This window comes from Halopseudomonas sp., assembly GCF_041579695.1.
In the GTDB taxonomy this organism is placed as follows: Bacteria; Pseudomonadota; Gammaproteobacteria; order Pseudomonadales; family Pseudomonadaceae; genus Halopseudomonas.
Genome location: NZ_JBFGFI010000015.1, coordinates 1 through 50982 on the forward strand (window position 1 = coordinate 1; position 50982 = coordinate 50982).

Here is a 50982-nt window from a genome sequence, read left to right on the forward strand (position 1 = left end):
CCCATCAGCACTGCCGCGCCGGTCAGTACCAGCAGCGCGCAGACGTGCCGATGCAGGAAGGATGAAGGCAACCAGAGCAGAATTCCCGCCAGCAACATGCAGAACAGGGCCGGCGCGCGCAGATTGTCCTGCGTGATGTTCAGTCTTTCGGTCAATAGAAACACCAACAATCCCTGGCCTGTGAGTGACAACGCCAAACCGATCTGATTGGCAAAGGGTTGCCCGCGACGGAACAACCACAGCGCCGCCAGAATCAGCAAGACACCGGCAACGCCCCGGCCGACCGTGCCCTCTATCAGCATCAGCCAGGGTCCGAGGAAGGCCAGAATAAAAAATAGCGAAGAAATCCAGGCGGCCAGCCCAAGCAACGCCGACAGCCACCAGGGGACCTGCGAACCTGCCAGCAGCTGTTCGCGCTGTCGGGCTTCAAGGTCCAGATGCCCGCCAAGCTGCCCCAGCAGTTCATTCAGCCAGTCACGCTTCATGCTTGCAGCTCCCGGGCCAGACGGGTGAGCCATACCGCAGACAGCGCGCTGCTGACCAGAACAAACAGTGCGACCGTGTTAATCAGCAGAAAGATGGCGTCTGCTTCAGCTGTCAGACGAACGAGCCCCGAGCTGCCGACCACGATCAACCAGAACAGCACCATTGACAGGATCGGTAGATCACGGCGTCGCTGGTGATAGAAAACCAGCATGCCTCCCGCTACCAGCAGGAATATGGGCACCAGCGGGGTATAGGCCCATTCCCACCAGGCGCCCGCGGCGCCACAGCCAAGGGCGGCCAGCACACCCAGGCAAGTCAGGCGCTGAACGGTCCGCCCGGGATTGAATAACAACATCCGACCGTGGAGTTCGAATACCAGCAGCAAAGCTCCATTGCTGACCGCCAGCACCAGCAAAATCTGATAGCCTTGCAGGCCTGAGAACAGATCCCGCCATTGTGTCTGGGCGAAAAATGCCAGCAGCGCAAGGTTGCCCACTGCCCAGAACAGGCCCCAGCTCGCTGCCGAGCCCGAAAGCCAGGCCCACGGGATCATCAGCACGGCCCACATCGCAAACAGCTGCCAGACATCTGCACCGGTCTGGTACGTCTGGCCGATCAACGCCAGCACCGCGCCTGTGGCAATGCAACACCCCAGCAGGGCCGAGCGGTAAAGCGTTGAGCCGGGCCGGGCGAAGACGGCTAGGAACGCAAAGCCGGTCAATCCAGCCAGGGCCAGTGCGAATTTTGCGAAACGATGCATCTCGGCCCAGTTCCAGGCAAAGAAGAAGATCACGCCCGCGCTGAGCAGCACAACGCCTGCGACAGTAGCCACACGCTCGAGCAGCTTCTGCCAGTGCAGCTCCTCGGGCGAAAGCGACGCCCGCGCGGCCAATGCGGACAGCTGCTCGCTGGTGAGCAGACCCTCCTCGGCCCAGGCCAGTATCTGTTCGTTCTGTCTGAGGCTGCGACTCACGCCGCATCGCCCCTGAGCTCCGCCACCCGCTGCTGTAATAATGGGGCAGTGGCCTCGCCCGCTGATACCGGGTCACCGGCAACAAGACACACGCGGGACCAGAAGCGGCGGAAGAATCCCTTGTTCGGGTCACGGCTAAAGAAACTGCCCCACAGGCCCCGCAACGCCATGGGGATCACCGGCACCGGGTTGTGCTCGAGGATTCTGGCTATGCCGTTGCGGAACTCGTTCATTTCGCCGTCGGCCGTCAGCCTGCCCTCGGGAAAGAGACAGACCACCTCGCCAGCATCCAGATAATCGGCAATCTGTCTGAACGCTGCTTCGTATATACCGGAATTTTCGTCCCTTGGCGCAATCGGAACCGCACCCGCCGTGCGAAAGACAAAATTGAGCACCGGCAGATCATAGATGCGGTAGTACATGACGAACCGCACCGGTCGCCTGACGGCGCCGCCAATCAGCATGGCATCGACGAAGGACACGTGATTGCATACCAGCAGGCAAGGCCCCTCCTCCGGGATCGCCTCCAGATTCTCATGCCGCACGCGATACAGCGAATGCCCGAGCAACCAGATCAGAAAACGCATGCCGAATTCCGGCACGATGCTGTAGATGTAAGCGCTGACCGCCACGTTCATCAACGAAATGACCAGAAACAGCTGCGGAATAGATAGCTCCGCTACCGTGAGCAGCACAATCGCGGTGACCGCGGAAAGCACCATCAGTAGCGCATTGAGAATATTATTGGCGGCGATTACCCGCGCCCGCTCATTCTCACTGGTTCGCGACTGGATAAGCGCATACAACGGCACGATGTAGAAACCGCCGAACACCCCGATACCCAGAATACAGCCCATCACCCACCAGGCCGAAGGCAGCGTCATCAGTTGCAGCCAGCCATAGGGCGCTGCAGCCGCCGGCACCCCGGTCGAGCTCCACCAGAGCAGAAGACCGAATACGGTCAGGCCCAGGGAGCCGAAAGGAACCAGGCCGATTTCCACCTTGCGCCCGGACATGCGCTCGCACAGCAGCGAGCCGGTCGCGATCCCGACCGAGAAAACCGTAAGAATGAGAGTTACCACACCCTCATCGCCATGCAGATAGTCCTTGGCGAACGCGGGAATCTGGGTCAGATAAGTCGCACCGAGAAACCAGAACCAGGAGTTGCCGAGCAGCGAGCGGGATACCGAGGGCACCTGCTTAACCAGTCCCAGGTGCAGAATCGCCCAGGACTGGCGGAAGATGTTCCAGTCGATCTTCAAATCCGGCATCGCAGCATGGGCCCGCGGTATCCAGAGGCTGACCAGAAAACCAAGCGTAGCCAGAATCAGCACCGAGCCGGCGACCCAGCCAGCCCAGGAAACCCCTGACATCAGCAGGCCCGCATACAGCGTGCCGCCGAGGATTGCCAGAAAGGTACCCATCTCGACCAGCGCGTTGCCGCCAATCAGTTCGTCCGGCTGCAGATGCTGCGGCAATATTGAGTATTTTACCGGGCCGAACAGCGCCGACTGGGTACCCATGGCAAAGAGCACGAACAGTAGCAACGGCAGACTGCCCAGTAGAAGGCCCGCTGCGCCGACCAGCATGATGCCGATCTCGCCAAGCTTGATGATGCGGATCAGCGCCTCCTTGGCAAATTTCTCACCAAATTGACCACCGAGCGCAGAAAAAAGAAAGAACGGCAGGATAAACAACATGGCACTGAGATTGATCAGTACGTTGCGATCGGCAAGCACGCTTATCTTGAACAGAATCGCCAGGATAAGCGCCTGCTTGAAGACATTGTCGTTGAACGCACCGAGGAACTGCGTCAGAAAAAACGGCAGGAAACGCCGTTTTCCCAACAGATTGAACTGAGATTGCTGTGCCATCCGGGCTCTATCCTTTTATGCCTGACCTTCCTGTTGGAGGCAGCATAACGGAACAAAGGCACATGCGGATACGGTTGCGCTTAGCCCGGGCGCTCGCTGGCGACCGACCGACCGGGCCAAGCGCTCTACCTCAGGGCTGGACCTCCAGGCGCACATTGCGACGCTGGATCCACTGGTGGATACGCTCGTGACGCGCCGATGTCAGCGGATAGTTCCAGGCGATGGCAAAGGCAATCATGTACAAGCTCACCGGCCCGAGAATGTACAGGACACGCAAGGCCATCAATTGAGTGTCGTCGTGGACTGATGCCTGGGCGTTAAAGCCGACCAGCCAGAGCAAACCCAACGACAGACCCAGCCCGAGCGCCATGGCCAGCTTTTGCGCCATGCCGGACATGGCGAAGAACAGACCGGTCCGATGCTCCTTGCTGCGCGCTGTATCCAGATCGACGATATCGGCCAGCATGGCCAGCGGCAGAAACTGGAACGCCGCGAAACAGAAGCCCTTGAGAGCAAACATGATGGCAAATGGCACCACCTGCCCCGCCTGTAGAAAGAACATGCCGAGGATACTTGCGCTGGATACCGCAACCGCCACACAGAAAGCCTTGTGCTTGCCGATCTTCTTGCCGAGGATCAACCAGAAAGGAATGCCGAGAATACCGATACCGAAGTAGATCAGGTACATCAGACCGATATAGGACTGGATCTGCAGCACGTGCTGCATGAAGAATACCGACAGCGCATTACGAAAGGACTCACCCGTGACCACGATCAGCAGCATCAGCATCATGCGCTTGAAGGGGCCATTGTACTTGAGCACTTTGAGGCCTTTTTTCCACTCGGTCTTTTGTACCGTTTTCGGAGGCGCTTCGCGAACAAAGGCCAGTGCCAGGAACACGGTGATCGGCAAGGTGAGGATAAACAACCAGGCCATCCCGCCAAGAATCGGGCCATACCCCCGGGTGAGCTCACCATCGGTGCCCAGGAGCCAAATGATGAAACGCATGAAGAAGCCATCGGTATGCCCCTCGGCAAACCGGCCGGCCATCGCCTGAATGATGGCGGGCGCCAGCGCCGCCAGAAACAGACCGATAAGCACATAACCTTCGCGGGACGCTGTCACCCTGCTGCGTTGGTGATAAAGCGGCGACAACTCGGCGCCCCAGGCGCCATAGGGGAGAGTCACCATGGTCCATCCCAGGTACATGAACACAGTCCAGAACAGCAGATGCCCAACGCCGACTCCTTCGGGCGGCATAAACAGCATCACCGTACCGATCAATACCAGTGGTGTGCCAGCAAAGATCCATGGCTTGCGGCGCCCAAAGCGGGTATTCCAACGGTCGCTGATAGTCCCGATCAGCGGGTCGGTTAAAACATCGGAAAAACGTGCCAGTACCAGTACCAGCGCTACCAGGCCCATGTTCATGCCGATTTCACCGGCATAGAACGGTGGCAGGTAAACGACCAATGGATAGCCAATGATGGCCAGAGGCATACCGATGGACCCATGGATCATCAGTGTCGAGCGCTTCAAGATCCCGTCTTGACTCATACTTCACTCCCGCCGAGATGGCTCGGGTTCAATCCCGAATACGGGATGCCCGGCCTGTTATTGTTATCCGAACCCTGGCTACTTCTGGCGCAATTCATCCATCTGCCGCACCATCGAGCGATAATTGTGTCTACTTGCCGATTCTAGAGCAGACGCGATGCAATACAACCAAAGTCGACCAAGCAGTCACCCACTGATCCGGTCTAGCCCTGGGATTGCCTAGCATGCCGGTCCAGATCGCCCGTCTGGCATAGCCTGGCGCCACTATCAGAAATTGCGATGCGCCATATTCAGCTGCTTTATGCATCTTTTTCGTCGGGAGACAGTCGTTCCGGAGATGAGTTCAACTCATTTTGGAACCCAACAGCCAATTTGTTGTCCAAATTCGGAACAGGAGAATGATATGAAAAACTGCCCCACCCGCCTTTCGGCTATCACGTTGATGCTCGCCCTTGGACTAAGCTCCACAGGCATCGGCGCCCAGCCACCCGAGAACCGTGGCAAACCTGATAAGCATCCAGGCAAACATGCCCAACATGCCAGCAAGGAGCATCGCGGCGACAAGGATCACGACCGGTACGAGCGAAACGATGAGCGCTACTACGAGCGCGATGATCGCTACGAGAGTCGTGACCGCCGTGATATCGACATTCAGGAAGCTGTCATTCGCGAGATATTTCGCGACCAGCGCGACTACATAGAGCCTGCGCGCTCGCTACCACCGGGCATCCAGAAGAATCTGGCGCGGGGCAAGCCGCTTCCTCCGGGAATTGCCAAGCAATTCGACGGTCGTGTGCAGTCGCGCCTACCGAGCTACCCGGGTTATGACTGGCGCCAGGTAGGTACTGATGCGGTGCTGATCGACGCTACCACTGGTATTGTCGAAGCCATTATTGCCAACGTTCTGCGATAGGAACCAGCCACGCCCCGGACCGGAAAAGACACATATTCCCGATGCGCAGCCAGCCCGGAGGTAATATCCTGGAAACTGCGCAGACAGGAATCATTATGTTCAACTATCACCCATACCCCCGCTGGAGGACGCTCCTGCTGGTCACGAGCGTTCTACTTCTCGCTGGCTGCAGTGCGAGCCGCCTGGCCTACAACAATCTCGACTGGCTGATCGGCTGGAAAGTCGATGACTATGTATCGCTGGACCGCAACCAGAAGCGCTGGCTCTCATCCCGAACCAGACAGCATCTGGCCTGGCATTGCAGCACGGAACTGCCCCGCTACCTACCCCTGCTGGATGAACTCGAATCCACTCTGGATGCCGCACACCTGGACGCGTCAATGCTGGTGGAGGGTCTGCCCCAGGTCGAAGCAGCGGCAGATCGACTCCTGCTTGAAACCGCCCCTACCGTTATTGGTCTTCTGCGTCAACTTGACGCCGGTCAGGTAAAAGAGCTGGCAATCAATCTGCAGGAAAAACACCGGGAACTGGAAGAGAAATACATCGAGCCCGATCTCACCACCCAGCATCAGGAACGGATTGAGCGGGCGCAGGAACGCCTGGAAGACTGGCTCGGCCCGCTCAACAGCCAACAGTATGCTCGCCTTTCGGACTGGGCTGCACAGCTGCAGGGGCACAACGGGATCTGGCTACAGAACCGACAGGCCTGGCAGCAGGCATTCGTGCAGGCATTGGCCAGCCGCGACGAAAGCGATTTTGATGAGCGCATCATCTCGCTGCTGATTGACCGGGAGCGCTACTGGATCACCGATTTCAAACGCATTGCCGCCGCGAACAGGGAGCATGGAACGCGCCTCGCGGCGGATCTGGTAAAAATGGCCAGCAGCAAACAGAAGGCGCATCTGACCCTTCGCTTCGATGGCCTGCGATCAGACATCGAGGCGTTGCGTTGCTCCGAAGCGTGACACCTGTCCTGCCCGGAGCGGCGCCTAACCCTGCAGCTCGGCCAGTATTTTTTCAAGCGCTAGGGCGGGTTCGGCTGCCCGGGTAATCGGCCGCCCTATGACCAGATAACTGCTGCCGTTGGTCATCGCCTGGGCGGGTGTAACGATCCGCTTCTGGTCGTCTGCACTGGCTTCGGCAGGGCGGATACCCGGTGTCACCAGCAAAAGCTCATCACCCAGCGCAGCGCGGAGCGCACGCGATTCGCGGGCAGAGCAAACCAGCCCATCGAGACCGCAATCCTGCGCCAGACGTCCAAGCCGCTGAACCTGCACCATCGGCTCGATATCCACGCCGACTTCCTGCAGGTCCTCCTGCTCCAGACTGGTCAGCACAGTAACCGCTATCAACAGGGGTCTGAGGCCCTGTCTGGCATGCAACGTTTCAGCGCATGCCTGCATCATCCGCCGACCGCCGCCGGCATGCACGTTGACCATCCAGACGCCAAGCTCCGCTGCGGCCCTGACTGCACTGGCCGTGGTATTGGGAATGTCGTGGAACTTGAGGTCCAGAAAGACCTCGAACCCGCGCTGATGCAACTGATCGATGACTGCCGGACCGCTGCTGGTAAACAGCTCCTTGCCCACCTTTAGCCGGCACTGCGCTGGGTCGAGCTGGTCGGCCAGCGCGATGGCTGAAGAGGCTTCGGGAAAATCCAGGGCAACTATTACCGGGGTATCGCAGGGCATGTATTTACCTATCCTGTAGAAAATATTGATAGTTTCAGGCCGTCTCGCGACCCTTTAGCGGCCTGATGGTCGACCAGCCATGACACGTCGGACACTGCCAGTGCAGGCGCTTGGCCATGAACCCGCAGGATGTGCAGCGGTAACGGTGCTTCGCCCGAACCAGCGCTTCAACGACCCCACGCAGGATGAGCAGGTTCTCCCTGCCCTTGCCCTCCACATGATCCAGATGCAGGTCGATAAGATACATAAGCCCCCGCAGCGAAGGCTGATTCTGTATATGCTGCAGCACAAACCGGCTGACGTCACCGATACTGCTGTTGGCGCGCATTTCATCGGCCCGGGCAAGCACTGTATCGATCAACGGCGGACCGTTCGCGATTGCCGAATCCAGATAATCGCCAAAATCCAGCGCGCCATTATCGGCGCTGCGACGTACCAGCGGCAAGGCTTCGGGCACCATATCTGCGTCTGTGCCGGCGAGGCGCTGCAACCAGCCGCCAGCATCCTTGTATCGCCCCAGGCCCTGCTCGAGCTCTGCCAGCATCAGGATGGCCCGGATACACCCTGGGTCTGCCCGCAGCGCATCCTGTAGATGCTTGCGCGCCTGTGCCTGCTCTTGCTGGCCGAGAGGCTGCCGGGCCATCTCGCAATAGTAGTGCGACAGGGTGATGGCGAAATCCGGGCGCTCACGTACCAGCTTTTCACCAACCACGGTCGCCTGCGCCCACTCATGCTCGCGTTCGTATACCTTGACCAGATCTACCAGCGCTTCGGCGCGCAACGGAGAGCCATTGTCTACCAGCTCTTCCAGCAGGCGCTCCGAGCGGTTGTGCATTCCCACCGCCAGGTAGTCGCGGGCCAGTTCCAGTTGCACATTGTCCGCCTGCAGCCGACTGAGGTTGGGCCGCGCAAGCAGGTTCTGATGGACTTTGATCGCCCGCTCCACATCGCCGCGCTGGCAGAACAACTTGCCAATGGCGATATGCGTCTCGACGGTTTCCGGGTTCACTTCCAGGGCCCGGATGAAGGTTTCGATCGCTTCGTCCGGCTGCTCGTTAAGGAGGTAGTTCAGTCCGATAAAGTATTGTCGGTCCAGTGCGCTGCCGTGGGGCTGAACCATGAAACCGACCTTGATCGCTTCCCGGCGGCCGAGAAACCAGCCTATACCGAGCGCCAGCACGAACAGTCCGAGGAACATCAGTTCCTGCATGAATATCAGCCTTTGATTGCCTGGGTACGAAGCTTGTCGATTTCCTTGCGATAGCGGTTCAGCTCATTGCTCTGCACCATCAGTTTCAGGCGCAGGCGCGTCGTAATAAGCCAGCCAATTAAAACGCCGAGCAGACTTCCGAGGATAAAGGCAACCACGACAAACAGGGAAAGAGGCATTGCCGGAGACTGCAGCTCAAGAAACTGGAGCTGAGTGCTCTGTTGATTTTCCAGAACAAAATCCAGAGTTGCCAGTGCGACTAGCAAGAGGAAGATAATTAGCACTGCGCGCTTCAGCCATTGCATACCACACCACTCCAGTCCATTCGTGTCTGGGCAGTATAGCGCAGTGCCGAGCGCCGGAGATACCGCTTCACGCCATCTGCAGTGACTCGTTGACCCGGTCACGCAGTTCCTTGCCGGGCTTGAAATGCGGCACGTACTTACCGTCCAGCTCTACCGAGTCGCCTGTTTTGGGGTTGCGTCCCACTCGCGGCGCCCGGTAATGCAAAGAGAAGCTGCCGAAACCGCGGATCTCGATCCGCTCCCCGGTCGCCAGCGCCTGCGACATGTGTTCCAGCATGGTCTTGATCGCCAACTCGACATCCTTGGCTGATAACTGCCCCTGTTGCTCGACTATGCGCTCGATCAACTCCGACTTGGTCATGATTTTCCTTTTTTATCAAGCGGCTAGATCTATTTTTATCGGTTTTAACACGCTTGGCAGGAAGCCGCAAGCTACAAGCACTCAGGCACAAAAAAGGGCGACCGAAGTCGCCCTTTTTCTGCTGGATCGCAAAGGCTTAGTTGCCCTTGTTTTCCATCTGCTGCTTGATCAGATCACCGATGGTGGTCGGACCGGAAGCGGCCATTTCCTGCTGACGCAGACCCTGGATCGCCTCTTTCTCGTCTTCAACATCCTTCGCCTTGATCGACAGGCTGATCACGCGGCTCTTGCGATCAATACTGATGATCTTGGCCTCGACTTCGTCGCCGACGTTCAGAACGTTACGTGCATCTTCAACGCGATCACGGCTGATTTCGGAGGCTTTCAGTGTGCCTTCGATTTCCTCGGCCAGGGTGATGATGGCGCCCTTGGCGTCAACTTCCTTGACGATACCGTTGAGGATGGTGCCCTTCTCGTTCAGGGAAGCGAAGTTGGAGAACGGATCGTCTTCCAGCTGCTTGATACCCAGGGAGATACGCTCACGCTCCGGATCAACCGACAGGATGACAGTCTCGATCTCGTCGCCCTTCTTGAAACGGCGTACGGCTTCTTCGCCAGCTTCGTTCCAGGAGATGTCGGACAGGTGAACCAGACCGTCGATGCCGCCGTCCAGACCAATGAAGATACCGAAATCGGTAATCGACTTGATCGAGCCGGAAATCTTGTCGCCCTTGTTGAACTTACTGGAGAACTCTTCCCACGGGTTCATCTTGCACTGCTTGATGCCCAGGGAGATACGACGACGGTCTTCGTCGATGTCCAGAACCATGACTTCCACTTCGTCGCCTACCTGAACGACCTTGGAAGGATGGATGTTCTTGTTGGTCCAATCCATTTCGGATACGTGTACCAGACCTTCAACGCCCTCTTCCAGCTCGGCAAAGCAGCCGTAGTCGGTGAGGTTGGTGACCTTGGCGGTAACACGAGTACCTTCAGGGTAACGACCGGTGATGGCGACCCATGGATCTTCACCCAGCTGCTTCAGACCCAGGGAGACGCGGTTGCGCTCGCGGTCGAATTTCAGCACCTTGACGTCGATCTCGTCGCCAACGTTGACGATCTCGGAAGGATGCTTGATACGCTTCCACGCCATGTCGGTGATGTGCAGCAGGCCGTCTACGCCGCCCAGATCGACGAATGCGCCGTAATCTGTGAGGTTCTTGACGATACCTTTGACAACCTGGCCTTCCTGCAGGGTTTCCAGCAGGGCTTCACGCTCGGCACTGTTCTCGGCTTCGAGGACGGCGCGGCGGGAAACAACAACGTTGTTGCGCTTCTGGTCAAGCTTGATGACCTTGAATTCCAGTTCCTTGCCTTCCAGGTGCGTGGTGTCGCGCACAGGGCGGACATCGACCAGCGAGCCTGGCAGGAACGCGCGGATAGTGTTGACGTCGACGGTAAAGCCACCTTTGACCTTGCCGTTGATAACACCCTTGACGATTTCTTCTGCGGCGAAAGCTGCTTCGAGGACTTTCCAGGATTCGGCACGCTTGGCCTTCTCGCGGGACAGTTTAGTTTCACCGAAACCGTCTTCAACGGCTTCCAGTGCAACGTGAACCTCATCACCCACATTGACCGTCAGCTCGCCCTGATCGTTCAGGAACTGCTCACGGGGGATGACACCTTCGGACTTCAAGCCAGCATGAACGGTGACCCAATCGGAGTCGATGTCCACGATGATACCGGTGATGATCGAACCCGGCTGCATGTCGAGGTTTTCTAGACTTTCTTCAAAAAGTTCGGCAAAGCTTTCGCTCATTTGGAATCCTGTAAATGGTTATAAAGGCAGTAACCGCCTGGCCGCTTGCTTCGCGCGCCCTGCAGCCGACATACCCGCCACATCACCAGCTGATGTGGGTTGATTATTAAATGTCCGTTGCCGGCCAGGCTGGTTTTCCGGCAGCGGATGTCCTGATCAGCTCTGCAGGTCGCGCTTGCGCGCCTCCGACAGAACGGTTTCAAGTACTTCTTCAATCGACAGGCTGGTCGAATCAAGAACGATTGCATCGTCAGCCGGACGCAAAGGCGCCACGCTGCGATTCATATCGCGCTCGTCACGCGCCAGAATCTCATCGAGAAGACTCGCCAGATTAGCAGCTTCGCCCTTTTCGAGCAACTGCTTGTAGCGCCGCTCGGCACGGATATGCGGGCTGGCGGTCAGAAAGATTTTCAGATCGGCATCGGCAAACACGACCGTACCCATATCACGGCCGTCGGCAACCAGGCCTGGCGCCTCGCGGAACGCCTGCTGACGCTGCAGCAACGCATCCCGAACAACCGGAATCGAGGCCACCTGGGAAGCACCGGTTCCCATGGATTCGGTCCGTATTGCGCGCGTTACCTCCTCGCCCTCGAGGATGATGCGTTGCTCCCGGTTGCCGTTATCGGCCAGAAATTGCACGTCGAGGTGCGCTGCCATGGTCTTGAGCGCCTCCTCATTGGTGAGATCCACCCCGTGATTCTGCGCAGCAAAGGCCAGCAACCGGTAAAGGGCGCCGGAATCCAGTAGATTCCAGCCGAGCCTGGCGGCCAGCAAGCCTGCAATCGTGCCTTTGCCGGACCCGCCGGGCCCGTCGATGGTGATGACCGGTATGGCTTGATCTGTCACGCGCTCTCCTCCAGCCGGACCATGATGCCGACCGAACTGGCCAGCTCCACAAAGCCCGGGAATGATGTCGCCACATTGGCGCAATCGTTGATATGTATGTCATGCAGCGCACGCAGCGAAGCGACGCTGAATGCCATTGCAATACGGTGATCACCATGGCTTTCGACTGCACCGCCCTGCATCTGGCCGCCATCGATGACAATGCCGTCATGTGTCGGCTCCGCGTGGATGCCCAGCGTCTGCAATCCGTCGGCCATGACCTGGATACGATCGGACTCCTTGACCCGAAGCTCCTCCGCGCCGCGCAGGATCGTGCGGCCCTCGGCGCAGGCCGCCGCTATGAACAACACGGGGAACTCGTCGATCGCCAGGGGTACCTGGTCGACCGGGATATCGATCCCCTTGAGCGCCGCGTGGCGAATCCGGATATCGGCGACGGGTTCGCCGCCCACTTCGCGCTCGCTCTCCAGAGTGATATCGCCACCCATCTCGCGCAGGATATTGATCACACCGATGCGGGTCGGGTTGATACCGACATGCTCCAGAAGCAGGTTCGAGCCTTCGGCAATGCTTGCTGCCACCATGAAAAAAGCCGCCGATGAAATATCAGCCGGCACGTCGATCTTGCATGCGGTCAGCTTGTGACCCGGCTCGATGGTGACTTTCGCTCCCTCGACCAAAACCGGATAGCCGAAGCCCTTGAGCATTCGCTCGGTATGGTCGCGGGTGGGGGCCGGCTCGATCACCGAGGTACTGCCCGAGGCATACAGCCCGGCGAGCAGCAGGCAGGATTTAACCTGGGCGCTGGCCATAGGCATGCTGTAATCCATGCCTACCAGACGGCTGTCGCCCTGAATATGCAGCGGCGGACGACCGTCTTCACCGGTCTCGATGCGCGCTCCCATTTCCCGCAACGGCTTGGCTACCCGACCCATCGGACGATTGGACAGGGAAATGTCGCCGGTCAGCACGCTGTCGAACTGCTGCCCTGCGAGCAAGCCTGAAAGCAGGCGCATCGAGGTACCCGAGTTACCCACATACAGCGGACCGGGCGGTGCCTGCAGGCCATGCAGGCCAACGCCGTTGATCGTTACGCGGCCGTGGTGCGGACCTTCGATAACCACTCCCATGTCGCGAAACGCCTGAAGCGTGGCCAGGCTGTCCTCTCCCTCAAGAAAGCCCTCGACCTGAGTAATACCCTCGGCCAGCGAACCAAGCATGATCGAACGGTGGGAAATGGATTTGTCACCCGGTACGCGGATCGTGCCCTGCACGCATCCGCCGGGACTGGCGATGAAATTCACGATTTGAGTCTGCATAGGTTCCACATAGGCCCTGCGGGCCAGAATATTGCTGAAATGTTCGCGGGCCGATTTGGCCCGGGTAAAGACGCCCAGTAATGCCTTGGCATCCCCCTCTTCTATTGCCGAGCGCAATCGGTCCAGATCCCGGGTAAAGGCATCCAGACTACGCAGTACCGCGCCCTGATTAGCTAGGAAGATATCCCGCCACATCGTCGGGTCACTGGCGGCAATCCGGGTGAAGTCACGAAACCCGCCAGCCGCGTAGCGAAAAATCTCAAGGTTCTCGCTGCGCGACGCCAGCGTGTCCACCAGCGAGAACGCCAGCAGATGGGGCAGATGGCTGGTCGCCGCCAGCACTTCATCGTGGTCGGCGAGCGCCATATGCTCAACGTCAGCGCCCAGCGCCTGCCAGAGCTCACTGACCTTCGCCAGCGCCTGCGGATCCGTCTGCTCCAGCGGCGTCAGAATGACCTTGTGTCGCTGAAACAACGTTGTGTTCGCCGCTTCGACACCACTACGCTCGGACCCGGCGATCGGATGCCCCGGCACAAAACACGCCGGCACCTGGCCAAAGGCCCTGGCCACTGCCTCTACCACCGCACCCTTGGTGCTGCCGACGTCGGTAATGACCGCAGACCCGAGATCCAGTTCCGCCAACTGCGTGAGCACTTTCTCCATCGCCAGGATAGGAACCGCCAGCATGATCAGGTCAGCACCGGATACGGCTTCTTCCAGACTGCCGGCCATGCTGTCGACCACGCCCAGCGGGACCGCCAGATTGCAGGTCAGAGGGTCGGGGTCATAACCGATGACTTCCCCACACAGATTCGCCTCACGCACGCCCTTGGCAAAGGACCCGCCGATCAGACCCAGGCCAATGATAGCCACGCGCCCGATTGTGCCCGCAGCATATGACAGTTGATCGCGATTACTCATTCAACAGGGCCTGCTTCAGCACATCAAGCAAGCGCTGATTTTCCTCCGGCAAGCCGATGGACACTCGCAGGTGATCAGGCATGCCGTAATTGGCGACCGGGCGCACAATCACGCCTTGGCGCAACAGGCTCTGAAACACCGGTCCCGCCTCACGCCCCAGATCCACTGCGATAAAGTTGCCGCGCGAGGGAATCCATTGCAGCTTCAGCGCAGCAAAGCCCGCCTCGAGCTGGGCCATGCCCTCGCGATTGACCCGCCGGCTTTCAGCCAGATAGGCATCATCCGCAAGAGTCGCCAGTGCGGCTGCCTGGGCCAGGCTGTTGACATTGAAAGGCTGACGAACCCGGTTCATCGCATCGGCTATCGCCGGCTGGCAGATACCGTAGCCCACGCGTAGTGCGGCGAGACCATAAGCCTTGGAAAAGGTCCGTGACACCAGCAGATTGGGATACTGACTCAGATAATCCAGGCCGTTGGGTACGTCGGTGGTTTCGACATACTCGGTATAGGCCTCATCGAGCACAACAATCACCTGCTCCGGTACACGGGCAAGAAAGCGCTCGAGCTCGCCCCGCTCGATCCAGGTGCCGGTCGGGTTGTTCGGGTTGGCAACGAATACCAGACGGGTGTCCACGGTAACCGCAGCGGCCATCGCGTCCAGGTCATGCCCCCAGTTCTTGGCCGGCACCACGACTGCGCGAGCGCCCACCGCCTGGGTGACGATCGGATAGACCGCGAAGGCATGCTCACTGAAGACCACTTCGTGCTGCGGACCTACGAAGGCGCGCGTGACCAGCTCGAGGATATCGTTGGAGCCATTGCCGAGGGTGATCATCGCCGGACTCACCGCCAGACGGGCGGAAAGCGCCTGTTTCAGCGCAAAGCCATTACCGTCCGGGTAACGGGTCATTTCCGGCAGTGCTGCCTGAATCGCAGCTATGGCCCTGGGACTGGGGCCGAGCGGGTTCTCGTTGCTTGCCAGCTTGACGATATCTGCGGGATTGAGCCCGAATTCACGGGCCAACTCTTCTACCGGCTTGCCTGGCACATAGGGGGACAGCTTTTGCACGCCTGGCTGCGCCAGGGCAAGGAAATCGCAGGTCATGAGACACGCCTCAAGCTATAAGCTGCAAGCCACAAGCCTTATCGCGCTGCCATTACTTGCAGCTTGCGGCTTGTAGCTCATTGCTATGGATTCAGAGTACCGCCTTGGGATACGACCCCAGCACCTTGAGCGCGACGGACTCGTCATTGATCTTCTCCAGCGCATCCTTGATCAACGGGTCGTGCTGGTGACCGAAGAAGTCGATGAAGAAGACGTAGGTCCATTTGCCGCTGCGTGAGGGCCTGGTTTCGATCCGCGACAGGTCAACGCCGTTGTTGTGGAACGGCTGGAGTAGATGGTGCAGTGCGCCCGGCTTGTTGCGCATGGAGACAATCACCGAGGTCTTGTCGTCGCCGGTTGGCGGGACCATCTGGCTGCCAATGATCAGAAAACGCGTCGAGTTGTCCGGCCGGTCCTCAATCTTCTCGGCAATCTTGCTCAACCCGTAGAGCTCACAGGCCATATCGCCGGCAATCGCAGCAGAATTCCACTCACCCTTGACTCGCTTGGCAGCCTCAGCATTGCTGGAAACCGCCACACGCTCGACGTTCGGGTAGTGCGCGTCGAGCCATTTGCGACACTGCGCGAGAGATTGAGCGTGGGAATACACCCGGGAAATCTTGTCGGTCTTGGTGTTCTCGCCGATCAACAGGTGATGGTGAATACGCAGCTCCACCTCGCCACAGATGACCATGTCGTGCTCGAGAAAACTGTCCAGCGTATGGTTGATAGCGCCTTCGGTGGAATTCTCCACCGGCACCACACCGAACTGCACCGCACCTGCGGCCACTTCGCGGAATATTTCGTCGATCGCCGCCATCGGCACGCTGATCACCGAGTGACCGAAATGCTTGATTGCCGCCGCCTGGGTAAAGGTACCTTCCGGCCCCAGATAAGCGACCTTGAGCGGCTGCTCCAACGCCAGGCAGGCAGACATGATCTCACGGAACAGCCGGGCCATCTCCTCGTTGTCCAGCGGACCCTTGTTCAATTCCATGATGTGCTTGAGCACCCAGGCTTCGCGTTCCGGACGATAGAACACCGGCTCGCTGCCGGCGGGCAGTGACTTCTGCTTGACCTGAGCCACCGTTTGCGCGCAGTGGGCGCGCTCGCTGATCAGGTCGAGAATCTTCTCGTCCAGTGAATCGATGCGCTTGCGCAGCGCCTTGAGTTGGTCTTCGTCAGACATGCCAATCAGCCCTGTTGCTTTTCGAACTCGGCCATATAGGCCACCAGCGCATCGACCGCTTCCTGGGAAACGGCGTTGTAAATCGAAGCACGCATGCCACCGACAGAGCGGTGGCCCTTCAGATTGAGCAGGCCGCGCTCTTCAGCACCCTTGAGAAACGGCTTGTCCAGACGGTCATCAGCCAACCGGAAGGGCACGTTCATCCATGAGCGGTCCGCCGGATTGATCGGGTTGCTGTACAGCTCGCTGGTATCGATAGCCTGATACAGCGAGTGCTGCTTGGCGTTGTTGATTCGCTCCATCGCCTCCAGACCGCCCTGCTCCTTGAGCCACTTGAAGATCAGGCCCGCCAGATACCAGCCAAAAGTGGGCGGCGTGTTGTACATCGAACCGTTCTTCGCCGCTATCGCGTAATCGAGCATGGTCGGGCAACTGGAACGTGCTTCGCCCAGCATATCTTCGCGCACGATCACCACGACCAGGCCGCTGGGACCGATATTTTTCTGAGCGCCGGCATAGATCATGCCGAACTTGGAGACGTCCAGCGGTCGTGACAGGATCGTCGAGGACATGTCTGCAATCAGCGGCTTGTCACCCACCTGCGGAATCCAGCCGAACTCGAGCCCGCCGATGGTTTCGTTGGGCGTGTAGTGCACGTAGGACGCAGCATCGGACAGATCCCAGTCGTTCTGCCCCGGGATAGCAAAGTAATCATGCGCCTTCGCGCTGGCAGCCACATTGACGTGTCCGTAACGTGACGCTTCCTCGATCGCCTTGGCAGACCAGATGCCGGTATCAATGTAATCGGCACTGCCGCCTTCGGGCATGAAGTTCAGCGGAATCTGCGCAAATTGCTGGCTCGCCCCGCCCTGCAAAAACAGCACCCGGTAATCTTCGGGAATGCTCAGCAAGTCCCGCAGATCCTGCTCGGCAGTCTCCGCCACGCTGGTGAACTCCTCGCTGCGATGGCTCATCTCCATCACGGAGAGGCCCTTGCCATGCCAGTCGAGCAATTCGGCCTGCGCCTGCTTCAGCACGGCTTCGGGCAGCGCGGCCGGGCCAGCGCAGAAATTGAACAGTCGCTTGCTCACGTCAGCTATTACTCCTGATCATTATCGGTTGCTTCAACATCATCGACCGGGCCGATAGGCGCGCCTTCGCTGACGATGGCGCCCTCTATCTCGCCACCTGCGTGATGAATATCCTCTTCTTCCTCGGATGGCTCCTGGATGCGTTCGAGCCCCACCAGCTTCTCATCGCTAGCAACCTTGATCAGCGTCACGCCCTGGGTGTTACGCGACAGACTGGAGACCTCAGCAACCCGGGTACGCACCAGCGTGCCCTGGTCGGAAATCAGCATGATCTCCTCGCCGTCGACCACCTGCACAGCGCCGACCAGTGGGCCGTTACGCTCGTTGCTGACCATCGCGATCACGCCCTGGCCGCCCCGCTTGTACTGCGGGAACTCTTCCACAGCGGTGCGCTTGCCATAACCGCGAGCCGAAGCGGTCAGAATCTGCGTGCCTTCCTCGACGATGATCATCGAGATCAGTTTCTGATCACCCGCCAATCGCATACCGCGCACACCGCGGGCAGTGCGGCCCATGGCGCGCACGTCGGTTTCCTTGAAGCGGGTTACCTTGCCGCCGTCGGAAAACAGCATGACTTCGCGCTCGCCGTCGGTGATAGCTGCAGAGATCAGCTTGTCGCCTTCGTCCAGATCGAGGGCGATCAGACCGACACTGCGCTGACGGCTGAACTGCTCCAGCGGCGTTTTCTTGACCGTGCCGTTGGCAGTCGCCATGAAGATGAACCAGCCGGCGGTATATTCGTCGACCGGCAGCATCGCACTGATGAACTCGCCTTGATCCAGCGGCAGCAGGTTGACCAGCGGCCGGCCACGCGCGGCGCGGGACGCCTCGGGTATTTCATAGGTCTTGAGCCAATAGACCTTGCCCTTGCTGGAGAACAGCAGCAGCGTGGTATGGCTGTGGGCAACCAGCAGGTGGGACACGTAATCCTCATCCTTGACGCCGGTCGCCGCCTTGCCACGCCCGCCGCGGCGCTGGGCCTGGTAGTCAGCCAGCGGCTGGCTCTTGGCGTAACCGCCGTGAGAAATAGTAACGACCCGCTCTTCTTCGGTAATCAGGTCGGCTAGCGACAAATCCAGACGCGAAGCCAGGATCTCGGTGCGGCGCTCGTCGCCGAAGTTGGTGCGGATCAGCTCCAGCTCTTCAACGATGACTTCCATCAGCCGTTCCTGGCTGTTGAGGATACGCAACAGCTCGCCAATCTGAGTGAGGATCTCCTGGTATTCGGCCAGCAGCTTCTCGTGCTCCAGACCCGTAAGGCGATGCAGACGCAAGTCGAGAATCGCCTGGGCCTGTTCGGCCGACAGGAAATACTTGCCATCGCGCAGGCCGAACTGCTCGTCCAGCCCATCCGGGCGACAGGCGTCGGCACCTGCGCGCTCGACCATCTCGATTACCGCACCTGGCTCCCACGGATTGGCGATCAGCCTTTCCTTGGCTTCGGCCGGGGTGGGCGATGCCTTGATCAGCGCAATGACCGGATCGATGTTGGTCAGCGCAACTGCCTGACCTTCCAGAATATGGCCACGCTCGCGCGCCTTGCGCAGCTCATAGACGGTACGGCGGGTAACCACTTCGCGACGATGCCGGATAAAGGCATCGAGCAGCTCTTTCAGGTTGAGAATGCGCGGCTGGCCATCGAGCAGACCAACGATGTTGATGCCGAACACGTTCTGCATCTGCGTCTGGGTATAGAGGTTGTTGAGAACCACCTCGGCCACGTCGCCCCGGCGGATCTCGATAACCACGCGCATACCATCCTTGTCGGACTCGTCGCGCAGCTCGGTGATGCCTTCGATCTTCTTTTCCTTGACCAGCTCGGCGATCTTTTCGATCAGCCGGGCCTTGTTCAGCTGATACGGCAGCTCATTGATGATGATCTGCTGCCGGCCGCCAACCTTGTCGATGTCCTCGATAATGCAGCGAGCCCGTACATAGATGCGGCCACGGCCGGTCTTGTAGGCCTCGACGATACCGGCCCGGCCGTTGATGATACCGGCGGTGGGGAAATCCGGGCCCGGGATATGCTCCATCAGGTCGTCGATGGACATGTCCGGGTCCTGGATCAGCGCGAGGCAGGCATTGATCACTTCAGTCAGGTTGTGCGGCGGAATATTGGTCGCCATGCCTACTGCGATGCCGCTGGAACCATTGACCAGCAGGTTCGGTACCTTGGTCGGCAGCACTGCGGGAATCTGTTCGGTGCCGTCGTAGTTGGGCACCCAATCGACGGTTTCCTTGTCCAGATCGGCCAGCAGTTCGTGGGCCAGCTTGGTCATGCGAATTTCGGTGTAACGCATGGCGGCGGCGTTATCACCGTCGACCGAGCCGAAGTTGCCCTGACCGTCCACCAGCAGATAGCGAAGCGAGAAAGGCTGCGCCATACGTACGATCGTGTCGTAGACCGCGGAGTCGCCGTGCGGGTGATACTTACCGATCACGTCGCCCACCACACGGGCTGATTTCTTGTAGGGCTTGTTCCAGTCGTTCTTCAATTCGCTCATCGCGAACAACACGCGACGGTGCACCGGCTTGAGCCCGTCACGCACGTCCGGCAGTGCCCGGCCAACGATTACGCTCATCGCGTAATCGAGGTAGGACTGCTTCAGCTCATCTTCGATATTGACTGGAAGGATTTCTTTGGCCAGTTCACCCATGAAACGGCATTCCTTTTATTGTCGGCAACATGACGATGCCCATAGCAATTGTTCAGCGCACTTGAAGACCCTGAAGGGCCACTGAAAGGCTTTTGTCGCAGCGATTCAACAGCCAAACCCGGCGGGCCGATTAAAGCCCGATAGAATACCACAGGGCACGCTGAGGAGGGAGCCGAAACACGCCCGGGAGACTGCGCAGCACCCCGCAGTCCCCAATTGGCATGAACGGCCTAGTGCAGATGCCTGTGGCTCATCAGATCGGCCAGCTTTTTCGCATCCGGTCGCTCGATGACGCCTTTCTCGGTGACAATCGCGTCAACCAGGTCGGCTGGCGTGACATCGAACACCGGATTGAACGCCGGAACGCCAGTATCTACAGACTGATCACCAAGCATCAGCAGCTCGTTGGCGGACCGCTCTTCGATGATCACGTCATCGGCGTTTTCCAGCGCCATATCGATACTCGAGCTGGGGGCCACGACCATGAAACGCAAACCGTGGTGCATCGCCAGAATGGACAGCGCATAGGTACCGATCTTGTTGATCACATCCCCATTGGCGGCAATCCGGTCGGCACCGACAATCACCCAGGTAATCTCGCGGGTTTTCATCAGATGCCCGGCTGCAGCGTCCACGTGCACGCAGGCGCTGATACCCTCGCGCTGCATCTCCCATGCGGTCAACCGCGACCCCTGCAGCCATGGCCGGGTTTCGTCGATGAATACGGTATCGACCAGCCCCGCTTCATGGGCGGCACGAATGACCCCGAGGGCCGTGCCGTAACCGCCGGTTGCCAGCGCGCCGGTATTGCAATGGGTGAGCAGATTCTGCGGGGTCTTGTGGTGCTTGCGGATCAGCTGCATGCCCAGCTTGCCCATGGTCAGGTTGGCTTCGTGATCACTCTGATGGATTGACCGCGCCGCTTCCAGCAGCCGCGCCGGCACATCTGCATCCGGCGCCAGACGGCCGAGACGATCGCGCATCAGCTTGAGCGCCCAGGACAGATTCACCGCGGTGGGACGAGCTGCCTCGAGAAGCGCGAATGATTCGGCCAGCGCCCCCGACCAGTCGTCGCTTTGCCCAATGAACCGCGCCTGCAACGCGATGCCATAGGCCCCAGCGATACCGATCGCCGGCGCTCCGCGCACCAGCATGTCGCGGATGGCGGCTGCAACCTGGGCCGCGTCAGTGCAGTCGACGTACACCTCACTGGCCGGCAGCAGGCGCTGATCAAGCAACCGCAGGGCATTGTCCCGCCAGGCCAGCGCACTGAAACTGTCGGCAACAACGGGTTGAACGGCTTGCTGCATGAATAACTCCCAAAACATCATTATACCCGCGGCGACCACGCGCTGACGAACATCGAAATGAAATGCCGCTGCACGGCGGATCAGGCAGACGTTATACTGCCGGGCATGATCCAAGACGAACTCCCCATGACGCCACTACCCGACCGGGTCGACCTGCTGATCCTGCCTCGCTGGATCGTGCCCGTAATTCCCGCCGGTACGGTGCTTGAAGACCACGCCCTGGCGGTACACAAAGGCCGCATTGTCGGCATCCTCACGCGCGCCCAGGCCGCCAATGTCGCGGCCAGTGAACGACGCGAGCTGCCTGACCAGGTACTCATCCCGGGACTGATCAACGCGCACGGTCACGCCGCGATGAGCCTGTTCCGCGGCCTGGCGGACGATCTGCCGCTGATGAGCTGGCTGCAGGAGCATATCTGGCCGGCCGAAGCGCGCTGGGTAAACGAGGACTTCGTCCGTCTGGGTACCAGGCTGGCCATCGCCGAGATGCTGCGCGGCGGTACCACCTGTTTCGCCGACATGTACTTCTTTCCCGATGTTGCTGCCGAGGCGGCAATAGAAGCTGGCATGCGCGCACAGTTGGCCTTTCCGGTGATCGACAACCCCATCCCGGGCGCCCGCGACAGCGCCGAAGGTATCTCCAGGGGGTTGAAGCTGCGCGATGAGATCAAGCATAACCCGCTGATCAATGTCGCTTTTGGCCCGCATTCGCCCTATACCGTGGGTGATACCACGCTGGCCAATGTGCGGATGCTCGCCGACGAACTGGAAATGCCGGTGCACATGCACGTGCACGAAACGTCAGGAGAGGTTTCGGACGCTATGAGCCAGAGCGGTCAGCGCCCACTGCAGCGCCTGAAGGCGCTGGGCTTGCTGAATCCGCGGCTGCAGGCGGTGCACATGACACAGATCGACGAAGACGACCTGGATTTGCTGGTCAGTCATGGCGTTTCGGTAATTCACTGCCCGGAATCGAACATGAAGCTGGCCAGCGGCATATGCCCAGTGCAGCGACTGCTAGAGGCTGGCGTCAACGTGGCCCTGGGCACTGACGGTGCGGCGAGCAACAACGACCTGGACATGTTAGGCGAGATGCGTACCGCCTCGCTGCTGGCCAAGAGCAGCAGCGGCTCGCCAACTGCACTCAATGCCCACCAGGCATTGCATATGGCAACAATGGGCGGCGCCATGGCGATGGGGATTGCCGAGGAAACCGGCTCACTGGAAGTGGGCAAGGCCGCCGACATCACTGCGGTCGACCTCTCGGGCCTGGTGCATCAACCGGTCTACCACCCAGTCTCGCAACTGCTCTATACCTGTCACGCGAGCCAGGTCTCCCATGTATGGGTTGCCGGGCGGGAAAAGCTGCGCGCCGGCCGGCTGATACTGCCGGATCAGGACGGGCTGCTCGCGGCGGTCAATCAGTGGTCACAACAGATTCTACAAAGGGATGAAGAAAATGCTTAACGTCGATCGTGCCGAAATCGCGAAATTCGAGGCCCTGGCCAGCCGCTGGTGGGATCGCAACAGCGAATTCAAGCCGCTGCACCAGATCAACCCCTTGCGCACCAACTGGATAGAGCAGAAAGCCGGTCTGGCCGGCAAGGAAGTGCTCGATGTGGGTTGTGGCGGTGGCATACTCGCTGAGGCCATGGCGCTGCGGGGAGCCACCGTGACCGGTATCGACATGGGCGAAGCGCCGCTGGCCGTGGCCAGGCTGCACCAACTGGAGTCTGGCGTCGAGGTCGATTACCAGCAGACCACCGCCGAACAGATGGCCGAGCAGCACCCGGGGCGATTCGACATCGTCACCTGCCTGGAAATGCTCGAGCACGTACCCGACCCCAGCTCGGTCATCCGCGCCTGCGCGACCCTGGTCAAGCCCGGCGGGCATGTATTCTTCTCGACCATCAATCGCAACCCCAAGTCATTCGTGTTCGCCATCGTCGGCGCCGAATACATTCTCAAGCTGCTGCCCCGCGGCACACACGAGTTCGCCAAGTTCATCAAACCGGCTGAACTCGGTGGCTGGTCGCGAGACGCAGGCCTGGATATGCAGGACATCATTGGCCTGACCTACAATCCGCTTACGAAGGTCTACAAGCTCGAGCAGAACGTCGATGTGAACTATATGGTTCACACCCAGCGGAGCCTTTGAACGCATGCTGACCAGTGTTCTCTTCGATCTGGACGGCACGCTGATCGATACCGCAGATGACTTCCTGGCGATTATCCGCGCAATGCGCACCGAGAGTGGTCTGCCGGCCGTGGACGACGACCTGGTCAGACATCGGGTATCCGACGGCTCGGCCGGCATGCTGGCGGCAGCCTATTCGCTCGGAGCGGAGGATTCACGCCTGGCCGAGCTACGCAGCGATTTCCTGCTACGCTACGAGCGCGACCTGGCCGTTCATGCCCGCCTTTACCCCGGCATATCGGAACTGCTCGAGTGGCTGGAAATCGAGGGCATTCCCTGGGGCGTTGTGACCAACAAGCTGAGTCGGTTCAGCACCCCGCTACTGGAAGCCGTCGGGCTCGGCAGGCGTTGCCGCAGCCTGGTCTGCCCCGACCATGTTGTGCAAGGCAAACCACACCCCGAGTCATTGCTCAGGGCCTGTCGCGAGATGGGTGCCGAGCCACAGCATTCGGTATTTGTGGGCGATCATCTGCGTGACATCCAGGCGGGCCGCGCAGCCGGCATGGCTACGGTCGCAGCCCTTTATGGTTACATCCCACCAGACCAGGACCCGACTCACTGGCAAGCCACCCACAGCATTCAAAGCCCCGCCGAGCTACGCCCATGGCTTGAGGCGCGACGCACCCAGGAGACATCCGATGTTTGATTACCAAGCGCCACAGAATCTGCTAACCGATCGTATCATTCTGGTTACCGGGGCTGGAGATGGCATTGGCCGAGCCTGTGCGCTCAGCTGTGCCGCCCACGGCGCCACCGTAGTCCTTATTGGCAGGACGCCTGCCAAACTCGAGGCGGTGTATGACGAAATCGAAGCGGCCGGCTATCCGCAGCCTGCAATGTGTCCGTTGAACCTGGAAACGGCGCTGGAAAAGGATTATCAGGATCTGGCCGACCAGCTGTTCGACACCTTCGGCAAACTAGACGGTCTGGTGCACAACGCTGCACAGCTCGGCCCACGTACAATGCTCGACAATGTAAAGGCCGAGGCCTGGCTGCAGCTCATGCAGGTCAATGTAAACGCACCGTTTCTGCTGACCAAGGCGATGATGCCCCTCCTGCGCCAGGCAGGTGACGCATCGGTGGTATTCGTATCCTCCAGCGTCGGACGCAAGGGCAAGGCCTATTGGGGGCCGTACGCGGTGAGCAAGTTCGCTCTGGAAGGCATGATGCAGATCCTGGCCGACGAGCAGGACGGCACCAGCGCGATACGCGTCAACAGCCTCAACCCAGGTGCTACGCGGACCGCAATGCGCAAGGCCGCCTATCCGGGCGAGCCGCCGGAGAAAAACCCCGAGCCCGGTGAAATCATGCCGGCCTTTCTCTACCTGCTGGGCCCTGCTAGCACCGGCGTCAACGGTCAGGCCCTCGACGCCCAGTAGGCGGCATTTTGACATTGCGCTGGCATCGCACCGCCCCTTCCAGCGGGCGATGCGGCAATTTCCTGCCGCCCACGGCAGCTCACCGGCAAAAGTTTTTATTAAATACCTGTTTTTAAAGACATTAATCATGATGGCACGCTCCCTGCATTAATCCGGTTACACCATACCGGCGCGCAGGGCTGCACATGACACTGACCCAGGGAAACACCATTGATTTCGACTCGGCCCGACTCAAGCTGAGCGCGGGAGCCTCGGCCGTCGCGGTCGCGCCGGTAGAGAATCCCCAGCGCAGCCTGGCCATGGTGCAGGACAAGCTGACCCACAGCCTGCAGACCTCGCTGGAACTGGACCGTATTCTGGAATTGTTCTTTCAGGAGCTCCGCGGCTTTCTTGATCTTGACTGCCTCGAATACAGGCTCGACGGGGTCGAAGTACACCATCGCGTAGGACAACCGAGCCTGCATCGCTGCAGCTACCGATTGATCCATGTCGGAAGCTTTCTTGGCGAAATCCAGTTCAGTCGGAAAAAGCGTTTCAGCGAGACGCAATTGATGGCTCTGGAAACCCTTCTAGGCAATCTGCTTTATCCTTTGCGCAATGCGCTGCTATATCGCGAGGCGGTGTTCAGCGCCCACAACGATAGCCTCACCGGCGTGGGCAACCGCCTGGCCATGGACCGCGCACTCGATCGAGAAGTAAAACTGTCCATCCGCAATCGCACCAGCCTCTCACTATTGGTGCTGGACATCGATTACTTCAAACAGATCAATGACCGCTACGGACACGCATGTGGGGATGAAGCGCTCAAGGCAATAGTCAATTGCACGCGCAACTGCCTACGCGACGTCGACGACCTGTTTCGCATGGGTGGTGAGGAATTCGTCATTCTGCTCAGTAACACACCCGCCACCCAGGCTCGAATGGTCGCCGAACGCATCCGCAATACCATCGAGCACATGCAATTCGAATGGGACGGCGCCTCGATCCCGATGACCGCCAGCCTGGGCGTCACAACCCGCCAGGTCGACGAAGGGAATCGGGAGGTACTGGATCGCTGCGACAAACTCATGTACAGCGCCAAGCGTGCCGGCCGCAACCGGATCGCTTGCTGAACCTCAGTGTTTGGTAGCCAACAATTCCTTGCTGGCAAGGTAGTGCTCGAAGAGTTGGTTGGCGTTCCCCAGCGACATTAGGTGCGCATACACCCAACCGAGAAACCCTTCTTTGTTGAGCTCGATTACCTGATCGTCTTCCAGCTTTAAGAACGCTTCCTCGTCAACTGCGAGGAAATCCTTCAGCATGAAGCTCTCTCCATTGGTATGCGTGAGTTTCAATGTACGGGGAACCATCAGATTCATCGCCTGGAGCTGGGTTACGAAACGGCGGGTGCGCTGCATTTCCGCATTGAAGTTTTGCAGGAAACTGATCATTTCATCCAGATAAGCCGTATTTTCTCCCTGTTCAGCAAATAATTCGCGCCCATCATCTTCATTCCAACCCGAGTAGGACTCATCAATACAGACAGTAAACTGCTCGTCATCGCCCTGCGCGAGCACGAAGGGATAGCGACGAATAAAGGCCGGAATATAAGTATTGCTGCGCCACTGACCCTCTTCACCAATGAACATGTTGAGCCCCTCACGCAAGCCTAGCAAGGCAATAGGGCTGACGTTATCACCTTCACCGATGAAAACTATCGGGTAGCTGCGAGCGGCCTGAAAAAACTCAAGGCCAGCCAAAGGTACTATGTGGGTATCGGCTGCGAATCGGCAATCACCTGACGTTTTCAGCTTCAAAGCCTTGTGTTGATCACGATTTAGAGCCCTGATTTCCTTATATAAAAGCAATGTCGACATCCTTTTTCCCCAATTATCAATTTTATTAACGAATGATCATTTGCAGCATCAGTTGCGACTTGTCTTGATCAGGCACGACATCCTTCATGGTACCGGCCGCCACCAGGCTGGCCGAGAATCTGTTATTCCAACGAAAGTTGAGACCCACACCCGCGCTGGCTAAATCCACATCTTCAGTACCCAACTCCATGGCTCGACCATAATCCAGAAAAACAAATGGCTGCCAACGCTCGCTGTAGCGCCAAACTGTCTCCACGCTGAGATTGACCCCCCACGGAGAAGCAATAACGCCCGGATCATAACCACGCATGCTGCTGATGCCGCCAAACTGCTTGAGCAGCGAAGAAGGCAGCTCCTCCTGCTTAGTTGCGTACTGCCACCCAACTCTTCCGCTGAGCTCATAGAGCGCCCCCAACGCCCGAGCCGCGAACAATTCACCGTTAAGCAGCGTAAAGTTCCCGCTGTCTCCAGTGATTTTGTTGTCAACCGAGGCTTGTCGGAGCCGCTGCTCGTAGCGCACGTACCAGGGTTCGGATCGATATTCGAATTGACCTTTGAAGGTCAGCTCCTGAATATCCAGTTCGCTCAGCGCCAACCCCTCGATCGTATTTTCAGATGTGAGCATCCCGTAACTCGCTCCACCCAGTAATAGCCACTTTTCTGAAAGCCACCAGGGCTGATCAAAACCCAACGCATAGTTATTCGATTCACCTTCAATGTTTAGTTGCGCCAGCGGACCCTGTTCTATTTGCAGTGTGTTGTGCCCGGCCTCGAACCAGACCATGCCATTTTTTCGGGTGACCGGCCTGGAATATCGAAGATTGTAATACTGGGTGCCTTGGGTACCCACTAGAACAAGTCCAAGGTTGTCGGCCACGCCCGTGGGCGAGAACCAGTTTAACGTGCCCCCTAGCTGCTCCCGCCCCGAGCTTTCGTTGCCATAATTATTAGCAAACAATGACCAGGCGACGCGGTCCGGCTCGAAGGTTGTAAGGTCCACCCGGGTGGTACCAAAGCGTTCGCCCGGAGCAAGGCCAGCGCTCACTTGAGGCCCTGGGGTGGTAGCATTGAAGCGTCGAATGTTATCAATCAGCAGCGGACTGTCGAGCACGACTCCATTTTCCAGATCAAGACGTTCTCGATAAAAACGCTCTTCAACGAATGCCTGTTCACCCACGATATTGATCGAATCCAGCTTGGCCTCAACTAATACGATGCGCAAACTTCGATTATCCAAAGACTGCGGCGGGACTACCGCACGGGCTGTCAATTGACCCAGTTCGCTGTAGCGCTCATTGATCTCACGGAGCAATTGGTTAATGTCAGCAAAGGTGATTTGGCGACCGAGGTAATCGGCCGCGAGCGCTTGCAACTCAGCCTCAGCAAGGAATACCGACGCGTTGAAGCTGATTTGCTCCAGCACAAAAGGCGGACTGTCATCGGGTAACGCATCTGAATCCGCGGGCTGCTCACCTTGCAGAGCCGGCACTTCTATCCGCTTGGCTCTCTCCTCGGTCAGTCGCTGCTGTTGCGGACGCTCAATCTGTTCGCGCAACAGATTTGGATCAATCAGACCGGGTGACAGCGCCTGTGCCGCAGACCCAGCTGCGAGTAATCCAGTCCCCAGACCAACAATCAACGCTGCACTGTACCTGGCCAACTTATTCCCTGTCAGATTTCCCACGACTGCTCCTTATCACCGCCATTTTCAGAGAGGGCCTGCGTATCGAGATTCACACTTTGACCTCCCTCGCGTGCCTTCACATCCTGCTCAGACGTTGGCGCATAACCACCTAGCTGGTTCATCAGCTCGCCCAAGCGCAGCAGAATATTATCTGGAGTCACCAGCAACGCTGCAAAGGCCGCGGCGGTCATGTTCTGGTAATCAACGCTTCCGTCCTGATGTCCTTCAACAAAATTCGGCACCCGTACCTGATGAGTGAAGTCACGCTGCAGCACGTAGCCATTGGTATAGGTTTGTAAACCGCTCTGGTATAGCCAGAACTCCTTGTCCATTTCGTAGATCTGGACATTGGCTGTAGCCCGGTAGCCTGGGCTCAGGTTATCTATTGTCACCACAGCCTGGGGCGTAGTAAGGAACAGGTAGTCGACATTGGTGGCTGCCTCAAAGTCCACTTGTAGAGCCGTTGTATCAAACCCGGTGTAAGCCGTATCAAGCCCGCGCACCACAATATGCGATGCATCGATTCGGGTGATAAAGCGCTCTCCCGGACCACCAATATTATTGAGCCCAGTCACATTCAGCATGAGCAAGCCAGTGTTATTGTGACGACCGGCAAATTCAATGTCCTGTGCCTTCAGGTTGGCAGACTCACCGATACTGGCGTCCCCGACGCGGATGGCCTGACCGGATCGCAAATGCATAGTCGGCGCTATGGCCTGCTGCAATTCAACCGTCGCCGGAGAAGCAACACCGCTGCGCCAGCCCGCATTGACTTCAAGGCCCTGATCCGCCTGGATACTAATGCCTCGGGTGTCCAACAGGCTGTCCAGTAACGCCTGCCCCTCGGCCAGCACGCGATCAAAGCCAATCTGCTCATCTGCCAACCAGTTCTGGTCGCCGCCACTGAGGCTCTCGCCAACTCGAATCGAACCCCGCGCCAGCAGGTTTATATCGTTGGCAGCACGCAGACCGGCAAAGTCCAGACTCAAACCATCAGCCTGAATACGCCCCGCTGCTGCGCCCACATCTTTAGCACTGATATCACCACTGGCCAGCAATCGCACATTGCCGTTCAGCGCTTGACCCTGGTAGGGAATCGCGGTGGACAACACATTGCCACCTACGCGAATATCGCCATCAGCGGCTTCGAGCAGTATCTCGCCACCGGCCAGCACATCCTTGTCAATGTTGATCGCCTGACCGGAGCGGATGCTCAGGTCGCGACCGGCAACCGCACCCAGCAAATCAACCGTACCGCCTACCACGAAGGTCAGGTCGCGCCCCGCCTCGGCGGTTCCATTGACATCCAGATCCCGACCTACACCAACGGTCAGATCGCGGCCGGCCTTGAGTGAGTAACTGCCACCGAAGCGTACAGTCGGCATGACCAGATCGCGATTGGCCAGAATCGCTACGTCGCGATGCGCCTGCACCAGTAAACCGGTCATGTTGCCTTGGCTTTCAGCCGCGTCACCGTTGGCTTGAAGATAGATATCACCGGCCAGACTTTCAGCCCGTCCGAAAAACAGGTTCCGGCCTATCATGCGCACTTCGCCGACTGCTTCAGCATTGCCGCCGAAAATATCGCCGTCGGTCTGAACCAGAATATTGGCGTCGGAATACAAATGGGCAGGCTCCAATACGCCCTCGGCGTCAGGATCGGCCAACAGTCCGAACTTGATGGTGCCAAGGGAACCGGCTTCAGTAGTCAGCGTCAGATTCTCACCACTACGGCCACTGAACAGTGACAGGTCACCCAGGCTGTGGATGCCAAGGGTTTCGCTCGCTACTGCCTGGCCAACATCAACCGAGCCTGCACGCAGTCGGATAAGCCCCTGGGGGCTCAGCAACTGCGCCGCACCAAATTGATCTGTAGCCTGCAACAGCAGGTCGCCGGTGCTGCTTTGTAAACGCCCGAAAGCAAGGTTTCTGCCACTGGCCAAAACGTCGAGCTCAGCCTGGGCGTTTCCTCCGAAGACATCTCGGTCAGCCTCGATACGCAGATTTTGGGCACTGTAAATATGGCTAACATTCAGATCCGCTAATGTCACAGCAGGCGTTCCAAAACGGATATCGCCATTGGAACCGACGACCGTTTGCAACGTCATGTCAAGGCCTGAGTCGGCCGCACCCAGGGTCAGATTGCCGTCGACGATCATGTCGAGGGTATCGCGGCTGCTGGCCAAACCAACTCGGGCAGCATCCGCCTGGAGGTCAATAAGGCCCTGGGGCGTACGCATTTCAGCCACGTCCAGGCTAAGCAGATCGGCGACAATATCGCCATTGCGGGCGAGCAGGCTCCGACCAACAAAATCTCTGCCATTGAGCACGATTCCCTCATTGGATTCAGTGCTGTCTACAGATAGACGCCCCTCTATTACAGCATTAATCTGACCACTTGAGCTGATGGCGCTCAGGTTCACCTGACCAATACTTTGAAGCTGTTGCTGTCCGTTCAGAGTGGTCAGTTGGCCGGCATTGACATGCCCCAGCATGCGCAAGAAAAGATCGCCATTATCGCTGCGGACATTCAGTTCATCTGCCCCTACCCGCAGATAACGCGTTGCTGAACCAACATTGCCCCTAGACTGTAAATCCATCAGTCCGGCAGCAAACCATTGATCACCATCAGTCAGCTGACCGAGCGCGGCAGCCTTAAGGCTGATACCTGCAGACGTGTTGGTGGCAGTCACATTGCCCAGACGAATCTGATTGCCAGCCATAGCTGACAAACCGTTATTAGCCGTTATTGCGGCCCCTTCGTCGGCAAGCCAGTCATTCTGCACATCCAGCACCAGGGAGCCCAAGGCCCAATCGCCTGTCTGTTGCAGGTTGAACAGGTTAGCCAGATCCAAACGCCCGCCCACATTGACGCGGCTCAGGCTTAGCACACCCGGGGTCGAACTCAAACCCTGTATACCCCCCAACCAGGCGTCATCGGAAATGTCTAGGGTCACCGTATTGGTCGGATTGGTTGCCAGATTGAGCCGCTGACCTTCAAGACCCGCCTGCCCGTCGACTTTCAGTTCGATGTCGCCGCCGGCGATATGCTCAACTTCCTGCCAGATCCCGGCAAAACTGTTGTCCTTTACAAGCAGAGCACCTCGATCAACCTGCAAGTTAACGCCCTGACGACCCAATAGGTAATCTATCGTCAGGTCGCCATCGTGGATCAGACCCAGACGCTGGGCTCGCGCGGTCAAGACGCCCGCAACCTTCAGGTTCAGCGCCTGGGTCGGGGTACCGATATCACCACCAGCTTCCAGAACAACATCGTCCCCATCCAGCACAACACCCGTGGCATTGGCACTGGTGATGCTGCCATCGGTCTTGATTTCAATTCGGCCACCTTGGACATCAAAAATATTGAAATCCCGTGTACCACCCAGAAAAATATCCGTATCAGAAGTAGCCCGGATAAGCCCTCGCGCATCCACATCCAGATCTTCGCGCTGGATGATGTTGATGATATTTGGATTGCCCTCGTCAAAAAAGATATCGTCCGCTTCAGCGCTGGCTAATGCCAAGCGCTGCTCAGGACTCAAACCCGTAAAACCGTCAGTCAGATCAATAACCACGTTCTCTGCCAACGTGCTCCCAATCTTGTTGGCCTTCAGGGTGATATCACTGGCCTCGATATTTAAATCTTCGACCTTGCCAGACCCGCCACCTTCGCCGCGGAACAGGCCGCGCGAGACGGAAAACAGCAACTGCTGTTCAGTCCAGGAAGAGCCGGTTTCGACCGATTCCAGCTCTTGCGCGCCCAATTCGTAATTAAAAGCGGAGTTGTAATCCTCCCCGCCAAACTCGGCGTGCAATGATTGGTACTGCGTTGCCAGATCTGTGCGATAGCTTTCCAGCTGTGCGTCATCCCAACCATACAGTTCGCGGAACTGGTTTTCCTGGGCAAGATTCAAGGTAGGACTGAAGTCTTCTTCATAGGGATCGGCGATAAGCTCACCCCCTTCCAGGCGCAGATTACGCAAACTCCAGTAACGGCTGTAACGGGCATTACCCGCATTGACGAGCGCCGTCTTCTGTTGCTCCAGCGACTCATCGGCGGCTTCACCCGTCAACTGGACGCTGCTCCAGAGAGTGCGCATTTCTTCTGGCGAACGTACGTCAAACCGGTCGTTGGTGTTGGCGTCTACCAGGTCACCATCGCGTACGTTGATCCTGGTATCACCACCGCTGAATACCTGATTCAACGCCAGATCACCGGATATTTCTTCGACGGCCACATCGCCTACTGCGCGGGCCGTGAACAGCGCCGGAGCTGAAGACGCCCGGGCTTCTCCCCGGGTATTGTCGGTATTGATCAGCAGCGGGCTATCCAGACTACCAACCGAACCTTGGGTACTGGTCAGGTTAATTGCGTGACCGCCAATAACAACACCACTGTTCGCAGTAATATTCCCCTGAGCGGCAAGATTGACGCCACCGCCAAAGGCAATCAAATTCTCCAGTCGCACACCACCATTCAGGGCCTGAACGTTTACATCACCAGAGGAATCGTTCACGACACTGAGGCTGCCTGAACCCAGCTGCACGTTCACCGACTGCACGCCGCTGCCGATGCCGCGAGAGGTATTCAAGGTCAGGTCATCCGCCGCTACCACAACCTCTTCCGATGCCTGCAGAAGCTGATTGAGGGTCGTGATCGAGGTCCTGCCTGTCTCATTGAATATGGATCCGACCAGCTCCACACTGCCGAACGAGGCCAGGTTAACTTCACCGGTATCATGTCCGATGAAATTGATATTGATAGGCAAATCTGCTCTGACTATGTTGCGTACGATTTCCTTGTTGCTGGTGACCCTGACCTCTCGCTCATGAAAGCGTGTTACCTGACACCAGATGAAATGCTCGGCACAGCTGGTTCGGTAGGTTTTTTCCGATTGCGGTTCATCAAGCTGCACTCGCGTTACATCACGGTAAACGCGCCCTGCCACCAGATCAGGGTAAACCCGCAAATCCAGGAATAGGCCAGGGTTGGTATCCTTGAATATATCAAACTGGAGTTTTTCAAAAAAATCCAGATCATCGATCTTGGCCTGGTCATATTCCCAGTAGGAGCCACGATGATCCCCCATGTACTCGGCGCCTTCGATGAGGCGAGGCTCACCGGAATACGAGGCGACACGCTCGTTGTAATCCCACGCTCCTACCTCCACCAGTTCCCAGAACTCATCCACATAACGCTCGAAAATTTCAGTCACGCTGAAATCCTGGCCTGTCAGCCAGACATAGCTACGCCCCTGGCGCACTGCATATTCGGTAGAACGCGTATCACTCAGTGTGTCGATTAGGTACGCCGAGTTGGTTGAAACCTCATTACTGGCGCCCCGGTAGACTTGGATGTTATCGCCAATGCGCGTGTATATCGTTGAGGTAACCGTATCCGTGCCCTTGAAAGCGCCGGTGAAGTTCACGTCATTCAATCTTAATGTGCCTTCGACTCCCGAGCCTAGATCAATACCACTGATCTGAAGCGTTCTAGCACTGTTGTTGGCCACATTGACGCGACTGAAACCGTCAAGCACCTTGATCTCACCATTACCGGTGCTCATGATATGACCGGTCAGTTCCATATACCCGCCACCGGCCTCTACGCGGTCCATCAACAGGTTGTTGTTCAGGAAGTCGAAACTGTAACCGACTCGGCGCTCGCGGCCGCTAGTGGTCTTGACCTGAAAATAGCGTTCGCCCGTACCTGCGTTATAGGCGGCCTTTGCCGCTTTGAAATCAGCATTGGTGGCTTCGTCAAAATCACTTTCATTGATTGATAGATTCCAATCCGCTACCCCGCTTTGCACCAGTCCATTGATGTTGAGGTACTGGGCACTGATCGCTACGTTGTTGCCCGCGACAGTACCAGAGCCCGTTGCAGGGGGCGTCAGGCTGCCGCCACTGACATTCGAACTGGGGTCACCACCGATAGGCAGGAAAGGTTGGGTTGCGTTTTGCACAAAATCTCGCCCTGCATCAATACTGATACTCTGGGCTCGCACATCACCGTTGATGTAGATACTGCCGTAACTGGCCGTCAATTCGACGTTGCCGCGCAAATTACGCACAGCTCCATTGATATTGATATCTGGGGCGGGCAAAGCAATGGTGGTCCCGTTGGCCCGAGTAAAGGTGCCCCCGGTCGCCGGGTTGTAGCTGTTATTCACGGTAATCTGCGGAGCCGGGGAATTGCTGGCGATGGTTATCTCGCCAAAAGCGGCCGTTGGAGCGGGCGAAGGCAGTGGATCAAAAAGGACAGTTCGCGCGCGATTGGCTTCGACGATGCTCGCATTGCCGGTCATTGATGCATCATTGAATAACAAATGACCGCCTTCGCGGTTTGGAATCTCGAGATTGGTGATACTCAAAAAAGCGGCGCTTTTATTGTCAATATCAATCCGCGCGTCACCGGGTGCGCGCAAACCCCCGGTGCCCACCAACCTGTCTGACTTCACAAAGATATTGCCTGGTCGGGCAATGATCGGGTCAACTTCCAGAATCTGGATCGTTATGTCCTCGGGCAAGCTATCGAACACAGCGCCACCGCTGGTTCTGACGTCACCACCCATCTCCTGATAGAGGTTACTCAGACGTCTGCGCAACAGACGAAGTTCGGCTTCAATAGCAAGGCGATCCTGCTCCAGTACACCGTAGTCTTCAAGCTGTCCAACCAGCTCACGTTCGCGTGCGCTCAGGGCTTGCATGTAGCCACCGGTCTGCAACCTGTAGGTAATGCCATCGCTGACCTCACCCACCTCCAGGCTGGCCTCACCGGTAACCGGATCGAAAATCAAACGCTCGATTTCAAGTATCTGATTATTGAAGATGCCTGTGTGGATATCACCGTCAATCCGCACATCCGATTCGCGGTTGTTGGCGATAAAGTTATACTCGATATCCAGCGATACCTCGCCAGCGCCCACAAGCGAACCAAGCGCATTAGCCGTATCCTCTGCGGCCTTACGGTAAAGATCCTTGCCGATACCCTGCCCGGTCAGGTCACCGAAACCCCGGTTCGCATAGGCGTAAACATCACCGACACTTTCTACCAAAGCCCCGGAGGCGACCGTAATATCCTGCTCACGGTTGTAAATAGCCTGGGCCACCGGATCGGTCTCGACCGGGAAAGCTGTTTTATTCCAGATGTCAGTCCGGGCCACCAGTGTGGCCTGGTTGGCACGGCCAGGTACGGCGGTTTCAATTTCAACGGTCTCACCATCAAGATCGACTTCGAGGGTAGTGCGCCCCGGAATATCCGAGCCTGCATACAGCCTCACATCGCCATACCCACGAAGCTTGGCGTCGCTTTGCACATCAACCCAATGCTCGGCCGTCACCTTGGCGAGACTGAACCCCTGCGCAGCCCCAGCCGCACCATAGGCCTTGGTATTGGCACTGACATCGATATCCGAGACCGTATTGGTCGAGAGCGTCAGGGTACCAATACTGAAAAGTTCAGCATCTTCACCGATCCGCACCAGACTATCGGCTTTCTCAACCTCGACCTGCGACTCAGCCCGGGTAATCGCGATAGCGCCCCCCGCATCCAATTTGACACGGTCCCGGGCAAAGATATCGTTAAAGGCCTGGATGAGCATATTACCGGGGTTACGCCAATCGCCCACCACGGCAAGTCGTGCACCGTTACCCACCAGCGCCTGAGTGTTCAGCTTGATATTGGTAATACTTTTGGCCGCAGGCAGATCCAATACGCCACCTGACCCGGAGGACACGTTGAAATCAGGGCTGGCTGCCTTGATAAAGGTGCCCGATGCAGTCTGTTTATAATCAGCTGCCTCAACAAAGGAGCCGGACAGCAAACTGCTGCGCACTTCCAGATCGACCGTATTGGTCGCAAAAGCACCGCTGACGCCAACCAGGCCAGCATTGGTACTGTCAACGAACGCATTGGCCCGGCTGGTATGACTGGCATCCAACACGAGGCTGGCATTATCAATAGCCGTGTCGCCCAGGCCACGGGCCAGCCAGTCAGCCTGCGTCTTGCCTTTATCCCAGGTATTGGCTGTAGCAGCCGCGCCACTCACCAGACCACCCTGGCCCGCTACACTGCGTGCTTCTGAATCATTGGTAGCCACAGCCGCCACGCGGACAGCGTCATTGTTACCAGAGAAACGGCTATTGATCTGGGCTTGGGTCTGATTGGTTGAGCCTGCTTTGGCAAGATGGGCGCCTAGGCTCAATAATCCTATTGTTACTCCCGCTGTGTTCGCGCGCTGGCGGCTGTCGGTATTGGCTACCAGCGCCCAGCTAGCATCCTGTCCAGCCAGTGATGTCCCCTTCAACTGGCTACTGGAGGAGGTAAAAATACGACTATGGGTTGTGTTGATAGCCCGGGCAACAACCGCATTGGCAGAAAGACCAAGCCCTCCCACAACGCCAACCCCCGAGGCCCTCACGGTATCTGCGGTGCCAGCGCGCTCTATCGCCGCACGCAAAATAGCCTGATGAGCCGTCAAGAGACTGCCCTCATTCACATTTACATACGCCTTTGCATCCGCGTCGGCTAAAAGCACGGTTCCGCCCATGGCGACGCTGCCGCCCACAGCAACGCCCACGCCCCGCACTTCAAGGCGCGGTCTGGCGATGGCCGACAAGTTGAGCGTCTGAGCTGCCAGTTGAGCGTTCGCGCCGACATTCAGTGTTGCACTACTGTTATCTAGTGCCGATGCTACCGCAGCCTGAACGCCAGCAAGTAGGCCTCCGGAGGCGCCCTGTACTACAACCAGACTGCCCCCCTCCGAGATGGCAGAAAGACTCAGTGCTCGCTTAGCATCCAAGCTGGCATTATCAGCCACCTCAAGTGTCACGGTGCTGGAGCGCTCGCCAATTCCGACCACCACGCCAGCAGCACCACCCACCGCAAGCTGCCCTCCAAGTACCTTAATATCCAGATCAAGACCATCACGTGCCGAAGCGTTCATGTTGAATTTCGTTTCCAGCTCTCCACCCAGAGAGGCCGTTACGGTGTTCTTCATCACTGCCGCACCGACTCCCGCGCCCAACCCAGCAGCAAATCCCGCTGAGCCTGTGTAGGCATCAACCGCAACGGCAGGCTTGTCGCTCAGCAGCCTGAGGGCATCTGCGGCAACATCCAGACTGTTACTGTTGAGCTGTACGGGATTGATTTCCGCACTTATCTTTGAATTGGAAAATGTGAGAGCGGCAGCCCCGCCCACGGCAGCCGTGCCGGCAAGCTGAGCTGAGCCTGCCAGGTTACGACTATAAAGTGCATCAGTCGCCTTGACACTGACCTTACCCCCTGCATCGACACGGCCACCTTGTACCCGAGCCAGTGTTTCATGCTTGTAGATATCGCCCGCATCGAGTCGTGCGGAGCTTGATCCAATACGGCCTTGCTGGTTGATAAAGGTGGTATCTGCTGTAGTGCTTCGGTTCGTCTGCTGATACTGACCCGTATCCTCATCCAGCACCATGGTCTGGTAGGCGGTCTCCACCACAGTACGCGCCGTAAAGTTATCGATCATCGAAAGAGTGCCATTGCCGCCGGCATCCAGCTCGTCAAGCGCGTCAACATCATCAGTTTGAGTGGTGCCGGAACCCAGCATCATCATGCCGATGCTTCCGCCCAATGCTACCGTGCCGCCGACCCCCCCAGATACGGTGGACAGTTGCAGATCGCTTTCCCTGCGGGCCAGGACGTCTACAGCGCCGGTTACCCAGGTCTGACTGTCCAGTAGCATCGCGCGGGTAGCGTTGTTCGCCACCAGAATGTTGGCACTGGCACCCAGAGAAATACCACCAAGCGCGGCCGAGCCCGCCACACTGTTAACATTTAGGCGATCAAAAGCATCGATCTTGAGACTGGCCGCACGCCGACCGCTACTGCCAATATCGACTAAGCCCACACCTGCTTCGGTTACGTTCTCAATAATCAGCATATTGACTGAACCGGCGGCAGCTGCGCCGCCACCGCTGATGCTGACGCTCAATGCCTGCGCATCAGTCACGCTATCCGCTTCAACACTGACTGCCCCGCCTGTCATTACCCGGGTACGACCCTCGGTGCTGCCCGGTTGTGCACCCAACCAGGCGCGCACCATACTGTTGTTATAGCCAACACCCACACCCGCTCCTGCGCCCGCAACACCGCCACTGGCAGTATTGGCAGACGCTGACAGATAATTTGTAGCGTTTGCATTGACCGCTAGGCTGCCTAGGGTCAACAGGCTGGCATCATCCACCAGGGCCTCAGTGCTGCCTTCCAGCACCAGTACACTGGCACTGCCGGCCACGCCAACGATGGCGCCAGAGGCGCTGACGACGATATTGCTGGCAGCCCGGGTAGACCGCGCATCGACCCGTGTCTGCCCACGACTGGTCACTGTGGCACCCCTAATCCGTGCGGTCACATCGCGACTGATCACGCCGGCATCAGCGGTCGCGGCTACCGCAGCAGCCCCCAGAGATAGCGCCCCATTCAATACACCACCAAAGCTGTAGGTGTGAGCATGAGCTGCCACACTGACTTGCTGTGCCGCAGCGGCACCCGCATTATCCTGGTTGATCAGCGCCTGATCGATGGCCGCCAGAGTCGAACCGCCCAACACACTGGTGTTACTGATGCCGCCAATCGAGGCGCTCGCAATAGGCACCAGCGAGACCGCCGCGCTGACGCTCATCTGCCCGGCCTGCTGTAGGGTCGTCGCGCGCACTGCAATACCGCGAACGGTCTCCGAGCCGGTCTGTAAATCGGTTACTGGATTGAATGCTTTCTCATCAGCCCACAGCTGGGTATTGGGAGCATTGACTATCTGACCGTTATTGACCGAAACGCCAGTACCCAGGGCCAGCGCCGTCACGCGTGTGCTGGCGCCGCGTATGGCTGCCTCGGTATCACTCTTGATCAGATTGACGGTGAGAATACCGGACACGGCAGCATTGCCACTGCCAGCAACGACCCCTGCATAGGAGTCAAGAACATCGCGATTGAAGGCCACCACGGCTACGTTATTCTGCGCCACTACGCCGGCACCATCGCTGACCAAGGCACGGGTTGTGGTATCCAGCATGCTGGTGGCAACACCGCCATTGGCTGCCGCGGTACCCGAAAAGCCGCCCGATACCGAAAGGGTCTCTATGCTGGCGTCCGAACGTGCATTGACGGCGAGATCATTCAGCGCAAAGCCTTCACCGTCACGCAATCCTTTAAGGCTGGCTTCGATAGTGTTGGCCACCCGGTTTGTTGCTGAAGCCACGCCCACTGCCGCGACGCCGGCACCGGCTATACCACCGGACAAGGAGCGGATCTGGGAGTTATCCGTCGCCTTGATCTGCAAGCTACCCATACTGCCGCTGTTACCAACTACCCGAGTGTAGGTTTTTGCATCAATGTTATTACTAGCATTGGAAAATACGGCGGCGGCCGTTCCCGCACCAGCTCCACTGAGCGAAAGGGTATTGATGCGTGCACCGGTCAGGGCCTCAACCCGCACAGGCGCAGCAGCGGACAGATCCAGTGCAGTATTCTCAACCAATGCCTGACGGAGTTGTTTGACCGTGCTGATAGCCACGGCGCCAGCACCTGCGCCGGTGCCGCCACCCTGGACGTTACCGGCTAGGGTTTTGATATCCACTTCGCCACGGGTGACATCAACCGTCAGTGCTGTGGCACCCTCAACACGGCTGTCCTTGATGCGGGCCGTTTCTTCACCTTCAACAACGTTGACAGCAACGGATGCGCCTGCTGCCGCGGTACCGGCACCACCACCGCCGAGCGCTGCTGATCGAATCAACGCATCGCCGCCGCTGATCAGTGACAGAGCTCCGCTTAGCACCAGCTCCGCATCATCAATTTCGGCAATACGCTTGGCCAATATGACGTTATTGACATTCGCTACGCCCAATGCGGCCTTACCAGCGCCGTTGAGAACCAGACCGAGACTCCAGATGGTGCGCTTGCCGTTAGCAGCAGACAGACTGAGGCTATCAATAGTCAGCGCGCTGGTCTCAATAGCCGACCGCGCGCTACCTTGCAGAATATTGGTAGCTGACGCGCCGTTGAGCGCTACTGTCCCAGCGCCACCCCCGGCCACAGCGATTGAGTAAATGGATTGCGCACTGCCGCTGCTCAGTTCCGCACGGGAAAAATCCGCAACTGAACTGTTGCCAGTGATCAGTGCCGAACGGTCCACACCAATGCTGTTATAAGACACTGCCCGGCCCACTGCCGCAGTTCTGCCCCCGGTGACCGAACCGGCTAGCGAAGCCAGCGTGAGGCCTTCACCGGCACTGGCGTCGAGATACAACCCAGAGCTATTGGTGGAGATCAGGCTTGAATTGCTGATCTGAACCCTGTCGCTTCCACCAATGGCATTAAAGGAATAAGAGCCTCCAACGCCAGCGGTGCCGCCACCCGCCGCGTCAATCCCGACGCTCCAGATTTCTCCGTCAAGCGCCGATGTCAATGTCGCATCACCACTGAGATTGACCGTACTATCAGAGATTGTTGACGCGCGCTCGGCGCTCACCTGATTGACTGCTACTCCAGCGCCAAGACCAACGCTGCCACCACCCGCTGCGAGATTGAACGCCAAGGACCATATGCTAGCGCCCAGTTCAGGTTGACTCGCGGCAATACTCAAGCTGTTTGCAGTCAATTGTGCCTGGCGCAACTCTGCCGTCGTTGTATCAGCAATCCTGTTGTAGGTCATCGCCCCGCCAATGCCCACGCCGTTGCCGGATACCGTGCCAGACAGTGCTGCCGTAATAATCTTGCTCTGCTGCGCTGCATTGAGGATTGCATCGCCTGCAAGCTGGTAGACGCCCCCCTCCACGAGCGCACTGGCGCTCTGCTGCAGATCATTGATACTGAAAGCACCACCCACTGCGGCTGTGCGTCCGCTAGCCGAAATACTACCGGCAAGCGAATAGAAATCACCGGTTTTAAGTGCTTCTACAACCAGATTATTGGCGACCAGTGTGCGGTCTGTCATATCCAGTACGGTGCTGACCGCACCACGTCCGATCACTCCCGTAGCAGAACCGGAAACCGATAGATTGGTACCGCCACCCACTCCCACAGCACCCGCCAGCACATCAGTCCCGTTAAGCGCAGCCAGATCCAGGTCGCCGCCCAGGGTGATATCGGTATTGGCAATTCTGGCAGCGTAATTGCTGGCGTTATGAACAACACCAAAAGCACCACCCGCTGCCGCCTTGCCAGAAGTACCGGCAAGCGAACCGGCAATACCGATAACGGCTTCGCTACCCAACGAGCCGTTATCAAACAGATCGCGCGAAGTCGTATCGGATCCACTTTCCCCCTCTACCACGTTGGTATCAATACCCTCGGCAGTCTCTGCAAAGAGCGCGTCGTCGGTTTGAGCCTGAACATCAATATCGGCAGTGGTAGTTACACCACCCAAGTCCAAGCCACTACTACTGAGCGTTCCACCTGCTGCTGCATCATGCTCAAAAATACTGTTCAAAGCATCCGTGACAGGCACACTTGCCGCCGCCACGGACACATTAGCGCCGGAGAGGGCAGAGTCACCCGCAGCGCTTTGGTCAACCAGTGCATTGACGGTATTTTTCATACTGACAACAAAGAGTGAGCCCGCGGCAGAAGCGCTGCTCGGGCCCGTGCTGGCAGCGGTACCGAGAGCACCGGCCAATACTCTGGAGGCACTATTGGCTTTGACATCAAGGGAAAGAAAATCTGTCGCCGAGCTGCCCAACCATCGGGCTTCGAGGGTATTGCGCATGTCGGCAATCACCAACGACCCGCCCGCACTGCCACCGCGCTGGGTACTCAATGCGAAAGCACCACCACCCAGCAGGTTTCGCGAGCGGTCGTAGGCGTTGACCGCGATTGTTCCTGGATCGACCACCCGCTGCGAAATCGCTGAATCGACTACACTGGCGCGGGTCTGATTGGCGAACAACCCAGCCGATCCCGATAGCGCACCGGCAATGTTGGTCCTGCCCCCGCTCGCCGCTGACAGACCCAGGCCCAGTGCGACCTGATCGCCACCACTGGCGGCCTGCACATTCAGTTGGTCGTTGTCGTTGAGCGATGCGTCAGACAGTGTGGCTTCGGTCAGGTTGGTGAGCCTATTGAATGCCATAGCGGCGGAGAGGGCTGAACCAAAACTGCTTTTCTGACCGCCGCCAGAAAGCATCAGCGCCCCGGCCCCGGCACCACTGAGCTGGTGGGTCTGATTGAGCGACAGAACGTTGACCCGCGTGCCGTCAGTGTCACGCGGGTCCAGTACGATATTGCCCAAATGACTGCGATTCTTCTGCGCTACGGCATTGACGCTGCCAGAGGCTGCGGCAGCGAGACTGAAAGCTTTTACCGGATCGCCACTCCCTCCCGGGCCGCCGCTCGCGGTCAGGAAATCACCCAGCTTGCTCCAGAATCCATCAACGAGATTACCCAGGACGGTCCTGCCCTCGTCGCCCGACGCATCGCCAGATAGGGACAACTCACCCGTCACCTGCGACAGACTCTCAGTCAGGGCATCCTTTATCGCATCGCCCAACCCGCCTGCCTGTTCCTGACTTCGCTCGTCAGCGCCACCGCTTCGCGCGCGTAACCGCTGCTGCTCTTGCGTTTCACGCTCTGAGCGAGCGCGGGCACCAGCAACGGAAAAAGCCCCGCTCTGACCCGAACTCTTCGCGCCGAGCACCAGGTCATTGACCTTCCAGACACCCACCCCGGCGCTTGCCAGACCCCCACCCAAGGATGCTGGACGCCAGTTATTGCGACCCTCTGTGCGCAGATTATTGTTTCCAACCAGGGCGTAGACATCGGTGTTGACCAGATTAATGGCCAAGCTCGAACCCACCCCAATATTTTCCGCCGCCGCCAGAGTGCCTGAGGCGCTCCAGACTCCGAGCGCATGTTCCGCATCGAGACTCACACGATTTGCGTCGACACGGGCACTGCTATGCACAGAGGCATGGACAGTAGCATCTACTCGATTGACCACAAAGGAGCCATTGCCGGCAATACTGCCACCTTCACCGGCTGAGGGGCTTAACCCGATAAGCATCTCATCCTGCAGCGCGCTGACGTCCAGCGCCTGGGCTGCGACGGACCCGTCAGCACCTATACCGGCAACCGCTCGGTTGTTGCTGACCTGTACATTAAGGCCGGCACCCACAACCCCTCTATCGCCCGTCACACCAAACAGCGCATCGAAGTTACCCGCTATCGCTAATTGCTCCAGCTGATTGTTCGCTTGAACACTGATCGGCGCGTCCCAGGACCAGCTCTCGCTGATCAGTGGCGCGCGCCGCGAATCTGCAGTATCAGCGGGCAACAGAACAAGGGGGCTGGAACTCCATGGTGCGTCGCCCGCTGCAGTGGAGGTCAGGTTTACGCTGTCGCCAACCCAGGCACTGGCGTCGGTTTTGTTGCGCAAGACAGAGAGGGAGCCCGCCATCGAAAGCGAATCGGCCTCGCCGGTAGAATTGGCATATTGAGTAGAAAGCTTACCAATGATGCCTAGCCTCTCGACTGCCAGCAGCTTGAGATTGCTGAACACCTCCTCTAGCGAACTCCAGCGATCCAGGCCCCGCAGGTTCAGCGGCTGATCATTCCTGGCGCCAACACCGATACGAGAAGCCGTGATATCCGTACCGTCACCGATCAATGCACGGGCGGTCTGATCCAGCTCACTGTAAACCGCTGCCACACTGAGGCTCGCCACCGCGCCGTCGACGGTGCCGTCATCGCGCTTGGCAGAGGCATTGACCTTGCTCTGCGCGCTGTTGTGCATATCGCTCTGGCGCTGGAGCGCCTGAACCGCAAGATCGCCCCTGAGATCGACATTCGGTGCCGCGTCAGCAGCACCCAATACAGCTTGAACCTCATGCTCTGCCATGCTGATAGCCAGCGCCGAAGCGAGACGAAAGCGACTATCGGTCGCCGTCGAGGTGCCGTCATCGTCAGTATTTGCTGACGGGTCTGGGCTGAACAACTCGGCAACCGAATCACCAAGGTAGTGGGTAACCTGAGCAGAGTCGCGCTCGGCTGATCCGCTCCTGAGCCGATCAAAAATCCCCCGTTCGCCCGGCTCTGGCGCGTCGGTCGCCCCTGCTTCGACGCTGACCGCAAGATTCTGGCCATGCATGATGTTCGCTGCGCTCAGATTCAGATTCCGCGCATCGACAAGATCGGCACTGAACTGCGCAAGCGTTTTGCTATTGAGAATCGACAGGCCGACAGCCGGACCGCCGACGGCGCCGTCACCACTGGATTTGAAACTGACCGTATTGCCCAGCTCCTGCTCGGTAACGGCAGTTACGTTGACGTCTTGCACCACATCCAATAATGCACCCTGCTCCACTGTGGCGCGGGTCTCGGTATCTGTCAGGAGCATACCGACAGCCAGCCCCATGGTACGCAGAACATCGCCATCGGCATCAACACTGTTTTCGGCAGAGGTAGCGAGCTTCACGTTGTTCCGGGCATGCGCCATGACCGACAGATCCCGTGCACTGTTGACGCTTGCGCCGCTGTGCACATCGACAGAGGTCACACCGGAAATTTGGCCATAATTATTACTGAAACCAAAGGGCGTGCTGTCGCTCAGACCCGACACTTGCCACATGGCGTTGTTGACTGTGCGCTCTGAAAGCGCCCGAAGATTGATATCGCCCGCAGCTGCCAGCACCGCAGTGGAACCTATCGTGATGGTTGAATCAGCCTTGGCCAGGGAGGCGGACAGCTCCGGCACCAACGAGACCAGCGACGAAAACCTGTCCGGCGCGTCAAGAAAGGCTTCCGGATCGTGACTGGCGGCATTGCCGTAACGGGTGACAGGCGCATAGAGCCTATCGAAAACCTGTGCCTCGGTTTCCTGATCGCTCCATCCTTCCCGGGCCTGTAAAGCATCAATATCTGATTTGAGAGCGCCCGACTCAAGCAGTGAACCAACCACCTCACGTGAGATTTCAGCGCGGCTCTGCGCCTTCAAATCAATACTCTTGCCAGTCAGGCTGCCCTTGACGTCGATGCGTGCACTGGCTTGTGCGTCGCCAGCCAGTTGCCGGTTGGTTGCCTCAGCACTGAGCGTCAGGTCGCCTGCACGATCGCCGCTATCAGCGTGGCCTGCATCAAGCTGAACATCGGCACCCACAACGATTTCAGCCTTGGCTCGATTTTCAGGCAACCAAGGGTTGCCTTGGGCATTTATACCCAGCTCCAGCTCATCCAGCGTCTGCGGCTCGGCAGAGGCATCACAGAATTCACAGCTTGTGTCACTGGACGCCCCAAGCGTGATGTCTCCTGCCCGGCCCGAACCGGTAGCACTGGTGACCAGTCTTGCATTGTCTTGAAGGTCAATGCTGGGAGCCCCTATGCGGATATCACCTGCATCACGGTCCCCATTACCCCGACTATCAATTAATGCCTCACCTGACAGAGCCACAGAACGCTTGGCCTCAAGCTGAATGCTGGCGCCACTCTGATCAGCCATCAATGCTGCTAGCTCACCGCTGAGCTCGACTGTATCGGAAGCTGTAATAGCGATACCGCCATCACCCCGAGCGACGCCCTCCCCAACGGCCAGACCATCAGTATTAACCGTACTGGCGAAAACACCCTGGGCAACGTCCGTAGACGCTTGCAGACTGGCAGCGGCTTTAACCAGAACAGACGCACCATGTAAATTGATGCTGCCGTTGCTGTTGACCATGCCTTCAATAACGATGGCATTGGATCCATCGGCCAATAATGTGGCGACCGGGAGCTCGCCTGCTGCAAGCGCATCGATATAGGCATTGGCCTCATCAGCATTGACATGGCCATCGACGGTGGCGACGCGAAGCAACTCATCCATAGTCGCCACGTTAGGTGTGGTGACCGTCAGACTCCCGACATTGACAACCCCACTGCTACCGACGACAAAGCCGTGGGGATCAGCGAAGATAACGTGACCGCCGATCTTGCCGTTCTGCAGGCCATTAAGAGTACCGTTAATTTCGGCACGAGAATCATGTACCAGATTAACCAGATGTGAAGCAGAGCCGGGCACATGAAGATTGACTGTGTTACCCGAGAAAACTTTGAAATTGCCGAAGGAATTAAAGCCGGCGTTGCCTCGAACGGTAGCTGTAGTGATGTCGGTAACGTTGCCCGTCACATCAAGAGTGGTTTGAGTCACGCCTGGGCCGGCGACCCGGCCACTGCCGTCATAAACAGTAATGTCATTCGCGGAAACCCAGCCCGGCAACATCCCTGAGGCCAACATAAGAGCGGTCAAGGGGTGGCGGGCGAACTGTCGGGAGCCAAATAATTTACTACCAACAGCCGTTTTTTCACCCGCTCCACGGATCCGCATCGTCAACCTCACTGTCAACCAAATAACTGTTTAAAGTGAATGACTTTAGATAATCTGGTGTGGTGGAGCAACCAGTCGTTACATTTTTCTCAAATTAAATATATAATTTTAACAGCCATTTTTTGACGCCACTTTTCCGGCAATTAAGATTCAATCTAGATAAAAGCCTAACTACCCTTTGTCCAAGACTTGTCCGGAAGTTACACGGCAGGCACTTTATGGATGGATAGAGAAGTTGCGGCGGGTCATCATAATCTTGAAAAAGCCGCACTTCCGAGTTAGTTGAACCGATTCGCTCACTGATATTTGCTTACGAACCGCTTAATGTTGGCTAATACTCAGCGTGGCTTATGCGGAACTTTTGTTCGTCGAACGATTCTCGCTTGATGCATCGACGGCTTGCGTGCCATGCGTTGCATTTTTTCCTTTTCGCTGGTTTTCATTGCCGGCAAAGCTACCGACTCCAGCCCCACTTCCTGGCTTAGCGCGTCAATCTCGTTCTGTTTCATCTCGCGCCAGCGGCCCACAGGCAGCTCCGGCCCGAGGAATACCGGCCCGAAACGCACACGCTTCAGGCGATTCACGCGCATACCCTGGGATTCCCAAAGACGCCGGACTTCGCGGTTGCGGCCTTCCATCAGGCAAACATGGTACCAGCGGTTGATACCTTCGCCTCCTGAGGCAACTATATCGGTGAATCGTGCCGGACCGTCGTCGAGCATGACGCCGGTTTTCAGACGCTCGATCATCTCATCATCGACTTCGCCCATGACCCGCACCGCGTACTCCCGATCCATCTGGTAGGAAGGATGCATGAGACGGTTGGCGAGCTCGCCGTCGGTGGTGAACAGCAGCAGACCAGAGGTATTGATATCCAGCCGCCCGATGTTGATCCACCGCCCGTGCTTAAGCCGCGGCAGGCGATCGAAAACGGTCGGCCGACCCTCAGGGTCATCGCGCGTGCACACTTCACCTTCGGGCTTGTTGTACAGCATGACGCGGCGGGCTTCTTCGTTGGCGATGTCGCGCTTGACAGGGCGGCCATCGACCAGAATCTGATCAAGGCTGTCGACCCGCGCGCCGAGACTGGCAATCTGGCCGTTGACGCTGATGCGTCCGGCTTCGATCCAGGATTCGATTTCGCGCCGCGAGCCCAGTCCGATACGAGCCAGGACCTTTTGCAGCTTTTCCCCGGTGACGGGGTTTGAGGGATTGTCTGTCATGCTGTGCACCTCCCGGTGTGATGGATAATTCTTGACCGGCAAGCTTACCACCGTGCCCGTTGGCCGACCAGCCGATTGTCAGCGTCCGCTACTGTCCCCGTCCTGATCGCCACTGCGCTCATCACTTTCATTGTCAGAATCGGCGTCACCCGGCCGCAAGTCATCGAAGTCGGTCTTGATATTCGACTCCATTGAGCCCAGCTCGGCCATAAGCGCATGGAAGCCGGTCTCGGCCGCCTCCCGATCCAGCGGCTGCAGCGGCTCAAAGGGCATCCACGGGGTGGACGCATCCTGATCGGCGTCGGCGCCTTCATCCTGCAACCCCAGCTCGGGCTCCATCTGGTCGAGGTCACGGATTTCCGCCAGCGACGGCAGCTCACTTAGACTGCGCAGGTTGAAATGATCGAGAAACTGGCGGGTTGTCGCATACATCGCCGGCCGGCCTGGCACGTCACGGTGGCCGACCACGCGCACCCATTCGCGCTCGAGAAGGGTCTTGACGATATGACTGCTGACAGCCACGCCGCGCACATCCTCGATCTCGCCGCGGGTAATGGGTTGGCGGTAGGCGATCAATGCCAGGGTTTCGAGCATGGCCCGCGAATAGCGTTGCGGCCGCTCTTCCCACAGCCGGCTGACCCAGGGCGAGAAGGATTCGCGCACCTGCAGGCGCCAGCCACTGGCCACTTCGCGCAACTCAATACTGCGGCCCTCGTAATGGCTGGCGAGACTCGCCAGCGCGCCGCGCAGCTCATCCAGACTCGGTTCGCGGCCTTCATCGAACAACTCGCGCAGGCGGTCCAGGCTCAGCGGGCGCCCCGCAGCCAACAGTGCGGCTTCCACTATCTGTTCAATCGTCGGCTGGGACATCGTCACCTCGCACCTTTACGTGAATGGGTGAAAAGGCATCACCCTGGACCAAGTCAATCAACTGCTCCTTGACCAGCTCCAGAATCGCCATGAAGGTAACCACTACCCCCAACTTGCCCTCCCCCGCAGTAAACAGGCTGACAAAGGGCACGAATTGCTGCCCCCTGAGGCAATCGAGCACCTCAGCCATACGCTCACGGGTTGAAAGGATCTCGCGGGTCACCTGATGACTTTCGAACATGTCGGCACGGCGCAGTACTTCCGAGAGCGCCAGCAGCAACTCCTGCATGTCGACCTCCGGGTGTGCCCGGCGGTTCTGCACCTTCGGCGCTTCGGCGCTGGCCACCGCGGTATCGCGACCGACCCGACTCAAACTGTCGATATCCTCGGCGGCCTGCTTGAAGCGCTCGTACTCCTGCAGACGCCGGATCAATTCCGCCCGGGGGTCGTGCTCTTCGTCCTCATCCTCGGCATGCCGGGGCAGCAGCATGCGCGACTTGATTTCGGCGAGCATCGCGGCCATCACCAGGTATTCGGCTGCCAGTTCCAGCCGCACCACCTTCATCAGCTCGACATAGCCCATGTACTGCTTGGTGATTTCGGCGACCGGTATTTCCAGGATATCGATATTCTGGCGACGGATCAGATAGAGCAGCAGGTCGAGAGGCCCCTCGAAAGCTTCAAGAAAGACTTCCAGCGCCTCGGGCGGAATGTACAGATCCTGGGGAATTTCGGTGACCGCTTTGCCATGCACCATGGCAAAGGGCATTTCCTGCTGCCGGCCCGCGACCAGTTGCGACGGCAGGCTCGCGGCCACCTGGGGCGTCACGATGACGGGGCCCGGCTGCGGTTCCTGCTCGTCGCGGCTCATCGCTTACTCCCGGTACTGCAGGCCCATGGCCTGACGCACTTCAACCAGTGTATCGCGGGCTGCTTCACGGGCGCGCTCGGTGCCCTCGTTGAGAATCATCCGCACCGCATCGGGGTTGGATTCGAAGTCGGCGGCCCGCTCCTGTATGGGGGCAAGCTCGGCAACGATCGCGTCTATCACCGGTTTCTTGCAGTCCAGGCAACCGATACCGGCGCTACGACAACCCTCCATGACCCATTCGTGGGTGGCCTTGTCGGTATAGACCTGATGCAGCTGGAATACCGGACATTTGGTCGGCTCGCCCGGATCGGTGCGCCTTACGCGCGCCGGATCGGTCGGCATGCGCCGGACCTTGCTGTCTACCTCGTCACTGGTGTCACGCAGGGTGATGGTGTTGCCGTAGGACTTGGACATTTTCTGACCGTCCAGCCCGGGCATCTTGGAGTCCGGCGTCAGCAACGCCTGGGGTTCGGGCAGGATGACCTTGCCGCCGCCCTCCAGGTAACCGAACAGACGCTCCTTGTCACTCAGCGTGATGTTCTGCTGCTCTTTGAGTAGCGCCCGTGCGGTATCGAGTGCTTCGCTATCGCCCTGCTCCTGGTATGCCTTGCGCAGCTTGCTGTAGAGCTTGGCCGTTTTTTTGCCCATCTTGTGCACTGCGGATTCGGCTTTCTCCTCGAACCCAGGCTCCTTGCCATAAAGATGGTTGAAGCGGCGAGCGACCTCACGGGTAATTTCCACGTGAGCCACCTGATCAGCTCCGACCGGCACCAGTCCGGCGCGGTACACCAGGATGTCGGCGCTTTGCAGCAACGGATACCCGAGAAAACCGTAGGTGGCCAGATCCATATCCTTGAGCTTTTCCTGCTGATCCTTGTAGGTGGGCACGCGTTCGAGCCAGCTGACCGGCGTGACCATCGACAGCAGCAG

The 50982-nt window shown here is 58.3% G+C and carries 30 protein-coding genes; 7 read left to right on the forward strand and 23 right to left on the reverse strand.

Annotated features, from left to right (window positions below):
- The 4 genes from ABYA88_RS05250 to ABYA88_RS05265 all read right to left on the reverse strand — a co-directional run.
- Positions 1-485: DUF4401 domain-containing protein (locus tag ABYA88_RS05250; protein WP_373185919.1), on the reverse strand; the 485-nt coding region annotated here is incomplete at its 3' end.
- A complete protein-coding gene (locus ABYA88_RS05255; protein WP_373185920.1) occupies positions 482-1459 on the reverse strand; it encodes a DUF2157 domain-containing protein in 978 nt (325 codons plus the stop codon). The genes ABYA88_RS05255 and ABYA88_RS05250, both read right to left, overlap by 4 nt.
- Positions 1456-3333 carry an MFS transporter gene (locus ABYA88_RS05260; protein ID WP_373185921.1) on the reverse strand — a complete coding sequence of 626 codons (1878 nt, stop codon included), beginning with the start codon at positions 3331-3333 and terminating at the stop codon, positions 1456-1458. The genes ABYA88_RS05255 and ABYA88_RS05260 overlap by 4 nt, the downstream gene beginning before the upstream one ends.
- A gap of 130 nt (positions 3334-3463) precedes the next feature.
- Complete coding sequence (locus ABYA88_RS05265) at positions 3464-4891, reverse strand: MFS transporter (RefSeq protein ID WP_373185922.1); 1428 nt, start codon at positions 4889-4891, stop codon at positions 3464-3466.
- Between the two features lie 403 nt (positions 4892-5294).
- Between ABYA88_RS05265 and ABYA88_RS05270 the strand changes: the two genes are divergently transcribed.
- Together ABYA88_RS05270 and ABYA88_RS05275 are read left to right on the forward strand one after the other, a co-directional pair.
- A complete protein-coding gene (locus tag ABYA88_RS05270) occupies positions 5295-5804 on the forward strand; it encodes an anti-virulence regulator CigR family protein (RefSeq protein ID WP_373185923.1) in 510 nt (169 codons plus the stop codon).
- 95 nt (positions 5805-5899) lie between these two features.
- Positions 5900-6769, forward strand: a complete 870-nt coding sequence (locus ABYA88_RS05275) for a DUF6279 family lipoprotein (RefSeq protein WP_373185924.1) — start codon at positions 5900-5902, stop codon at positions 6767-6769.
- Positions 6770-6793: 24 nt separating this feature from the next.
- Here the strand turns inward: ABYA88_RS05275 and pyrF are convergent, their stop codons facing one another.
- The 12 genes from pyrF to mtnA all read right to left on the reverse strand — a co-directional run bounded on the left by pyrF (position 6794) and on the right by mtnA (position 21652).
- On the reverse strand, positions 6794-7495 hold the full coding sequence (gene pyrF, locus ABYA88_RS05280) for an orotidine-5'-phosphate decarboxylase (RefSeq protein WP_373185925.1): 702 nt from the start codon (positions 7493-7495) through the stop codon (positions 6794-6796).
- Positions 7496-7529: 34 nt separating this feature from the next.
- Entirely contained in the window at positions 7530-8705 is a 1176-nt protein-coding gene (gene lapB / locus ABYA88_RS05285) for a lipopolysaccharide assembly protein LapB (RefSeq protein WP_373185926.1), read from the reverse strand.
- A 5-nt stretch (positions 8706-8710) separates the two neighbouring features.
- Positions 8711-9010, reverse strand: a complete 300-nt coding sequence (locus ABYA88_RS05290; protein WP_373185927.1) for a lipopolysaccharide assembly protein LapA domain-containing protein — start codon at positions 9008-9010, stop codon at positions 8711-8713.
- A gap of 67 nt (positions 9011-9077) precedes the next feature.
- On the reverse strand, positions 9078-9371 hold the full coding sequence (gene ihfB, locus ABYA88_RS05295; protein ID WP_150277390.1) for an integration host factor subunit beta: 294 nt from the start codon (positions 9369-9371) through the stop codon (positions 9078-9080).
- Positions 9372-9507: 136 nt separating this feature from the next.
- The gene (gene rpsA / locus ABYA88_RS05300; protein WP_373185928.1) at positions 9508-11190 is read right to left on the reverse strand and encodes a 30S ribosomal protein S1; all 1683 of its coding nucleotides are present in this window, start codon (positions 11188-11190) and stop codon (positions 9508-9510) included.
- Between the two features lie 156 nt (positions 11191-11346).
- Entirely contained in the window at positions 11347-12039 is a 693-nt protein-coding gene (cmk, locus tag ABYA88_RS05305; protein ID WP_373185929.1) for a (d)CMP kinase, read from the reverse strand.
- Complete coding sequence (locus tag ABYA88_RS05310) at positions 12036-14279, reverse strand: bifunctional prephenate dehydrogenase/3-phosphoshikimate 1-carboxyvinyltransferase (RefSeq protein WP_373185930.1); 2244 nt, start codon at positions 14277-14279, stop codon at positions 12036-12038. The genes cmk and ABYA88_RS05310 overlap by 4 nt, the downstream gene beginning before the upstream one ends.
- Positions 14272-15384, reverse strand: coding sequence for a histidinol-phosphate transaminase (gene hisC / locus ABYA88_RS05315; RefSeq protein ID WP_373185931.1), 1113 nt, complete (start codon positions 15382-15384; stop codon positions 14272-14274). Before hisC ends, ABYA88_RS05310 begins: the two co-directional genes overlap by 8 nt.
- A gap of 91 nt (positions 15385-15475) precedes the next feature.
- On the reverse strand, positions 15476-16573 hold the full coding sequence (pheA, locus tag ABYA88_RS05320) for a prephenate dehydratase (RefSeq protein ID WP_373185932.1): 1098 nt from the start codon (positions 16571-16573) through the stop codon (positions 15476-15478).
- Between the two features lie 5 nt (positions 16574-16578).
- Complete coding sequence (serC, locus tag ABYA88_RS05325; protein ID WP_373185933.1) at positions 16579-17664, reverse strand: 3-phosphoserine/phosphohydroxythreonine transaminase; 1086 nt, start codon at positions 17662-17664, stop codon at positions 16579-16581.
- A gap of 8 nt (positions 17665-17672) precedes the next feature.
- Entirely contained in the window at positions 17673-20321 is a 2649-nt protein-coding gene (gene gyrA, locus ABYA88_RS05330; protein ID WP_373185934.1) for a DNA gyrase subunit A, read from the reverse strand.
- Positions 20322-20551: 230 nt separating this feature from the next.
- The gene (gene mtnA, locus ABYA88_RS05335) at positions 20552-21652 is read right to left on the reverse strand and encodes an S-methyl-5-thioribose-1-phosphate isomerase (protein WP_373185946.1); all 1101 of its coding nucleotides are present in this window, start codon (positions 21650-21652) and stop codon (positions 20552-20554) included.
- Between the two features lie 105 nt (positions 21653-21757).
- Between mtnA and ABYA88_RS05340 the strand changes: the two genes are divergently transcribed.
- The 5 genes from ABYA88_RS05340 (at position 21758) to ABYA88_RS05360 (ending at position 26319) form a co-directional block, all read left to right on the forward strand.
- Positions 21758-23098 (forward strand): TRZ/ATZ family hydrolase, encoded by a 1341-nt coding sequence (locus ABYA88_RS05340; RefSeq protein ID WP_373185935.1) that lies wholly within the window; start codon positions 21758-21760, stop codon positions 23096-23098.
- Positions 23091-23789 (forward strand): bifunctional 2-polyprenyl-6-hydroxyphenol methylase/3-demethylubiquinol 3-O-methyltransferase UbiG, encoded by a 699-nt coding sequence (gene ubiG / locus ABYA88_RS05345; protein WP_373185936.1) that lies wholly within the window; start codon positions 23091-23093, stop codon positions 23787-23789. The genes ABYA88_RS05340 and ubiG overlap by 8 nt, the downstream gene beginning before the upstream one ends.
- Before the next feature lie 4 nt (positions 23790-23793).
- Complete coding sequence (locus ABYA88_RS05350) at positions 23794-24474, forward strand: HAD family hydrolase (protein WP_373185937.1); 681 nt, start codon at positions 23794-23796, stop codon at positions 24472-24474.
- Positions 24467-25207, forward strand: coding sequence for a YciK family oxidoreductase (locus ABYA88_RS05355; protein ID WP_373185938.1), 741 nt, complete (start codon positions 24467-24469; stop codon positions 25205-25207). Before ABYA88_RS05350 ends, ABYA88_RS05355 begins: the two co-directional genes overlap by 8 nt.
- Before the next feature lie 185 nt (positions 25208-25392).
- The gene (locus ABYA88_RS05360) at positions 25393-26319 is read left to right on the forward strand and encodes a GGDEF domain-containing protein (protein WP_373185939.1); all 927 of its coding nucleotides are present in this window, start codon (positions 25393-25395) and stop codon (positions 26317-26319) included.
- Between the two features lie 3 nt (positions 26320-26322).
- On the opposite strand, the gene ABYA88_RS05365 is transcribed toward ABYA88_RS05360, so the two are convergent.
- From ABYA88_RS05365 to ABYA88_RS05395, 7 genes are all read right to left on the reverse strand, one after another.
- A complete protein-coding gene (locus ABYA88_RS05365) occupies positions 26323-27063 on the reverse strand; it encodes a SapC family protein (protein WP_373185940.1) in 741 nt (246 codons plus the stop codon).
- Positions 27064-27088: 25 nt separating this feature from the next.
- Entirely contained in the window at positions 27089-28747 is a 1659-nt protein-coding gene (locus ABYA88_RS05370) for a ShlB/FhaC/HecB family hemolysin secretion/activation protein (RefSeq protein WP_373185941.1), read from the reverse strand.
- The gene (locus ABYA88_RS05375) at positions 28735-46911 is read right to left on the reverse strand and encodes a leukotoxin LktA family filamentous adhesin (RefSeq protein ID WP_373185942.1); all 18177 of its coding nucleotides are present in this window, start codon (positions 46909-46911) and stop codon (positions 28735-28737) included. The genes ABYA88_RS05370 and ABYA88_RS05375 overlap by 13 nt, the downstream gene beginning before the upstream one ends.
- A gap of 515 nt (positions 46912-47426) precedes the next feature.
- Complete coding sequence (rluB, locus tag ABYA88_RS05380; protein ID WP_373185943.1) at positions 47427-48311, reverse strand: 23S rRNA pseudouridine(2605) synthase RluB; 885 nt, start codon at positions 48309-48311, stop codon at positions 47427-47429.
- A gap of 78 nt (positions 48312-48389) precedes the next feature.
- Positions 48390-49187, reverse strand: a complete 798-nt coding sequence (gene scpB, locus ABYA88_RS05385; protein WP_373185944.1) for an SMC-Scp complex subunit ScpB — start codon at positions 49185-49187, stop codon at positions 48390-48392.
- A complete protein-coding gene (locus ABYA88_RS05390) occupies positions 49162-49950 on the reverse strand; it encodes a ScpA family protein (protein ID WP_373185947.1) in 789 nt (262 codons plus the stop codon). Before ABYA88_RS05390 ends, scpB begins: the two co-directional genes overlap by 26 nt.
- A gap of 105 nt (positions 49951-50055) precedes the next feature.
- Positions 50056-50982, reverse strand: a 927-nt coding sequence (locus ABYA88_RS05395) for a tryptophan--tRNA ligase (RefSeq protein WP_373185945.1), incomplete at its 5' end; no start/stop codon positions are given.

What these genes read in the sequence shown, in the direction of transcription:
- mtnA (WP_373185946.1), bottom strand. Translation starts at nt 21,652, where the DNA reads ATGATGTTTTGGGAGTTATTCATGCAGCAAGCCGTTCAACCCGTTGTT.
- ABYA88_RS05265 (WP_373185922.1), bottom strand. Translation starts at nt 4,891, where the DNA reads ATGAGTCAAGACGGGATCTTGAAGCGCTCGACACTGATGATCCATGGG.
- rluB (WP_373185943.1), bottom strand. Translation starts at nt 48,311, where the DNA reads ATGACAGACAATCCCTCAAACCCCGTCACCGGGGAAAAGCTGCAAAAG.
- gyrA (WP_373185934.1), bottom strand. Translation starts at nt 20,321, where the DNA reads ATGGGTGAACTGGCCAAAGAAATCCTTCCAGTCAATATCGAAGATGAG.
- hisC (WP_373185931.1), bottom strand. Translation starts at nt 15,384, where the DNA reads ATGACCTGCGATTTCCTTGCCCTGGCGCAGCCAGGCGTGCAAAAGCTG.
- ABYA88_RS05355 (WP_373185938.1), top strand. Translation starts at nt 24,467, where the DNA reads ATGTTTGATTACCAAGCGCCACAGAATCTGCTAACCGATCGTATCATT.
- ABYA88_RS05270 (WP_373185923.1), top strand. Translation starts at nt 5,295, where the DNA reads ATGAAAAACTGCCCCACCCGCCTTTCGGCTATCACGTTGATGCTCGCC.
- ABYA88_RS05310 (WP_373185930.1), bottom strand. Translation starts at nt 14,279, where the DNA reads ATGAGTAATCGCGATCAACTGTCATATGCTGCGGGCACAATCGGGCGC.
- ABYA88_RS05260 (WP_373185921.1), bottom strand. Translation starts at nt 3,333, where the DNA reads ATGGCACAGCAATCTCAGTTCAATCTGTTGGGAAAACGGCGTTTCCTG.
- ubiG (WP_373185936.1), top strand. Translation starts at nt 23,091, where the DNA reads ATGCTTAACGTCGATCGTGCCGAAATCGCGAAATTCGAGGCCCTGGCC.
- rpsA (WP_373185928.1), bottom strand. Translation starts at nt 11,190, where the DNA reads ATGAGCGAAAGCTTTGCCGAACTTTTTGAAGAAAGTCTAGAAAACCTC.
- ABYA88_RS05350 (WP_373185937.1), top strand. Translation starts at nt 23,794, where the DNA reads ATGCTGACCAGTGTTCTCTTCGATCTGGACGGCACGCTGATCGATACC.
- ABYA88_RS05360 (WP_373185939.1), top strand. Translation starts at nt 25,393, where the DNA reads ATGACACTGACCCAGGGAAACACCATTGATTTCGACTCGGCCCGACTC.
- ABYA88_RS05365 (WP_373185940.1), bottom strand. Translation starts at nt 27,063, where the DNA reads ATGTCGACATTGCTTTTATATAAGGAAATCAGGGCTCTAAATCGTGAT.
- ABYA88_RS05290 (WP_373185927.1), bottom strand. Translation starts at nt 9,010, where the DNA reads ATGCAATGGCTGAAGCGCGCAGTGCTAATTATCTTCCTCTTGCTAGTC.
- ABYA88_RS05340 (WP_373185935.1), top strand. Translation starts at nt 21,758, where the DNA reads ATGACGCCACTACCCGACCGGGTCGACCTGCTGATCCTGCCTCGCTGG.
- ABYA88_RS05275 (WP_373185924.1), top strand. Translation starts at nt 5,900, where the DNA reads ATGTTCAACTATCACCCATACCCCCGCTGGAGGACGCTCCTGCTGGTC.
- ABYA88_RS05390 (WP_373185947.1), bottom strand. Translation starts at nt 49,950, where the DNA reads ATGCCCTTTGCCATGGTGCATGGCAAAGCGGTCACCGAAATTCCCCAG.
- ihfB (WP_150277390.1), bottom strand. Translation starts at nt 9,371, where the DNA reads ATGACCAAGTCGGAGTTGATCGAGCGCATAGTCGAGCAACAGGGGCAG.
- pyrF (WP_373185925.1), bottom strand. Translation starts at nt 7,495, where the DNA reads ATGCCCTGCGATACCCCGGTAATAGTTGCCCTGGATTTTCCCGAAGCC.
- pheA (WP_373185932.1), bottom strand. Translation starts at nt 16,573, where the DNA reads ATGTCTGACGAAGACCAACTCAAGGCGCTGCGCAAGCGCATCGATTCA.
- lapB (WP_373185926.1), bottom strand. Translation starts at nt 8,705, where the DNA reads ATGCAGGAACTGATGTTCCTCGGACTGTTCGTGCTGGCGCTCGGTATA.